The sequence below is a fragment of the Streptomyces sp. NPDC005963 genome (assembly GCF_040638655.1).
Classification (GTDB): domain Bacteria; phylum Actinomycetota; class Actinomycetes; order Streptomycetales; family Streptomycetaceae; genus Streptomyces.
In genome coordinates this window covers 287,508-345,178 of record NZ_JBEXVD010000005.1, presented here as the reverse complement: position 1 = coordinate 345,178, position 57,671 = coordinate 287,508, and the positions used below count along the sequence as shown (strand labels likewise).

Genomic DNA, 57,671 nt, shown 5'->3' with positions numbered 1-57,671 from the left:
GAGCCGGCCCGTGGAGTCGAGGGAGTAGGCGAAGAACGCCGGGAGGAGCAGGGCGCTGCACGGGCTGATCAGCGCCAGCAGACCGCCGAGGAACGCGGCCAGATAGCCGATGTCCGTCATCGGGAGGGGGTCTGGGCCGAGGAAGCGCCCGAGCCGGTCCACTCCGCGGTCTCCTCGGCCGTTTCGATGGCCCTGGTGAAGCTCTCCAGGGGCTGTGCGCCGGAGATGGGGCGGCCGTTGATCAGGAAGGACGGGGTGGAGGCGGCGCCCAGTTTCTGGGCCTCCTCCGTGTCGCGGCTGACGGCGGCCCGGGCGGCCTCGCTGTCCAGGTCCTTCGCGAAGCGGGTCGGATCGGGGACGCCGGCTTCCTCGGCCAGTCGCTTCAGCCGCTTCTTGTCGAAGCCCTCTTCCTTGACTCCGGGCGCGTACGCGGCGATGTGGAACTGCCAGAACCGGCCCTGTTGTCCGGCCGCCCAGGCCGCACGTGCCGCGTCCTCGGACTCCTCGCCGAAGATCGGGAAGTTCCGCCACTCGATGCGCAGCACGCCCGACTTCACATACTTCTCGATCAGCTCGGGCTCGGTCTCCCGGGCGAACTGACCGCAGTAGCCGCAGAGGAAGTCCGCGTACTCGATCATCACGACGGGGGCGTCCGCACGGCCCACGGCCAGTTGGTCCTTGGGGTCGCGGCGGGCGAGCTTCGCCGTTTCGGCGAAGCTGCCCTGATCCGCGGAGACCTCGGCGCCGGCGGCTGTTCCCGACGGGTCCGCGGGCTTTGTCGCGCTGTACGAGGCGAACCCGAGCAGGAGGGCCGCGGCGACGATGCCCGCTCCGATGGCGACGGGGCGGCGTGCGGACCGCGCTTGGCGTGAGGAAGGGGTAGGCATGGTGGTGCATCACTCCTGGGCGAAAGGTGAAGGAAGCCGGCGCTGGGGAGTGGTGTCGTCTATACGCGCAGGACCGACAGATCGACCGGGGTGGGCGGAGCCAGCGGTGGTGGGCCGCGATCCGGTGACCTCGTACCGCTCGCCGGGAAGCCGTCCGGGGCACCGTCGACGCAGACCGTCGCGTACGGGGTGGTCGGCTGCTCGGGAGGGGCTGCGCTGCGCGACGGGGTCAGGGGGTGGGCCCCTCGGTCGTCGTCGCGGGCTCCCTGGCCGCAGCCGCCCGACTTCCCCTGGGCCGTGACGACGTCTGCCGTGTCGCCGGCCGAGTAGGAGTCCGCGGGGGCGGGCCCGCAGAGTGCGAGCAGCAGCGCGCAGACCATGGCGAGCAGCGCGGACGCGGTCGCCGGCAGGCGGTACCGGTCGGCGCGGCTCTGCGGCATGGCGGCGCTGTCCCTTCAGAAACAGGAGGACCAAGAGGAACGAACGGGAAACGGCGGAATCAGTTGGAATGATCTGCTCCATACTGCACCAGTCCCGCCCGCCGCCCACACCGGCCCACGCGCCGCCGCGGTCGGCTGTGCGGCCCTTCCCGAGGCCGTCGCCCGCACCCCATACCCGCTCACCCACCGCGACGCCACCCGCACACAGGCGAAATGCGTTCGCCACTGCTTTCCCCGGGGTGCGATCCTGGGGGCCGTATGTCTACTTCCTTCGCCGACCTCCAGACACAGCTGGCCGGGGTATCGCTGCGCGACGCCCATCGGCTGGGCCGCCGTCTGGAAGGCGCCCGCCGCATCCGCAAGCCCGAGGCGCGGCAGGCCGTGCTGGACGAGATCGCCGCCGAGGCCGAGCAGGCCGCCGCGCGGCTGACCCGGCGTGCCGCCCGGGTCCCGCAGGTCAGCTACCCCGAACAGCTGCCGGTCAGCCAGAAGAAGGACACGATCCTGGAGGCGATACGGGACCACCAGGTCGTGATCGTCGCGGGTGAGACCGGGTCCGGCAAGACGACCCAGATCCCCAAGATCTGTCTGGAGCTCGGTCGGGGCGTGCGCGGCATGATCGGGCACACCCAGCCGCGCAGACTCGCCGCGCGCACGGTGGCCGAGCGGGTCGCCGACGAGTTGAACACCCCCCTCGGGGAGGCGGTCGGCTGGAAGGTCCGCTTCACCGACCAGGTCGGCGGCGACACCTTCGTGAAGCTGATGACGGACGGCATCCTGCTCGCCGAGATCCAGACGGACCGCGAGCTGCGCGCCTACGACACGATCATCATCGACGAGGCGCACGAGCGGTCGCTCAACATCGACTTCCTGTTGGGCTATCTCGCCCAGCTGCTGCCCAAGCGCCCCGACCTCAAGGTCGTCATCACCTCGGCGACGATCGACCCCGAACGCTTCTCGCGGCACTTCGGCGATGCACCGATCGTCGAGGTCAGCGGGCGTACGTATCCGGTGGAGGTGCGCTACCGCCCGCTGCTGGAGGACGACAGCGAGGAGAGCGACCGCGACCAGATCACGGCGATCTGCGAGGCGGTCGAGGAGCTCCAGGGCGAGGGCAAGGGCGACATCCTGGTCTTCCTGTCCGGCGAGCGCGAGATCCGGGACACGGCGGATGCCCTCGACAAACGGAAGTACCGGTTCACCGAGGTCCTCCCGCTGTACGCGCGCCTCTCGCACGCCGAGCAGCACCGGGTCTTCCAACCGCACACCGGCCGCAGGATCGTTCTGGCGACCAATGTCGCCGAAACCTCGCTGACCGTCCCCGGGATCAAGTACGTCATCGACCCCGGCACCGCCCGGATCTCCCGCTACAGCCATCGCACCAAGGTCCAGCGGCTGCCCATCGAACGGGTCAGCCAGGCCAGCGCCAACCAGCGCAAGGGCCGCTGCGGCCGTACCTCGGACGGCATCTGCATCCGGCTCTACTCAGAGGACGACTTCGAGGCCAGGCCCGAGTTCACGGACGCCGAGATCCTGCGGACGAATCTCGCGTCCGTGATCCTCCAGATGACGGCGGCCGGTCTGGGCGAGATCGAGAAGTTCCCCTTCATCGACCCGCCGGACCACCGCAACATCCGCGACGGCGTGCAGCTGCTCCAGGAACTCGGCGCCTTCGACACCGCCCAGAAGGACCCCCGCAAGCGGCTCACCCCCCTCGGACGCAAGCTCTCCCAACTGCCGGTCGACCCCCGGCTGGCCCGGATGGTCCTCGAAGCCGACACGAACGGCTGTGTGCGCGAGGTCATGGTGATCGCCGCGGCGCTCTCCATCCAGGACCCGCGGGAGCGACCCGCCGACAAGCAGACGCAGGCCGACCAACAGCACGCCCGCTTCAAGGACGAGACGTCCGACTTCCTCGCCTTCCTCAACCTCTGGCGCTACGTCCGCGAACAGCAGAAGGAGCGCGGCTCCTCCAGCTTCCGGCGGATGTGCAAGCAGGAGTATCTGAACTTCCTCCGCATCCGCGAGTGGCAGGACATCTACGCGCAACTGCGCCAGGTGGCCAAGTCCCTGGGCATCCACGTCAACGAGGAGGACGCGCCGGAGACGAGCGTCCACATCTCCTTGCTGTCGGGACTGCTCTCCCACGTCGGGCTCAAGGACACCGACAACAAGAACGAGTACCTCGGGGCGCGCGGCGCGAAGTTCGCCGTCTTCCCCGGATCGGCGCTGTTCAAGAAGCCCCCGCGGCTGGTGATGTCCGCCGAGTTGGTGGAGACCTCCCGGCTCTGGGCCCGCGTCAACGCCAAGATCGAACCGGAGTGGGTCGAGCCGCTCGCCCAGCACCTGATCAAGCGCACGTACAGCGAACCGCACTGGGAGAAGGACCAGGCCGCGGTGATGGCGTACGAGAAGGTCACGCTGTACGGCGTGCCGATCATCGCGCAGCGCAAGGTCAACTACGGCCGGATCGACCCCGAGACCTCGCGCGACCTGTTCATCCGCCGCGCTCTGGTCGAGGGTGACTGGCGCACCCACCACAAGTTCTTCGCGGACAACCGCAAGCTGCTCACCGAGGTCGAGGAGCTGGAGCACCGGGCCCGTCGGCGCGACATCCTCGTGGACGACGAGACCCTCTTCGACTTCTACGACCAGCGCGTACCGGCCGACGTGGTGTCGGGGGCGCACTTCGACTCGTGGTGGAAGAAGAAGCGCCACGACGAACCCGACTTCCTCGACTTCGAGCGCGAGATGCTCATCAACGAGAAGGCCGGGGCGGTCACCAAGGACGACTATCCGGACTCCTGGCGGCAGGGGCGGCTGAAGTTCCGGGTGACGTACCAGTTCGAACCGGGCGCGGACGCCGACGGGGTGACCGTGCACGTTCCCCTCCAGGTGCTGAACCAGGTCACCGACGAGGGCTTCGACTGGCAGATCCCCGGATTGCGGACCGAGGTGGTGACGGAGTTGATCCGCTCGCTGCCCAAGCCGATCCGCCGCCACTACGTGCCGGCGCCGGACTACGCGGCGAAGTTCCTCCAGCGGGCCGTCCCACTCCAGGAACCGCTGCCCCTCACACTGGCGCGCGAGCTCAAGGCCATGGTGGGCGTCCCGGTGACCGCGGACGACTTCGACTGGTCCAGGGTCCCCGACCACCTGAAGATCACGTTCCGGATCGTTGACGAGCGGCGCCGCAAACTCGCCGAGGACAAGGACCTCGCCGCGCTCCAGCTCAAGCTGAGACCCAGGGCACGGCAGGCGCTCTCCCAAGCCGCCGCCGCGAGCGCCGGACCGTCGGGCGAGTCCATCGAGCGGACCGGACTGACGGACTGGACCATCGGCACGCTCAGCAAGGTCTTCGAGACCCGCAGGGCCGGCCAGCCGGTCAAGGCGTATCCGGCGCTCGTGGACGCGGGCGACACCGTCTCCGTACGGCTCTTCGACACCGAGGCCGAACAGCGGCAGGCGATGTGGCGGGGCACCCGGAAGCTCATCCTGCTCAACATCCAGGTCAATCCGGCGAAGTTCGCATCGGACAAGCTGAGCAATCAGCAGAAGCTGGCCCTCTCGGGTAATCCGCACGGGTCGATACAGGCGCTCTTCGACGACTGTGCGACGGCGGCGGCCGACAAGCTGATCGCGGACCACGGCGGACCCGCGTGGGACGAGGAGTCCTACCGGAAGCTGTACGACAAGGTCCGTGCGGACCTGGTGGACACGACGGTACGGACCGTGGGGCAGGTCCAGCAGATCCTGGCGGCCTGGCAGGCGTGCGAACGGCGGTTGAAGTCGACCACCAGCCCGACGCTGCTGCGCAACGTCCAGGACGTGCGGGGGCAGTTGGGCGCGTTGATGCCGGCGGGCTTCGTCACCCGGACCGGGCTGCGGCGACTGCCCGACCTGATGCGCTATCTCCTGGCGGTCGACCGCAGGCTCCAGCAGATGCCGACCTCCGTCCAACGGGACACCACGCGGATGGAGAAGGTCCAGGAGATGCAGGACGAGTACGCCTGGCTGCTGGAGCAGATGCCCCAGGGGCGGCCGGTGCCCCAGGAGGTCCTGGACGTCCGGTGGATGCTGGAGGAGCTTCGGGTGAGCTACTTCGCCCATGCGTTGGGCACGGCGTATCCGGTCTCCGACAAGCGGATCGTGAAGGCGATCGACGCCCTGGCGCCGTGACGGGCCTGTCACCCACAGCGAGTTCGACCACCGGGGTCGGCCTGCTGTAGAGTCTCTTATCGCAGCCCAGCGCAACAATCGGACTGCGAAGCCTGGTCCTGTGGAGCAGTTTGGAGTGCTCGCCACCCTGTCAAGGTGGAGGCCGCGGGTTCAAATCCCGTCAGGACCGCACAGCTGGACGATCGAGGCCCGTACCTTTCGAGGTGCGGGCCTTCTTCTTGTCTCGGATCGCCTCCGGTTGTCCTCCGGTTGTCCCCGCGGTCGTCTCCGATTGCCCTCCGATCGCTTCCGGCTACCCTCCCCGCCTTCCAGTCGCCTCTGGTTGTCTCCAGTCGTCTCTGGTTGCCTCCGGGCCGTCGCAGCACGCCCGTTGGGGTCCGCCACGCCCTTCTCCGGGAATTCCTGCCGTACATCGGAGCCCGGTATCCGCGGCGCGGGCCACGGTGGCCCTCACCTCGCCCGCCAGGGCGAGGACGACGAACCGGGCAAAGGGTGCGGCAGTTCGCGGGCGCACCCGCCGGGACGGTCTCCGACGCTCGAACACAGGCCGGCAGTCACGCCGTACCGACACCCGACACGAGGCTCTCACAAAGCGGCATTCCAGACTTTTCAGACCCGATCGCTGGCCGTCGCCCCTCGCCCGGAGGGCTCGAAGGGAAGCGCCGAGGATGCCCAAGAATGGCTGAGACTCACACTCCACGAACGCGCCCAGAATCGCCGAACCCGGCCTCATCACGACCGTCGGGCCAGCACGATCTCGCATCGACTCGCCCAAGACTCGGCACTTTGCCCCCAATGCCCCCTCTGACCTCAGAGCAGTACACCCCGCCCCGCGCATCGTCTTGACGGGTCCCTCCCCCGCGGGTACCCACTCTTTAGGGGCAGGGCTCAAACGGACGCGGAGGTGGCGCGCATGGCGGCGTCCACAGCGAGGCGGCACGAGACCAGGGCACTACTGCGGGCGCATCTCGCCGCGGCATCCGGCTACCGACACCTCACCCGACACTGCCCGATCTGCCATCGCCTCCATCGGCTCGCCATGGAGCCCGAGGGCCCATCTGACGTCCCACCAGGGCCGGGAACGACACTTCACCCCCAGACGGCGCCGACGCCGGGGGCGGCCTCCACGGCGGACGACGGGCCACAGTCGGTGAGCACGACGAAATCCGGGGCCGTACCGCCGTTGGAAGGCCCGTCAGGGGCACCTGACGCCCTCCCCGCGGCACGAGCCGCCACCGAACCAGCCGTCGCCACCAGCCCTCTCATGGGATCCGACGAGGAGCGGGGGCAGCCGGGGCCGGCCACGAATTCCGCAGCTGCGACCGCCGAGGCGCTCTCAAGGCGCTAGGAGCCGACTCAAGCCGGGGTCGAAGGTCCTCTCGGTGAGTGACTTCAGCCCGAAGAATCCGCTTCGTGAAAGTGACACGCTGGATGTTGGCAAGGGTTGCACGGTGTGACGGGTGTCACCGTATAGGTTTTTGGAACCTCGACACTTAGCCCCTACACCTAATCGACCAATTTAATATGTGCAATTGCACTACCCCTGGAATACCTCCCCCAACTTCCGTGCGCCCCTCCCCGAGCTCCGGAACGACGACCGCTGGAGCGCCACCGCCATCATCCGCAACACCAGTCCCGACAGCACCGCGGAAAAGAAAAATCGCGCTGGACTCGGCGGAGTCCAGCGCGATCGACGACAGAGGTCTGTTGGGGCAGACGCCCGTCAAATGGAGCTATGGGTGGGCCTTACCGGGATGGGGGTCCCAGCGGTGCCCGAACAACGAGGTTGGTTAGGCCTCGCTGCGCTGCTGCGGAATGCCCGCGAGCAGAGCACGTACCTCTGCTTCGCGGTAACGGCGATGCCCGCCGAGCGTACGAATCGACGTGAGCTTGCCTGCCTTCGCCCAGCGGGTGACCGTCTTAGGGTCCACGCGGAACATCGTGGCAACCTCAGCCGGGGTCAACAGCGGCTCGGCATCAGGGGTGCGAGCGGTCATGAGCGGCCTCCTCGGAGAACCGAACCTTCTCGGTTCATTCCTCTAAATTCTGCACCTTGACCCACGTTGCCCGAAATGGCAGACGCAGGCCGAGTCGGTTATAGGACGAACGGCTTGTCCTCGGCACTACAACTACACCATCTGTCCAGCCACGTCGGCCAAACCGACGGAATTGCCCTCTGAGGTGTTCATCAGTGGCTGAACGACGATGGACCATGCCATAGCGGACAGTCACATGACGGTAACGATCAGTCACACCGCAATCAGGAGCCACCAGACCCCCCATAGAGCGCAATGCCGAGCATTCCACCCTTACTTGGGCGGAAGGAACCCTCCCCGGACTCCTTGTCCTATTTTGACACGAGGGTGGGCGATCGACGCAAGAGCCCAGTTAGTGCAGTCCGTCACGCTTGAGGCAAAGGCCCGGATCGGGACCAAGGGCCCTTCAACAACGGAACTCAATCATCCACACGATCGCTCAATTGGCGAACCGGAGGTCCCGTACGGCCCGCCAGCGGTCTGCCAGACGGGCATATGCCAGCTGCGCCGCCTCGCCGTCATCGGCCCGCAGAGCGGCGATCCCGGCCGCCACGTCGGCCGCCGAGTGATCGTCCGCGAGGGTGGGTCCCAGCGCGTGCACCAGGCCCCCGTAGTCCAGCTCGACCAGGGAACGCGGATGGAACTCCTCCAGCCACTTCCCCACGTCGACGAGCCCCTCCGCCAACCCGCCCGAGTCCTCGGACTCCCGCAGCGCCTTCAGGGCCCGGGCGATCCGCCGACGCGCCTGGGCCATCGGCGTGCGGTACCGGAGCACCGCCGCACCGGTCCCTGCCGGCTCGTACTCCCGCTCGTCGTCCCCGAACAGCACGAACCAGCGCACCGGAACCTGCCAGACGGCCGTCCTGATCCACGGCCGGGCATCCGGGTTCCGCTTCCGCCACCGCTCCCAGTCGGCGGCGGCTTGTCCCCGTACTACAGGCGGCAGCACCGCATCGAGCAAAGTGGCCGGAAATCGCTCGGTCAGTTCTTCGAGTGCGAGCCAGCCACGGAGCCTGGTCCGCCAAGGGCAGACGCACACCACCCCGTCGACGACTGCGACGAACGCGTCCCCGCTCTCATGCACCGGCACCGGTACCGGTGGAGTGGGCACCAAATCGGCGAGCGACCGCCTCAGTTCGTCCTGCACGGTCGGGGAGTCAGCGCGACGCGCATATCGCTCCCAGTGCTCCCGTTCCGGCACCGGAAAGGCCGCCAGCGGCTCATAGACCCGCAGATAGGAGGTGTAAGGAACGAGAACCGAGGACACGGCTGGCATGTCGTGAATCCTTCCACGCGGACACCCGGCACTACCCCTCTCGGGGTGATACTCAAGCACTGCTGGAGAACTACGCGCGCGTAGGACTTACCCTCATCCCCAGCTGGTAACTTGCCCGCTCTCCCCCTGCCACAAGCGACAGGGAGAGCCGGGAAAGCCCCCGCCCGCCGCCTCATATCTGGGAGTCACCACCGTGACCGATCTGCCCGGCGTCCCCGTCAGCGATTCCGCCCTGCCCGACGCGCCCCTCGTGCCCGATGCGAACCACGCATCCGGCGTGCTCCACACCCTGTTCCGATCGGACCAGGGGGGCCACGAGCAAGTCGTGCTGTGCCAGGACCGCGCTTCCGGCCTGAAGGCCGTCATCGCCATCCACTCCACCGCCCTCGGCCCGGCCCTCGGCGGCACCCGCTTCTATCCGTACGCCTCCGAGGAGGAGGCCGTCACGGACGCGCTGAACCTCGCCCGCGGGATGTCCTACAAGAACGCCATGGCCGGACTCGACCACGGCGGCGGCAAGGCCGTCATCATCGGGGACCCCGAGACGCTCAAGAGCGACGAGCTGCTGCTCGCCTACGGCCGGTTCGTCGACTCGCTCGGCGGACGGTACGTGACCGCCTGTGACGTGGGCACCTACGTGGCGGACATGGACGTCGTCGCCCGCGCCACCCGCTGGGCCACCGGCCGCTCGCCTGAGAACGGGGGCGCCGGGGACTCCTCCGTACTCACCGCGTTCGGGGTCTTCCAGGGCATGCGGGCATCCGCCCGCCACCTCTGGGGAACCGACTCGCTCCAAGGCCGCCGCGTCGGCATCGCGGGCGTCGGGAAGGTCGGCCACCACCTGGTGGAGCATCTGATCCAGGACGGCGCGCAAGTCGTGATCACCGATGTCCGCCCTGAGTCGGTGCGACGCATCCTGGACCGTCATCCGCAGGTCACCGCCGTTGCGGACACGGCCGCACTGATCCGTACCGAGGGGTTGGACGTGTACGCGCCCTGTGCCCTCGGAGGTGCGCTCAGCGACGCGACCGTCCCGGTGCTCACCGCCAAGGTGGTCTGCGGCGCCGCCAACAACCAACTCGACCACCCGGGCGTCGAGAAGGACCTCGCCGACCGCGGCATCCTGTACGCGCCCGATTACGTCGTGAACGCCGGTGGTGTCATCCAGGTCGCGGACGAGCTGCACGGTTTCGACTTCGACCGCTGCAAGGCGAAGGCTGCAAGGATCTACGACACCACCCTAGAAATCTTCGCACGCGCAAACGAAGACGGTATTCCGCCAGCAGCGGCGGCGGACCGGATCGCCGAGCAGCGCATGGCGGAGGCCCGTCAGGGCTGAGGACGAAGCCCGTCCGCGCGCCCCCGGGCTCGACCCCTGCGGCGTTCGGTACGGGCCCCGACCCGCCGTTTCGGGAGACAAGACTCACCCCGGACGGCGGGTCGGCCGCCAAGAAGAGGTTAATATCGCAGTTGACCAGCGAGGACGGGGCTCCTCGCGGGTTCTGTGAAGTGGCACGTCATGCGGGCGGCGTACCGTATGGCCGCGGAAGCAGGTACCGTTGAAGCCCTACGGGCCGGTCTCTCCAAGGAGAGTCCGTTCCGAATCATGAACGCGTGTCAAGACTCTGGGGCCGTCGAGCCCCGTCACCGAGGGGGTCGAGCCATGGGGCGCGGCCGGGCCAAGGCCAAGCAGACAAAGGTCGCCCGCCAGCTGAAGTACAACAGCGGCGGGACTGACCTGTCGCGTCTGGCCAGCGAGCTGGGCGCTTCGACTTCGAGCCAACCTCCGAACGGCGAGCCGTTCGAGGATGACGACGAGGAAGACGACCCGTACGCACAGTACGCGGATTTGTACAACGACGACGATGACGAGGACGATGAGTCCGGTCCGTCGTCGCAGCACCGCCGCGGCGCTTGACGTTGCAGTGATCACCGACCCGGTCCGGCTCACCCGGACCGGGTTCCGTGCTGTTCAGCGCGGACGTCGGGCCCACCGTGTGCATGGAATCGTCGCCCGGTCCGGCTCGTTCACACTGCGTAGTCGCCCGTGAGCGCGGCGCCCACGGTGTGATCGCCGCGCTCGACGATCTCGCCCGCAACCCAGGCGTCCACTCCTCGGTCCGCGAAGAGTTCCATCGCCACGTCCGCCGACTGCTCGGGGACCACAGCGATCATGCCGACGCCCATGTTGAGCGTCTTCTCCAACTCCAGGCGTTCGACCTTTCCTGCCTTGCCCACGAGGTCGAAGACCGGCCCCGGGGTCCAGGTCGAACGGTCGACGATCGCGTGCAGACCGTCCGGGACGACCCGCGCCAGGTTGTTGGCGAGGCCACCGCCCGTGACATGGCTGAAGGCGTGGACCTCGGCCGTCCTCGCGAGCGCCAGACAGTCCAGGGAGTAGATCTTGGTGGGTTCGAGCAGTTCCTCGCCCAGGGTCCGTCCCAGCTCCTCGACGTGCTGCTCCAGGCCCATGCCGGCGCGGTCGAAGAGCACGTGGCGAACCAGCGAGTATCCGTTGGAGTGGAGTCCTGACGAGGCCATGGCGATGACCACGTCTCCGCTGCGGATGCGATCGGGGCCCAGCAGCAGATCCGCCTCGACCACTCCCGTACCGGCGCCGGCGACGTCGAAGTCGTCTTCGCCGAGGAGGCCGGGGTGCTCGGCGGTCTCGCCGCCGATGAGGGCGCAACCGGCCAGGACACAACCCTCGGCGATGCCCTTGACGATGGCGGCGACCCGCTCGGGGTGCACCTTGCCGACACAGATGTAGTCGGTCATGAACAGCGGCTCGGCACCGCAGACGACCAGGTCGTCGACGACCATGCCGACGAGGTCGTGGCCGATCGTGTCGTACACGCCCAGCCGGCGTGCAAGATCCACCTTGGTGCCGACGCCGTCGGTGGCGGTGGCGAGGAGGGGACGCTCGTAGCGCTTCAGCGCGGAGGCGTCGAAGAGTCCGGCAAAGCCGCCGAGACCGCCGAGGACCTCCGGGCGGCGGGTCTTCTTGACCCACTCCTTCATCAGTTCGACGGCGAGGTCGCCCGCCTCGATGTCGACGCCCGCACTTGCGTAGCTGGCTCCTGTGTTCTCTGTCATGACAAAGAGAGCTTTCGTGTCGTTGCTGCCGAGAGCGGGTTCGGTGGCCCCGAGAGGGCTCTCACCGCCGTGCGCGGAGGAGTCTCTCGGGGAAGGGAAATGACCTGCGTGGTGATCACGGCGATTGCCTAGGGGCGACGGAGCGCGTCGGCAGCGTCCGCACCGCCCGCCAACTCGGTCTCAAGGAGCTGCTTGCCCAGCAGTTCCGGATCGGGCAGGTCCATCGGGTACTCGCCGTCGAAGCAGGCGCGGCAGAGGTTCGGCTTGGCGATGGTGGTCGCCTCGATCATGCCGTCGATGGAGATGTACGACAGGGAGTCCGCGCCCAGCGAGGCGCCGATCTCCTCGATCGTCATTCCGTTGGCGATCAGTTCCGCACGGGTGGCGAAGTCGATGCCGAAGAAGCAGGGCCACTTCACCGGCGGGGACGAGATCCGGATGTGGACCTCGGCGGCTCCGGCTTCGCGCAACATCTTGACCAGGGCCCGCTGGGTGTTACCGCGGACGATGGAGTCGTCGACGACGACCAGGCGCTTGCCCCTGATGACTTCCTTCAGGGGGTTGAGCTTCAGTCGGATGCCCAGCTGGCGGATGGTCTGGGACGGCTGGATGAAGGTCCGGCCGACATAGGCGTTCTTGACGAGGCCCGAGCCATAGGGGATGCCGCTCGCTTCCGCGTAACCGATCGCGGCGGGGGTGCCGGATTCCGGCGTCGCTATGACCAGATCTGCATCTGCGGGCGCCTCTTTGGCCAGTTTCCGTCCCATCTCCACGCGGGAGAGATAGACGTTGCGCCCCGCGATGTCGGTGTCGGGACGGGCCAGATAGACGTACTCGAAGACACAGCCCTTGGGCTTCGCTTCTGCGAATCTTGAGGTGCGGACGCCGTTCTCATCGATGGCGATCAGCTCGCCGGGCTCGATCTCGCGGACGTAGGTCGCACCGCAGATGTCGAGGGCTGCGGACTCGCTGGCCACGACCCAACCACGGTCGAGGCGTCCGAGGACCAGCGGGCGGATGCCCTGCGGGTCACGGGCCGCGTACAGGGTGCTCTCGTTCATGAAGACGAGCGAGAACGCGCCCTGAACCGACGGGAGCACCTTGCTGGCGGCTTCCTCGATCGTCAGCGGCTTGCCGTCGTCGTCGGTCTGGCCGGCGAGCAGCGCAGTGACGAGATCGGTGTCGTTGGTGGCTGCGACCTGGGTGGCGCGACCGTCCTTACGGGGCAGATCGGCGACCATTTCGGCGAGCTGGGCGGTGTTCACCAGATTGCCGTTGTGGCCGAGCGCGATCGAGCCGTGGGCGGTGGCGCGGAAGGTCGGCTGGGCGTTCTCCCAGACGGAGGCGCCGGTGGTGGAGTATCGGGCGTGGCCCACAGCGATGTGGCCGCGCAGCGATCCTAGGGAAGTCTCGTCGAAAACCTGGGAGACCAGGCCCATGTCCTTGAAGACGAGGATCTGGGAGCCGTTGCTGACCGCGATTCCCGCGGATTCCTGGCCCCGATGCTGGAGGGCGTAGAGCCCGAAGTAAGTGAGCTTGGCGACCTCTTCACCCGGGGCCCAGACACCGAAGACGCCACATGCGTCTTGGGGGCCTTTCTCGCCGGGGAGTAGATCGTGATTGAGTCGACCGTCACCACGTGGCACGGCACCGAGTGTAGGCGAGATCGACCACTGGTCCGAATTGGGGAGGGGGTCAAGGCTCTGGGTGACGGTGTGGTCACCGGGTGCCGGAGCTCTCGCAGATCACTCGGGCAGGCTTCGAAGGCGCGGGGGGCGAAGCGGTGCCGACAGGCTGCGGAGCGGTGGATTCCTGCTCCTGGAGGGCGGATCGCGCTCGACGGGACGGATGCGAGCGGACCGCATCGGCCCCGCCGGACGGGCGGGACACGAGTGCCGGGGGCCGCTTTCGACGGCCCGCAACCCGACCGGGCGGTGAGCAAGGTCACCGCCCGCGGGCCGGGTGGGGAGCGGAGGAGGGCCCGTGAGCCGGGTGACCCGGAGGACGACCCGGTCCTCGCTCCCCTCGGACGGTCGGACGGTCGGACGGTCGGGCAGGCGGGCAGGCGGGCGGTCGGGCGGTCGGGCGGTCGGACCTCAGTTCGTGCTCTTCACGGCGGAGAAGCCCGTGCCCTCTGGCCCGTTGAGGAAGAGTCCACGCTGATGGATCTCGTACGTCGCCTGCCCCGCCAGGGCCTTGAGGAGATGGGCCTCCACCTGGCCCGACGTACCCGCGCACATCTTCCGGGTGCTGGAGATGGACCCGAAGGCCAGCTGGGTCCCGCTGACCTTGACGGTGGCGTTGAAGTCGTTGCAGCCGAGGTTGCCGCTGACGGTGCCGTCCTTGGCGAAGGTGAGGTGGGCGTTCTTGTCGGTACCGGCGGGCAGGGATTCGACGATGTCCTGCCGCTGGAGGGAGTTCACCGTCCACTTGGTGCCGACGAGCGGGGCGGGCGGTTCGGAGACGAGTCCGATGGTGTCGCCCTTCTCATTGGTGAGGGTGAGCTTCTTGTCCACCAGTTCGGCCTTGAGGCGCCCGGCGAAAGCTTCCCTCAGGGAGTTTTCGAAGTCCTGGATCGGCTTCTCACATCCCATTTCGGTCATGTCGGCGGATCCGACCGTGAGGGTGTCGCCGTCCAGAGCGGCCTTGGCCCCGAACTGGTTGCACCCGAAGTTGCCCTGGGCGCGGTCCTTGGTGGTCACCTCGACATAGGCGTCGGCCGGGGACGTGGTCCTCTTGCCGTCGACCGTGAGCGTGTCGACGGTCCAGAACACTCCGGTGAGGGGCACATCGGCCACGGCCGGTTTCCCGCCGGCGGGGGCGCCGGCTCCGGAGTCCGCCTTGGACCCCGAATCCGAACCGCACGCGGCCAGCGCGAGAAGGGCCAGAACGGTGACGGGAACGCTCAGCTGATTACGCATGCCCTTGGGACGGGCCGCCCCCGGGTCCGGTTCCCCTTCGTCGCCCGCTCGCCGTGGCTGGCACCGAGTGCCGTGGATCAGCCCAGCAGCGGAAGGAAGGCGGCGAGATCGGCCCGCTCCCCGCTGGCGCTGACCTGGGCTGCGTCGCGGGCTTCGGCCCACGTCGTACGGCCGGTGGCGAGTCGGGCCCAGGTGAGCGGATCGGTCTCGACGACGTTGGGCGGGGTGCCGCGGGTGTGACGGGGACCTTCCACGCACTGCACCACGGCGTACGGCGGCACCCTCACCTCCACCGATCCGCCCGGGGCCTTCCGTGCGAGCACATCGGCGAGCAGCCGGGTGCAGGCGGCGAGTGCCTGGCGCTCGTGGGGGATGCGCAGCCCGAGTGCGTCGTTGAGGTCGTCGGTGCGGACGGTGAGTTCGACGGTACGGGTGACGAGGAAATCACCGAGTCTCATCGCGCCCGACGGCAGGGCCAGCAGCCGATCGGGCGAAACGCCGTCGAGTGCGCGGGCGAGGCGATCGGCGGTGCGGGCGTACAACGCTCCGAGGTCGGGCTCGGCGGCTGCGAACGATCGGGCCGTCCCGTCGAGCAGGAGGCGTAGGGGTGCGGTGTCAGCCGGCCAGTCCACCAGGGCCAACTCGACCCGGGGCGGCGCCGGCAGGTCGAGAGAGCGGAGGATCCCATCGGCCGTCAGGGCCGTGTCCGCCGCCAGTTCCCGTACGGTCCGCTCGCCGACTCGGGTGGGACGGGCCAACTGCTCCGCGGTGAGTGTCGATACCGCCTGCCCGATGTGGGCGAACTGGGCGAGGACGGCAGCGCGGATCTTGGTGTCGTCGTAGGCGCGGGCGCGCTTTCTGGCCGGTGGCATGGGAGCGAGACTAGTCAGTGACCGTGAACTTCAGTTCGCGGCCATCCCCGCTCGACCGGGCTTCTCCCTGGACGTCCTCGGCGCCGGTGCGCGCGGTGAAGGACTCGTTGTTGGCCGGGATGCCGATGCCCCGCCAGCGGAACGGAATGCCGCGGGCGATATCTGGATCGGGGTCGTCCATGAGCTGGAAGTGGACGTGCGGTTCGGTGGAGTTGCCGGAGTTTCCACAACGGGCGATCTCCTGCCCGGCACGGACCCGTTCGCCCTCCCGCACGCTGATGGAGCCGCGCTGGACATGGGCGTAGAGGGCGTACGTACCGTCCCCGAGGTCGAGCACCACGCTGTTGCCGATGATGCGCGAGGGGCCGAACACGTCCCGGAAGAATGCTTCGATCAACATCAGATAGACCAGCATGGGCAGCGAGGTCCGGCTGTGGTGGTCGCGCTGACGGTCGCGGGCGACCACCACCGTGGCGTCGGCAACGGCGAGCAGTGGGGCGCCGAAGGCGGGGAAGTCGGTGTTCTTGCGCAGGAACGGCCAGAACCAACTGAATCCCGGACGGACCCCCGACCCGGTGTTTCCGGAGTTGCCAGACTTACGGGTGCTCTCGGTGCTCTCGGTGCTCTCGGCGACGATGTCGATGGCGTACGTCTGGCCGTAGGCGTGCGTCCCATGGCTGGGCACCTTGTCCGCCGGGCTGTTGAGCGCCAGCCAGCGGCCGGTCACCGGCGCCGCCACCTCGACCGTGGGGGGACGCTCCGCCGCCGTGTGCCCCGTCCGGGCCGTACGGTTCAGCACCATCACCACGGCGGTCGCCAGTGCGGCGGGCGGAAAGACCCACGCCCAGTGGAAGGGGTCGAACACCACGCTGACCAGCAGGAGTGCGACGAACGCCAACCAGGCCGTCCGATAGGTGGCGAGCAGGAGTTTTCGTCGGGCTGCGTCCGGTCGAGCTGGCATGGGCTACTCCCCCAGGGGTCGTCGGCGATCGAGTCGGCTGCGGTCAAGGCTGAGCCGGGCTGCGGTCAGGGCTGGGCCGGGGACTGCGGTCAGGCTCGCTGCGGTCAGGGCTGGGCTGCGGTCAGCGCGACCAGCAGCGGAACCACCCGTACCGGAGGCACTTCATAGCGGCCCCTGCCCGCGGTGTGCAGCCACCCGGCGGCGGTCAACTGGCGCAGGTGGTGGTAGATCTGGCCGGTGGTGCCGAGCCCTGCCAGTTCGGTGAGCTCGGCCGCCTTACGACGGCCGCCGAGGATCTCGCGCAGCAGTCTCAGTCGCACCGGATGTCCCAGCGCGGCGAAGGAGTCGGCGGCCCGGTTCCAATCCTGTTCCCACAAGGACTCAGTGAGGGTGCCGTACTGCCACTCGACCCGCTCTTCGGTCGGCAGTCGCACGGAGCCCGTGAACATCACACCGCCCGCGCCGGCTCCCGCCTCCGCGAGCCGGTCCTTAAACCCCTCCAGCGCCCAGAGGTCCCCTTGGCCACCGGCCCGTATGGGCTCGTCCTGGCCGTCTCGCTCCTCCAGCGCGGCGAGCCTGCGCTCCAACTCGGCGACCCGCTCCTCTAGCCCCATGAGATGAATATACGTAATTACGTAATCTCGCGCAACGGGGAACGAAGGGAGCCCCTGCCCGGCGGATGCCGGACAGGGGCCCGATGACTGCGCGTACGTCAGACCAGCAGCGCGGGAATCGTCTCCTCGTGGGCCGTCCGCAACTCGCCCAGCGAGAGGGTGAACTGGCCCTGGACCTCGATCTCGTCCCCGTCGACCACACCGATGCGGGTGGCGGGCAGGCCCCGCGCACCGCACATGTCGGTGAAGCGGAGTTCCTCGCTGCGGGGCACCGAGACGACCGCGCGCCCCGCCGACTCGCTGAACAGGAAGGTGAACGCGTCGAGACCGTCCGGGACGACCAGCCGGGCGCCCTTGCCACCACGGAGACAGGACTCCACGACCGCCTGGACGAGACCGCCGTCGGAGAGGTCGTGCGCCGCGTCGATCATGCCGTCGCGGGAAGCAGAGATCAGGATCTCCCCGAGCAGCTTCTCGCGCTCCAGGTCCACGGCCGGGGGCAGCCCGCCCAGGTGGTCGTGCACCACCTGGGACCAGGCGGAGCCGCCGAGCTCCTCCTTGGTGTCGCCGAGGAGGTAGAGCAACTGCCCCTCTTCGGCGAAGGCGATCGGCGTACGACGGTTCACGTCGTCGATCACCCCGAGGACCGCGACGACGGGCGTCGGGTGGATGGCGGTCTCACCGGTCTGGTTGTAGAGCGACACATTGCCGCCGGTGACCGGGGTGCCCAGCACCAGACAACCGTCCGCGAGACCGCGCGTGGCCTCGGCGAACTGCCACATCACGCCCGGGTCCTCCGGCGAACCGAAGTTCAGGCAGTCGGAGATCGCCAGCGGAGTGGCGCCCGATGCGGCGACGTTGCGGTACGACTCCGCCAGCGCCAACTGGGCCCCGGTGTAGGGGTCGAGCTTGGTGTAGCGACCGTTGCCGTCGGTCGCCAGGGCCACGCCGAGGTTCGACTCCTCGTCGATGCGGACCATGCCCGCGTCCTCGGGCTGGGCGAGGACCGTATTGCCCTGGACGAACCGGTCGTACTGGTCGGTGATCCACGCCTTCGACGCCTGGTTCGGCGACGAGACCAGCTTCAGGACCTGCTCGCGCAACTCCGCCGCGTCCTGGGGGCGGGGCAGCTTGCCCGCGTCATCGGCCTGGAGGGCGTCCTGCCACTCGGGGCGGGCGTAGGGACGCTCGTACACCGGGCCCTCGTGGGCGACCGTGCGCGGCGGGACGTCCACGATCTGCTCGCCGTGCCAGAAGATCTCCAGCCGCTCGCCCTCGGTGACCTCACCGATGACGGTGGCGATGACGTCCCACTTCTCGCAGATCTCCAAGAAGCGCTCGACCTTGTCGGGCTCGACGATCGCGCACATGCGTTCCTGCGACTCGCTCATGAGGATTTCCTCGGGCGAGAGGGTCGCGTCCCGCAGGGGAACCGTGTCCAACTCGACGCGCATACCGCCCGAGCCGGCGCTCGCCAGCTCGCTGGTCGCACAGGAGAGCCCGGCACCGCCGAGGTCCTGGATGCCCGCGACGAGCTTCTCCTTGAAGATCTCCAAGGTGCACTCGATCAGCAGCTTCTCCTGGAACGGGTCACCGACCTGGACGGCGGGGCGCTTGGCCGGGCCGGTCGCGTCGAAGGTCTCCGACGCAAGGACCGAGACTCCGCCGATGCCGTCACCGCCGGTGCGCGCACCGTACAGAATGACCTTGTTGCCGGGGCCCGATGCCTGCGCGAGATGGATGTCCTCGTGCTTCATCACACCGATGCAACCGGCGTTGACCAGGGGGTTTCCCTGGTAGCAGGGGTCGAAGACGACCTCGCCGCCGATGTTGGGCAGACCCAGGCAGTTGCCGTAGCCACCGATGCCGGCGACGACACCGGGCAGCACCCGCTTGGTGTCGGGGTGGTCCGCCGCACCGAAGCGCAGCGGGTCCACCACCGCGATTGGGCGGGCACCCATGGCGAGGATGTCGCGCACGATGCCGCCGACACCGGTGGCGGCGCCCTGGTACGGCTCGATGTACGAGGGGTGGTTGTGCGACTCGACCTTGAAGGTCACCGCATACCCCTGGCCGACGTCGACGACGCCCGCGTTCTCCCCGATGCCGACGAGCAGCGCGTCGTTCTCGGGCGCCTTCTCACCGAACTGCTTCAGATGCACCTTGCTCGACTTGTACGAGCAGTGCTCCGACCACATCACCGAGTACATCGCCAGTTCGGCACCGGTGGGACGGCGACCGAGGATCTCCCGGATCCGCGCGTACTCGTCCGCCTTGAGGCCGAGCTCGGCCCAGGGCTGCTCGGTCTCGGGGGTGCCCGAAGCGTGCTTCACGGTATCGAGGGTCATGCTGAGCCCCTTCCCTTCGCGTCTCCGCACGCAGGGCACAGAGGTACGGCATTGATCATCGGCAGCCGTCGGACGGCCGCGCGCAGCTGGCTCATGCGGCGACCAGCCTCTTGAGGATCGAGGTGAAGAAGGCCAGCCCGTCGGTGCGGCCGGTGCCGATCAGGGGCTCGACGGCGTGCTCCGGGTGCGGCATCAGACCGACGACGTTGCCCTCGGCATTGGTGATGCCCGCGATGTCGCGGAGCGAGCCGTTGGGGTTGCCGCCCAGATAGCGGAAGGCGACCCGGCCTTCGGCCTCCAGCTCATCCAGCACCCGCTCGTCGGCGACATAACGGCCGTCGATGTTCTTCAGGGGTACGGAGATCTCCTGGCCCTGCTCGTAGTCGCCGGTCCAGGCGGTCGTGGCGTTCTCCACCCGCAACCGCTGGTCACGGCAGATGAAGTGCAGATGGTTGTTGCGCAGCATCGCACCGGGCAACAGGTGCGACTCGGTGAGGATCTGGAAGCCGTTGCAGATGCCGAGAACCGGCAGCCCTGCCCTGGCCTGGTCGATGATCGTCTCCATCACCGGCGAGAACCGGGAAATGGCCCCGGCGCGCAGATAGTCGCCGTAGGAGAAACCTCCGGCGAGGACGACCGCGTCGACCTGCTTGATGTCCTTGTCACGGTGCCAGAGGGAGACCGGCTCCGCGCCCGCGAGGCGAACCGCCCGCAGACTGTCCCGGTCGTCCAGCGTGCCGGGAAAAGTGACGACTCCAATACGAGCAGTCACGACTCCACCTTGACGATGAAGTCCTCGATGACGGTGTTGGCGAGGAACGTTTCGGCCATCTCATGGATGCGGGCGAGGGCGGCTTCGTCGACCGGCCCCTCCACCTCCAGCTCAAAGCGCTTTCCCTGACGGACGTCCGCGATTCCATCGAACCCGAGGCGAGGTAGTGCACGCTGCACCGCCTGTCCCTGCGGGTCGAGGATCTCGGGCTTGAGCATGACGTCGACTACGACGCGTGCCACGGGCACTCCCGGATTGATGTGTTGCGAGGGCGGTTCCCTCAGCGTACCCGGCCCAAGAATCTACTCGCGTAGATATCTGGAGAAATCCGACACCCACCAGGCGGAACGACCCGAGTAACCAGAAGCAGAAATCCAGGGAAAATAACCCGATCCCCATTGCTCCTGACGCGCGCACATAATTGGGTGGGCTTCACAATGCACTACCGGTCGCTGTACAAAGGAATACGCAGGAAAGCAGTATGGCCCCTCGACAGCCGGAAAGCCGGTATCCCCGCACGTCAGAATCGGTGCCGTGCGGAGCACCGCGGGAAAGGACCGATATCCGTGGCTCAGCGAGTAGTGGTCACACTCTCCGACGACATCGACGGCGGGGAAGCGGCGGAAACGGTCAGGTTCGCCCTGGACGGGAAGTCGTACGAGATCGACCTCAATAGCGCCAATGCAAAGAAACTGCGCAAGGCGCTGGCGCCGTACGTGGCAGCAGGACGAAAGCAGCTCGGCAGCGGGAAGCGCGACAAGCCCAGGACCGGCACGTACAAGCACACGACGCTTGAACCGGCACCCGCTGCGGTACGCGCCTGGGCACAGTCGAACAAGATGGACGTACCGGCCAGGGGGCGCATCCCCAAGGCGGTCTACGAGGCATTCCGAGAGGCGAGTTGAAGCCTGCCCGGGAGGGCGTCCCCGACCCGGGGGCCACAGCGGAACGGGACCGCCTACCACGGCGGGACTCCGACAGCAGTGGCCGAATCGGATCGGTAGCAGCATCGAGAGAAGTGCCGGTAGAAGCACCGGCAGAAGCTTTGACAGCAGTGAAGTTGGCCCGTGGGCGCCCGAAGTGGGCCCACGGGCCTCTTCGTTGGTCCGCTTCGGGCAGCGCAGGGTGTCGAGAGCTCGCTCCGGTGCAGCCGCGCCCAGGGGAAGACACTCCTCGGTCGGGAGCAGTGCGCTTCGGATCGGCCCCGGCCGCGCGCCTCGGTCGAGAACCCGGCCATACAGCCGTACAGCCGACCGGTGGACCGGTCGTCGCATCGGTAGGGGCAGCGGGTTCGTACGTCACAGCGGTAGCGACCCCTGCGGAGCCGCCCCCAGGGGATCGTGGACCTGTGGCGGCCGGGCGCATGTCTGGGCCCCTGTCCATGAGCGCAGGACTGAAGGTGCACCCTTTTGCTCTTGTTGCTTTCTGTGACGGATGTGACCCGCCACTCACCAGCCAGGCCCCCACCATCCGACACGCGGCGCTCGCTCCCCCCGGCCCCTCCCCCCTCGGAAGATCCACTCCTTGAGGCCGGAAAGATCCACTCGGTAGACCGCCTCAGGTCAGCGCCCCCTGAGCCCCCGACACCCCTGTGTCGATTCCGAGTTGCGCAGCACCCCCAAACGTCGGCTAGAGTTTGAGTCACGCCGAGGGGCAAGGCCAAAAAGGCCCCACCTCAGCAGCGTGCGGGTGTAGTTCAGTAGTAGAACATCCCCCTTCCAGGGGGAAGGCGCAGTGTGCAATTCCTGTCACCCGCTCTCATCGCTTTACCGGCCATCGATTTCGATCAGGTAGAGTGGTGCCCGCGCCGCCCGGTGAGAGCCGAGCGGAAGCAATGCGGACGTGGCTCAGTTGGTAGAGCATCACCTTGCCAAGGTGAGGGTCGCGAGTTCGAATCTCGTCGTCCGCTCAGTGCAGAAAGGCCCTGGTCTTCACGACCGGGGCCTTTGTCATGACATCCGAATCGGGACATCCCGAATCGCAACAACCGGATCCATGCCTCAAGATCAAGGCTTCCGAATCGTGACCACGGGACGGCAGCGAGATCACAGCGCCGGATCACCAGCACCAGAATCGGGATCACGAGCACCCGACGAGCATCCGGAGTGCGTCCGGTTCCTCGAAGGCCGCATCGGTGCACCGCCCCCATGACAAATGTCATCGCCATCGGTGACGCCGCGCACTGACCCCGTTCCCAAAGCGGCGGGACGCTGTTCCCATGACCACAGACCAGTACGTGATCACGGTGGATGAGCTGCGGCGAAGCTACTCGGGGGGCTTCGAGGCGGTGAGCGGGGTCTCCTTCTCCGTGGCCCGGGGCGAGGTCTTCGCCCTCCTCGGCACCAACGGCGCCGGAAAGACCTCCACCGTAGAACTGTTGGAGGGACTCGCCGCCCCCACCGCCGGGACCGTACGCGTACTCGGCCACGACCCCTACCGCGAGCGGGCGGCCGTGCGCCCCCGGATCGGGGTGATGCTCCAGGAGGGCGGCTTCCCCTCCGATCTGACCGTGGCCGAGACCACCCGCATGTGGGCCGGCTGCACCACGGGCGCCCGCCCGGTGGCCGAGGCACTGGGTCTGGTCGGCCTCGGTGAACGGGCCTCGGTGCGGGTCAAGCAACTCTCGGGCGGCGAACGCCGACGGCTCGATCTGGCGCTGGCGCTCCTCGGCCGACCCGAAGTGCTCTTCCTCGACGAACCGACCACCGGACTCGACGCGGAAGGGCGCCGCGACACCTGGGACCTGGTGCGGGCGCTCCGCGACTCCGGCACCACGGTCCTCCTGACCACCCACTATCTGGAGGAAGCCGAGTCGCTCGCCGATCAGCTGGCGATCATGCACCGGGGGCGCATCGTCACCACGGGCACACCGGCCACGGTGACCGCATCGCGACCCGCTCGCATCCGCTTCCAACTGCCCGAAGGGGTGCCGGCCGCGCGGCTGCCGCTCACCCTCCAAGCCGGGGCCGACGGTCAGCGGATCGAGATCCGCACCCATCAGCTCCAGGAGTCCCTGGAAGAACTGCTGCGGTGGGCGCGGGAGTCGCAGATACGGCTGGAGGGGCTCGACGCCCGCTCCGCCTCCCTCGAAGAGGCATTCCTCGACATCGCACAGACGGAAACGGTGGGTGTGTGACATGGCGACGACCCTGAAGGACCACGGGACCGCCCGTACATCCGCGGCGGGGAAGCCTTCGGGCCCCTCCGCGACGGGACGGCTCGCCGCCCTCGGCAGGGCGGAATGGACCCTGCTCATCAGAAACCGGAGCGCGCTCTTCGTCGCCCTGCTGATGCCGTTGATCATGGTGGTCGCGACCAAGTCATCCCTGGACGAGTTGGACCTCGGCAAAGCCGGAATGAGCGTCGTCGAGGCGTCGATGACCGCCGGCATCGGCTTGGTCCTGCTGCTGGTGATCCACCTCAACCTCGTCTCCGCCTATGTGGCCCGCCGCGAGGAACTGGTGCTCAAGCGGTTGCGTACGGGAGAGGTGCCCGACCACGAGATCCTCGTGGGGACCGCGCTCCCCGCGGTCGGCCTCGCGCTGACGCAGTGCGTCCTGCTGCTGGCGGGCGGGGTCCTGGTCATGGACCTGAGCGCCCCCCGGCGCCCCGACCTCCTGATCGCGGGCATCGTCATCGGGGCGGTGCTGCTCACGGCACTGGCCGCGGTGACGGCAACGGTGACCCGCACGGTGGAGAGCGCACAGATCACCACCATGCCGATGTTCCTGGTCTCGGTCGCGGGCTCCGGCCTGCTCGTGCCGCTGGAGGTCATGCCCGAGAAGATGGCTTCGGTGTGCGAGCTGCTTCCGGTCACCGGTGTGATGACCCTGGTCAGGGCCGGCTGGCTCGGCGGCGCGGATTCCGCGGATGTGATGCGGGCCGTGGTGATCACCTTGGTCTGGACGGCACTGTCGGTGTTTGCTGTCTCGAAGTGGTTCCGCTGGGAGCCGCGCCGCTGATCGCCCACCCTGCCGATCACGGCAGGGGACGCCGCCGAGCAGACGGCCGCGGATCATCAGTGGGGGTGTGCATCGACGGAGGTGGCTCGTGCGGGTGAAGGGTTGGAGCGGTCGCAGCGGGCTGGCCAAAGTGGATCTCTACACCCGAGGCACGCTCTACGCGATCGTGTGGATGGGCGCGATCGGGTTGACCCTGATGATGCTGACCCCTCCCATACGGGTCGAAGGCCCCCTGGCACTCGCCGTCGTCGGGCCGCTCCTCGCGGTGGCGACCGGCGTGCTCTGCGGGAAGCTCAGCTGCCGGGGAATGGACGTCTACCTCCAGCGGGCGGAGGTCCCTTGGCGGCTGATGGCCTGGGCTGCGTCCGTGACGGCCGGCACCGTTGGCGTGGTGCTGGCCCTGTCACCTCCGGAGGCTCTCCCCGATGAGGGCGGGATGCTGGCGGGGATGTTGATGGCCTCCCTGGCCCCCTTCCTGACGGCGCACTGCCTCTTCGTACCCAACCGGGTTACAGCGCTGGTCCAGTTGTCCGTACTGACCCTGCTGGCCGGACTGCTGGCCGTGACCGGGCACACGGCGGACACGGTGCTGGCCGTCTTCATCTCGGTGGGGTTCACCACCGGCTGGGCCGCGTTCACCGCACGGGCCTCCATGTGGATCCTCGGGGTGCTGTGGCAACTGCGTGAGGCCCGCGATGTGGAAGCACGGCTCGCGGTCGCGGAAGAGCGTCTGCGGTTCGGCCGTGACCTCCATGACGTACTGGGCCGCAATCTGGCCGTCATCGCCTTGAAGAGTGAGTTGGCGGTGCAGTTGGCCCGGCGCGGCAGGGCGGAGGCCGTCGACCAGATGTCCGAGGTCCAACGGATCGCGCAGGAGTCGCAGCGCGAGGTGCGCGATGTGGTCCGCGGGTACCGCGAGGCCGATCTACGGGTGGAGTTGGAGGGTGCCCGCGGAGTGTTGGGCGCGGCCGGTATCCACTGCACGGTGGTGGTCACGGAACTCGATCTGCCCGCGGACGTGCAATCGGCGCTGGCCTGGGTGGTGCGGGAGGCGACCACCAATGTGCTCCGCCACGGTGACGCCCGCCGCTGCCGGATCTCGGTGGGGCTCACGGACGGCGAAGCCGTGTTGGTGGTGGAGAACGACGGCGCTCACCACGGCGCGGACCGGCCCCCCACTGCCGGAGAGGCGGCCACCGGCGACGACGCCCCCTCCGCACCGTCGACCGTCCCGGCCCCCGCGCTCTCCTCGACCCCTCACCGGGCCCGGCGGCCGGGTTCCGGGCTCGCGGGCCTACGGGAACGGCTCTCGGCTGTAGACGGCACGCTGGAGGCGGGCACCGCACCCCGAGGCTGCTACCGGCTGACGGCCCGGGTGCCCGTGGAGGGCCGCGCGGACCAGCCGGCGCCCGCCGAGGCGGCAGCCCATGGGCGTACGGGACCGGAGGGCGGGCAGCCAACCGCTGGGAAGTCGGGCACCAGCCCCACCGGCCCCGCGGTCGTCGACGCCGGATGACCGCGGTGAGCCGCCCACCGGGCCGCACCCGACCGAGAAGAGGCACCGGATGACCGTACGGGTACTGCTCGCCGACGACGAGCATCTGATCAGGGGCGCGCTGGCGGCCCTGCTGGCGCTCGAAGACGATCTGGTGGTGGTCGCGGAGGCCGCCTCCGGGACCGAGGCGCTCGCGATGGCCCTCGCCCACCGTCCGGACGTCGCCGTGCTCGACCTCCAGATGCCGGGAGCGGACGGTGTGAGCGTGGCCACATCCCTGAAGGCGCAGCTCCCCGGGTGCAGAACCATGATCGTCACCAGCCACGGCCTGCCGGGACACCTCAAGCGGGCCCTGACGGCGGGCGTACGGGGGTTCGTCCCCAAGACGGTCAGCGCCCAGCGACTCGCCGAGATCATCCGTACCGTGCACGCCGGACACCGCTATGTGGACCCGGAGTTGGCGGCCGATGCCATCTCTGCCGGCGACTCGCCGTTGACCGCACGGGAGGCGGAAGTGTTGGATCTGGCGGCGGACGGCGCACCCATCGCGGAGATCGCGGAACGGGCGGCGCTGTCGCAGGGAACCGTACGGAACTACCTGTCGTCGGCCGCCTCGAAACTGGGGGCGGAGAACCGGCACGCAGCCGCCCGTCTCGCACGGGAGCGGGGTTGGGTATAGTGGGCTGCGCGCCACGGCGCATGCGGACGTAGCTCAGTTGGTAGAGCGCAACCTTGCCAAGGTTGAGGTCGCCAGTTCGAACCTGGTCGTCCGCTCAATTGAAGGCCCCGATCCTTTTGGATCGGGGCCTTCGTGTTGTTCGTGTCCCTTCGGGCGTTCGGGTCGGTTCTGGGCCGGTACGCGCCGACCCGCCGGGCGCGAGGCCACGGCGGGTCGGCGTACCGGTCCAGGGCTGGATGCAGGGCTCAATCCAGGAACGGCCGCTCAGGACGGGGTCGAGTCCCAGGGCATGCCGGTCAGCAGCTCATACGCGTCCAGGTACTTCGCCCGGGTCGCTTCGACGACCTCCTGCGGCAGGGCCGGCGGCGGCTGCTCGCTGCGGCGGTCCCAGCCGGACGCCGGTGAGGTCAGCCAGTCCCGTACATACTGCTTGTCGTACGAGGGCTGGGCGCGGCCCGGCTGCCAGTCGGCGGCGGGCCAGAAGCGCGAGGAGTCGGGCGTCAGCACCTCGTCGGCGATGACCAGGCCCCCGTCCGCGTCGATGCCGAACTCGAACTTCGTGTCGGCGAGGATGATGCCCCGGTCGCGGGCGATGTCGCGGGCCCGGCCATAGACGGCGAGGGTCGTCTGCCGCAGGAGGGCGGCGGTCTCGACACCGACCTGCCGGGCGACCTCCTCGTAGCTGACGTTCTCGTCGTGGTCGCCGACCGCCGCCTTGGTGGCGGGGGTGAAGATGGGGCCCGGCAGTTCGGAACCGTCGCTCAGCCCCTCGGGCAGGCCGATTCCGCAGACCGTGCGGGACGCCTCGTACTCGGCCAGACCGGAACCGGTGAGGTATCCACGGGCGACGCACTCGACGGGCACCATCTGGAGGGACTTGCAGACGATCGTGCGGCCGGCCCAGTCGGCGGGGGCGCCCGCGGGGAGTTCGGTGCTCAGGATGTGGTTCGGAACGAGGTCGGTAAGACGCTCGAACCACCACAGGGAGAGCTGGGTGAGGACCCGGCCCTTGTCCGGGATCTCCGTGGGCAGCACCCAGTCATAGGCGGAGATCCGGTCGCTGGCGACCATGACGAGGTCGCCCGCCTCGTTCCGGTACAGCTCCCGCACCTTGCCGGTGTGCAGATGCACCAGCCCCGGCACCTGAAGCGGTTCGGGCTTTTCCACAAAACCGGACATGGGTCCTCCCCGTAGCTCTGACTGACAGGTCCGATTCTCCCGTATGGAACGGCAGGCTCCGCTGTGGGGGCGCAGCTCGCGGCGGGGTGGGGGGCGCGTACGGGACGACGGTACGGATGGGGAGCGGGCGATCGGGGCAGGGCCGGGAGGGGCACGGCCCGGCTCAGTCCCGCTTGCAGATGCGGTCCAGGAGGTTGGCGGTCGCGCGCTGGATCCGGCTGTCCACATGGCCCGGACGGTCGAGCGCGGGCGCCCAGGCGAAGGTGCCCGAAGCGAAGACGAGCCCGCCCGACGGTGCCCGGTAGAGGGACGTCTCCTGATGTCGCAGGGCCCCCTTGGCGTCCCGGTAGGGGGAGTGTGCGAGAAGGATGCGGCGCCGGTGCTCCGGTAGCGCGGTGCGCGGGAAGTAGCGGTCGGCCTCACCGGCGACCAGACCGGCCAACTCGTCGCCCTCGCCGGCACCGGTCGCCTCCCAGAGCCAGTGGCCGGCGTTCCGTACGACCAGGGGGTGCGGCTCCGGGACGCGGCCCGCGTACTGGATGCCGAGCAGTTGCTGTTCGGCCCGGTCGATCTCGCGCCACAGTGCGGCCTTCCCGGGACCGCGGCGCTTGCGGCAGGTGAGGAGCCGGTCGGGCACGCCGGACGGGGACGGGCCGAGCTCGACCTGCCAGTAGAGCGAGTTCGCGGAGAGGAAGACCAGCGAGGTGCCCTGGTCGCGGGCCGCCTCGACGGTGCGGCGCATGGGCACGGACCAGTACTCGTCGTGGCCGGGGAAGACGAGTCCGCGGTAGCGGGTGGGGTCGACGCGGCCACCGTGTAGATCACGGGCGTCGGCATAGGCGACGTCATAGCCGTACCGCTCGGCCCACCGGATGAAGTCATAGGCGTGGCCGACGTGAAGGGGCAGCCCGGCACCGGCGTAGGGGCGGTCGAAGGACACCGTGACGGCGGCGTCCCGCTCCCCGAGGAGCCGGCCCTTGTCGTCCCATGCGTGGTAGAAGCTCGCCCCCGTACGACCGTCCTCCGGATAGAGGTTGTACGCCTGCCAGGTGATGTCCGGCAGGACGAGCAGCAGATCCGCCGGCTTGTTGTCGCGCACGGTGAACGGGATATGGGAGCGGTAGCCGTCGACCGTGGTGAGGACCGCGACATAGGCGCCGACCGACCAGTACGAAGGGACCTGGAGCCGCCAGGAGAGCCACCAGTGGTGGCAGGAGACCGTGCGGTCGGCGGTCAGCGGAGGCAGTTGGACGATGCCGGAGAGCCGTGGACTGGTGGCGATCTTGGATGCCCCGGCTCCGGCGTAGTGTCCGATCCGATAGACGTCGACCGAGAACTGCTGTGGCGGGTCCACGGTGATGTGGAAGTCGATCGCTTCGCCGGGAGCGACGGCACCGGTCGACGTGAACCCCTTGATCTGGCGATTCACATCATCGGCGGTACGAGGACCCCGGGCACGACCCCGATCGGGGTCCGCGTACCAGGGGACGACCTGTCCATCGGCGTCCACGTACTGCTCGGAGCCGCGCAGCCACGGGAGGGGTCCCTGCCCGAAGGGGTCCGTCACGGCATGGGCGAGGGCACCCGACTCCCACCGCCGGATCTGCTCCGCCCCCATGCGCCCTCCCTCAATGCCCCCGGACAACTGCGCTACGCCGAACGGTCGGCGCCGATCCCCAGCACATCACATAACGCATGCGGACCGTCACCCTTCGTCGTGAATTGTTGAGGGAGTGAGCTTTCTGCCACGGCGGACGGATGTGGTGCGCGCGGGTACGGAGCAGCGAAGTCGACGATCGGATGGCGCCGGTGCTACGCCGGGGGACGGTCGGGCTCCCGGCGGCGTACGGCCCTGGGGAGAGGTCACCTCGCCGCGCGGGGGGCGTCGGTGGAGCACCCGGCGGGCCGCGAAGACGCCGGGGAGGCGCGCAGCAGGCCGATCCGTGCCCTCCCGGGAGCCCTGAGCCGGGGCGGTAAGAAAACGGGCGAGGGGACTCCGTGCCCTCCAGGGCCCGGGCGCTTCATGTCCTCCGGGCCTCTTCGGAGGAGGCGGGCGGGACGTTCCAGACTCGACCTGGACGAGCCGGACGGGCTGCCTCGAACTAGACGAGCCGGACGGGCTTCTCCGCACGCACACCCGTTTTGGTCAGCCAAGCCCGGAGGGGTCCGGGATCGCCGTCCTCCGTCAGGCTGAGCACCGGGGACATCAGATCGGCCGAACGCGCCCCCCGTATCAACAGGGCCGGGCCGTCCAACCAATCCAGTCCCGGTGCGGCACCCGCGGTGTCCACCGCGGCGCAGCAGACCATCGCGGTGACGTGGTCGGCGAGCAGTTCCCGTCCGGTGCGCGGCGGCTGCAAGGGGAACAGCGGCAGGGGGTCGGCACCCCAGCCGTTCAGCGCGTCGCCCTGGCTCCTCGCAACGGGGGCGGCGGCCGCCGCTTCCTCCCGGGCGACCTCGGCACTGATGCCGGCCGCGAGGTTGTCCCCGACCTCCGGCGCCGGGCGGCCCAGGTGGGTGATCACCCGGGCGAGCGTCGGACCGTGGGGGCCTTCCGAAGGCGTCACTCCGAGACCGTCGAGCACGCGATGGAGCCGGGCCGCTTCCGTACGCCATTTGCGGTCCACGACCTCCTCCGGGTACTCCTGCCAGCCGACCGGAGACCAGTTGGCGCCCGTCTCGGCCGGGCCACCGTGGAAGAGGCGGGCGGCCAGGAGCGAGGCTGCCTCGTCGACGGCGCCGGGTTCTTCCAGGAGGTCACAGGCAGGGCGCTCACCGAGCCGGGAGGTGAAGCCTTCGGCGAGCCGGTCGCGGCGGGACAGCTCGGTGAGGGCGGAGACCACCCCGGCGTCCAACCGGGAGGGCCAACGGCCCATCCGCCAGGCCGGCAGGGCCACCCTGGTCAGCAGCCTGTCCCAGCCCGCGTAGGCCAGGCCGACCTGCTCCTGGGCGACGATCCGCAGACCGTAGTCGACTGTTTGCGCCCGCTCGGAGGCAGCGACTGCCACGCCCCGCTCCATCTCTCCCGCATAGGTGTGGCAGCTGCGCAGCAACAGCCGGGCTATGGGGCCGATGAAACCGAAGGCCAGCCGTCCCAGCAGACGCAACGGGGTCGATCGAACGGCCCGCTGTGCGGAGTCCGACGCCAACGCCACGGCCGCATCCAGCCCCCGTACGAAACGTCGGGCGGCGGCTATGTCCGGGTGGGCGGACGGTGCCGTGCCCGCGACGACGGGAGCCAGCACGGCCCTCAACTCGGCCACCCGCATCCACCACAGGAACGGGGAGCCGATGACCAGCACCGGTGCCTCCGTCGAACGCCGCACCCGCGAACCGGTCCGCACCACCTGCCGGAGGGCGTGCGACGGATGGGTGCGGTCCTCCAGCCAACTGTCGCAGTCGGGGGTGAGCGCCAGCGCGGAAGGCGGAGGCACGTCGAGCCGCTCGGCCAGATCCCGCACCAGGCGGTAGAGGTCGGGAGCGGAACGCTCGGGGAGCTCGACCGTGGGGCTGAGGGCCGGCTTCGCCCGCACGATCACCGTGGCGACCGCCGCGGCGAGGACCAGCACGACCAGCGCACACACCGAGGTGACCCAGCGCGCACCGTCCCAGCCGGGCCCGCTCATATGACCGGTCACGCCCCCGGTGAACAACACCACGGCCGCCGCCGCAGGCAGCAGGGCGACCGCCACCGCCCGGCTGCGGATGCGCAACACGGCGAGCGCGCGCAACCGCGCGGCCTGCGAGCCGAGCGACTCGCCCATACCGGTACCGGACACGCCGGTCCTCACCCCCTCTGCATGGCGACGGTGAAGGTCACTCCCCCACTGTGACACCCGTCACTGACATCGCAATGCCGATGAGCCAAGTGCCGGAACGCTTGCGCCGCACCATAGTTGGGGCGTCGGCAGCCGTCATCCAGATGGCTCAGTCGTCACTCAATGGAATGGCCTTGGGCAAAGGTGAGGACGGGCCAGGAGAGTGCTGGGTTCACTGCCGGATCGCACGGGTTCTCGCGCACTCCACGCAGGCCCGGGGTCGCTCCGAGAGGGCGAACCCGCGGCTCGCAGCTCGCGGAAGGTGACGGCAGCACCGCGAAGAGTGCTGCCGCCCTCCCATCAGCCCTCGGCGACCGCGCGGGCGATGTCGGTCCGGTGCTGGGAGCCGTCGAGCTTGATGCGGGCGACCGCCCGGTAAGCCGCATCGCGCGCCTCGCGGAGGTCCTTGCCGGTCGCGGTGACCGACAGCACCCGCCCGCCTGCGCTCAGAACCACATCGCCGTCCTGCTTGGTCCCGGCGTGCAGGACGTACGCCTGGGGTGCGTCCTGCGCCGCGACCTCGTCCAACCCCTCGATGGGGTCGCCGGTGCGCGGGGTGTCCGGGTAGTTGTGGGAGGCGATGACCACAGTCACGGCCGCCTCGTCATGCCAACGCAACGGAGGTTCGTCGACGAGCGTGCCCTTCGCCGCGTGCAGGAGCACGCCCGCGAGCGGAGTGCGCAGCCGTGCCAACACCACCTGGGTCTCGGGGTCACCGAAGCGGGCGTTGAACTCGATGACGCGTACGCCGCGGGAGGTGATCGCAAGACCCGCGTACAGCAGTCCCGAGAACGGTGTGCCGCGCCGGCGCATCTCGTCGACGGTGGGCTGGAGCACGGTCGCCATGACCTCGTCCACCAGCTTGGGATCGGCCCAGGGCAGCGGGGAGTACGCGCCCATGCCGCCGGTGTTGGGGCCTTCGTCGCCGTCCAGAGCGCGCTTGAAGTCCTGGGCGGGGGTCAGTGGAAGAACGGTTTCGCCGTCGGTGATGGCGAACAGGGAGACCTCAGGGCCGTCGAGGAACTCCTCGATGACGACCCGACCGCCGCAGGCGATCGCGTGGTCACGGGCCACGGCCAGATCGGAGGTGACGACGACGCCCTTGCCGGCGGCGAGACCGTCGTCCTTCACCACGTACGGAGGCCCGAAGGCGTCCAACGCGGCGTCGATCTCCTGTGGGTTCGCACAGACGTAGCTACGGGCCGTGGGCACTCCCGCGGCGGCCATGACGTCCTTCGCGAACGCCTTGGAGCCCTCCAGCTCCGCAGCCTCGCGGGACGGGCCGAAGCAGGGGATGCCTGCGGTGCGCACGGCATCGGCGACACCGGCGACGAGCGGCGCCTCCGGGCCGACGACGACGAGTCCGACGTCCAGTCGGGCAGCGAGTCGGGCGACTGCGTCGCCATCGAGGGCGTCGACCGGGTGCAGCTCCGCGATCTCGCCGATGCCGGCGTTTCCGGGCGCGCAGTGCACAGCGGTGACGTCGGGGTCGAGGGAGAGAGAGCGGCACAGGGCGTGTTCGCGGGCGCCGCCGCCGATGACGAGGACCTTCACGCCCGTCAGCCTAACCGCCGCGGACCGTGCTCTCGTACGGCCCTCCGATGGGAGGCCGCCTACTCGTTCGTGTATTCCTCCACGACGGTGGCCCCCAGCTCACGCACGATGAGGTCATGGCCCGAGAGCGCGGACTCCACCAGATCCGGGTCGTCGTCCTCGGGCACATCGTCCTCGGGGGAGACCGGCGGAGGGGCGTGCACGGGGGCGGGAGCGGTGCGCGGCGGCTCCTGGGCCACAGGTCTGGACGGTGCGGGCTGGCTCGGATGCGGCTCCTGTGCGGCAGGGGCCTGACCCGCCGGCCCGGACGCGCCGGACTGACCGCCGGAACCTCCCTGGGGCGCGGCCGGAGCAGCGGGCGCAGGGGCCGGACGCGGGGCGGGCGCCCCCGATCCATATCCCCCGGGCGCGGGGCGACCTCCGCCGAAGCCGGATCCACCACCGGGACCGGGACCGCCACCGGAGGGCCCGGGGCCTCCCGTACCGCCCGAGGGGTCGATGATCGCTTCGACCTTCCACTGCACGTGGAACTGCTCTGAGAGCGCCTGTCGGAGCACGTCTTCGCTGCCGCTGCTCGCGAAGTTGTCGCGGGCGCCGGCGTTGAGGAAGCCGAGTTGGAGCGTGGTGCCATCGAAGCCCGCCACCTGTGCATTCTGGCTGAGGAGGATCCAGGTGAAACGGCGGCGGTTCTTGACCGCTTCCAAGATCTCGGGCCACATGTTGCGCACCTGGCCGGCGCCCTGTGCCATGCCGGGGGACGCCGGCGCCGCCTGCGCGGGCGCAGGGGCGGAAGCCTGCGGGGTGGGCGCGGGCGCAGCCGGTCGCGGCCCCTGTCCGGGAGCGGAAGCGGTGGGCCAGGCACCGGGTCGGGAGACGGCTGCGGCCTGCGGTGCGGGCTGCGCCTCGACGGACGGAGTCGGAGGGGCCATGGGAGCTGCGGCCGGCGGAGCGGCGAAGTGCGCGGGAGGTTCCGTTTGCGCCGGGGGCGCAGCTTGTGCGGGTGCGGTGGGGCGGGACACCGGGCCATCGGGCCCGGGCATGTGGGTGTGCATCTGAGGACCGGGGACATAGCCCACGGGCGGTCCACCACCGGCCCCGGCAACTCCGACCGCGGCAGCGCCGCGCTCCAGTCGGTCGAGCCGGGCTTGGGTGGAGCGCTCGTCGTCGTACGCGGCGGGAAGCAGCACCCGCGCGCAGATCAGCTCCAACTGAAGTCGCGGAGAGGTCGAACCGCGCATTTCGGTGAGGCCGGTGTTGACCAGATCGGCGGCGCGACTCAACTCGGCCGCGCCGAACACGGATGCCTGGGCCACCATGCGCTCCACCACATCGGCAGGGGCGTCGATCAGCCCCTTCTCCCCAGCATCGGGCACCGCGGCGAGGATCACCAGATCGCGCAGACGCTCCAGCAGGTCGGCGACGAAGCGGCGGGGGTCGTTCCCGCCCTCGATGATCCGGTCGACGATCTCGAACGCGGCGGCTCCGTCACCGGAGGCGAAGGCGTCCACGACGGCATCGAGCAGGGAGCCGTCCGTATAACCGAGCAGCCCGGTCGCCATGGCATAGGTCACACCCTCTTCGGTGGCCCCGGCGAGCAACTGGTCCATGACGGACATGGAATCCCGCACGGACCCGGCACCGGCCCGCACGACGAGGGGCAGCACACCGTCGGCGACGGGGATGTCCTCCTTGCCGCAGACCTCACCGAGGTAGTCCCGCAGGGTCCCGGGCGGCACCAACCGGAACGGATAGTGATGCGTACGCGAGCGGATGGTGCCGATGACCTTCTCGGGCTCGGTCGTCGCGAAGATGAACTTGAGGTGCTCGGGAGGCTCTTCGACGACCTTCAGCAGGGCGTTAAAGCCCTGCGGGGTGACCATGTGGGCCTCGTCGATGATGTAGATCTTGTACCGGCTGCTGGCCGGTCCGAAGAACGCCTTCTCCCTCAGATCACGGGCGTCGTCCACACCACCGTGGGAAGCGGCGTCGATCTCGATGACGTCGATCGACCCCGGGCCGTTCCGGGCGAGGTCGCGACAGGACTGACACTCGCCGCAAGGAGTGGGGGTGGGCCCCTGCTCGCAGTTCAGACAGCGGGCCAGGATGCGCGCGCTCGTCGTCTTGCCACAACCTCGCGGCCCGCTGAACAGGTAGGCGTGATTGACCCGGTTGTTCCGCAGGGCCTGCTGCAACGGGTCAGTGACATGCTCCTGCCCGATGACCTCGGCGAAGGACTCGGGGCGATAGCGGCGATACAGCGCAAGGGACGACACACCCACGAGGTTATCGGGGCCCGCTGACAACCGAAGCCCACCCGCCCCCACCTGCACAAACGCAAGCGCCCCCCACGCACCCGCCAGAGCCAACCTACCCTTGCTGCCTTCCGGCCCTGGGGGAGTTCAGTCAGATAGCGCCACGTGAGGGGCTCCGCACACAGTACCCGATCGCAGGGGCGGGAACGAGTTCGCGAGCATCCCCCGGCGTCTTGTATTGTTTGCCGCGGAGGATTCGCCTAGTGGCCTAGGGCGCACGCTTGGAAAGCGTGTTGGGGGCAACCCCTCACGAGTTCGAATCTCGTATCCTCCGCCAGTGCCTCACCGGGCACTAACGTCGAAGGGCCCCACCGTTCGCGGTGGGGCCCTTCGACGGTTGTCAGCCCTCGTTGTCCTGGTTTTTGTCCACAGCGGGTGCCTCCGGGGGTCCCCAGATGGCTTCGGCGATCTTCCGGGCCACGTCCTTGAGCATGGCGTCCGGTACATGGAGGTAGCGGGCCCGCATGCTTGCCGAGGTTCCCGGCTCCCACCCCATGATCTGATCGATGATTCGGGCCAGAACACCCAGCAGCATGAGCACCGTGGCGGCCGTATGCCGGGCATCGTGCAGCCGACCGTCCCGAACCCCCGCATCTTCCAGTAGACGCTTCCATTCGTGGTAGTCCGTATCCGGGCTCAGGGGACCCCCAGGGGCTTGGTGAACACACGTAGTCCGACTCAGTCCACAGGTCGCCGGCCGTCTTGCGCTCGCGCTCTTGCGTCTCGGCGTGTGCGCGGAGCATGGCGACCAGCGGGCCGGGCAGGGGCACGAGTGCGGCGGCCCGCTCGTAACGTGACTTGGTATTCCTGGTCTCGCGCTGGACTTGCACCTTGTCCGGGCAATACCCCGTTCCCGCCCGGCCGCACGGTGAGGCATCCAAGCACCCTGCTTGTACCTGGGGCACAGACGGTTCCGGCGCAGTTACTCAGACACTCATTGCCGAGGTCGACGTCAGACCAGCGCAGTCCAACAGTCTCGCAGCGTCGCTGATCGCCTTGGAGCACTGCAGGTTTGAATACTGTCGCTTGGTTCACAACCAGGTCCTGACCGGCGTCTTTGGCGTCGGGACGGAGAACGCGGAGCCAGGTGAGAAGCCTGACCGCTCAACCGCGCGGGCGGATGTGAGTATCAGCCTGCTCCTCACTGGCAACTGCAACGGCTGTGAAGAATCAGTTACGCCCCGCCCATACTCCCGCTTCGCCGCCCAACCTCTCCTTCGGTACGTCGACCAAGTCGTACACCGCGAACGGATCGTGCACGTCATCCCGGGAACCAGAACAGGTAGTGCTTACTGGAGCGGGTGAAGCACATCTATCAGGCACTCGTGAACGCCGCGGTCGGCGAAGGCTCGGGGCACGTCGCTGCAGGACGGAGGAAATGCGGGACCACCGTGCGCAGCCGCTCGGCCGCCAAGCTGACCGTGAGACGCTGAGCACGGGCTAGGGATGGGGCATGACGATGTGAGGCAACTGCTGACGCCCGGGTCGTCGCATACCTGAAATGCCGCTTCAAGAGCCCGACACCTCGGCCTGAGTGGAGAACTCAGCACCATCACGCATACGGCGGGGTCCGCGCCTCTAGTCGCCGTCAGATGCTAGCCGCGCAGGTCCTCAGCTGCGAACACGAACACGCACACGGATCGTAGGAGCAGGGGAGGCAGGTCACGCGACTGCTGGGCAACACCCCCATCCTAGGACTCAAACCATCGCGCAAAAGTAGTCAAAGACGATCAACATCGTTCTCAATCTCCAATTAATTAGTCACTTACCTCTGCAATGCAACAATGCATGCAACCTGAAGACTCTCCGACCTAGCATCTCTAGCGAGTGATCGAGACGCGCAGGCGCGCCACCCTCGACCCCCGAGACATCGAAACAAAGCGAGGAGAGGACAGAACGTGACTGAGGAAGACAGCGAGAATCCGCGCGCATACACCGAGATCATCGAAGTTACACCCGGCAAGTGTTCGAGCTGGATGGAAAAGAGGACATGCAACCGCGTCCCCTTGAAACGCTCCAATGTAGACAAGTTTAAGAGCATTCTGCGAAATAAGCAGTTTCGCACTACCCACCAAGGCTTCGCTCTGGACTCACATGGCTGCCTCATTGACGGACAGCACCGAGCCGCCGCCATTATCGAGACCGGCGTTACAGTGACTGCCCAGGTCACGTACAACCTCAGCCCGGACACCTTTGCCGCGATTGACGGCGGTCGCGTCCGTGCAGCCGGCGACTTCGTCGCACAGATCACGGAGATGAGGCAGAACAACGCCAACGTCTATGCAGCCGCGCTTAAAATCATTGCAAACCGCGCTGCGGGCCTGCACTGGATGAGGTGGACCAGCGGACGGCTGACCGCCGAACACGTACAGGATTTGGTTCCAAGGTGGCCAGTCGACGAGGGCCGCATCGTCCGTCTAGTCAGCAAGGGAAAGCAGTGTCACTCCAGCGCAACGGGATTGATTGTCGCGCGCACGATCATTACAGAGGTATGGCCTGAGAGTATCGCCGACCTGTTCTTCGACGGCATCGGTGAGACCAGCCGCGAATTTGTCGGGCGAGACCCTCGCTCCCTGTACACGAACACCATGATCAATGTGAACCGCGGGGTGGTGAGCAGGGACAGCGTTCAGCAGTCGGCTCAGGCCATCAAAGCGTTCAACGCCCTCGTATCGGGTGAATCTATTGGTACCCTGAAAAAGATGAAGGTGGCTGGCGTAAAGATCATCAAGGATCGACGAACCGGCAAGGAGATTCAGCAGGAGTACCCTCCAGATCGTTACCCGGAAGTCATTCAGCCGGCCATCAACATCAGTGACAAGTGGCTTGGAAGTGACGACACAAGGTCGATCGAGTAAGAGAACAGGTCAAGTCTCCCGCCGGAGCAAGCTCACCCAGTCGCGAGGGACAAGGCGCTGAGCCTGGCCGACTTCGGCAGCAAGCGCGAGAGCAGGTCCCTCGACGCCGAGGCGGAGTCGCGTGGCATCGGCGGCATTGCCACGTTCTGGTGTACGAAGTCGTCGGCCTCTTGGGAGCCGAGATATGAGGTGAGCGTCAAGGTTTGGCGTCGTTCACCGGCGGCCGCTTGCGAGTACCCGGAGTTTGGTCGGGTTCTGACGCGGAGCTCGGAACTGGTCACGGACGGCCTGCGTTCGGCTGGCGCGACCTGCGATTCCGGCGAGCGGCGGGGCGACAGGCTTGAGGCAGCCTCGTCGCACTGCAGGGGGCTCGTGGCAGCAACACCACTCGACCGGTTGCAATTTCGGTTGCGTTCATCCTGCGAACCGCATCGCCACCGGTCAGGACGTGCGTGACCATCTTTGAACAGCCAGACGAATATTTGGAAAGCGTACTGGGGGCAACCCCTCACGAGTTCGAATCTCGTATCCTCCGCCATTGCTCTCACTGGGCAATACGTCGAAGGGCCCCGCAGCTTACTGCGGGGCCCTTCGACGTTGGCGGTCACACGCCGATGGCCGCAGCGATCAGGCCGAGACTCAGGATCACGCTGCCTGCGAACGCCGAGCCTGCCACGAGGGCAGCGTCGGCTGCTCGTGTTCCGGTGCGCGTCTTCAGGATGAAGGCCGCTAACGCGACAACGGCAGAGAACAGCAGGACGACCAGGAGCCACGCGAACCTCGCGGCGGGGGGCAGGCCACTCATCGGGAGGTCCTTTCGGGGAAGGTGTCAGCTGAGGCAGGCGCAGTCGGGCCTTGGAGGGCGACAAGTCCGACCAGTTGCTCGGCAAGCTCCTTGTGCACCTGGGTAGCTACCCGCGCGACCTCCAAGTGCCTGGCGATCTGCTCGTCAAGCGCCTCGAGTGCCCCAGCGATGCGCTTCTGCTCGGACCATGCGGGCAGATGAACCGGCAGCGCCTGAAGGTCGGCTTTGCTGATTGAAGGGACTGTGGTCTTCTCGGAGCGGCTCTTGATCCACTCGGTGGTCCGTGAGAGCGAGAGGTAGGCCAACAGGTAAGCGGGGCAGACCTCGGGCACGAACCGGTGAAGGCGGATCAGATTACTGCCGAACAACCAGCCCACCTGGTCTGCCCCCACGTGCGCCACAGGCCCCACCGTGCCCGTTCGAGCGCACAGAATGTCTCCCTCCTGCAGGGCGAAGCGCCGCAACCTCTGCGCTTTGTCGTACGGAACAGCCGTACCGCGCACATCGGCGACCCGGCGATCGCGCAGATGCTTCGGCTGGACAACCGGCACCACACCCCCGGGCACGTAGGCATCCTTCGGCAACAGTGACGGAGAGGGGCCTGCTTGGAGCTCGCACAACTCGCCGAGGCTCCGCCATTCCCAGTCATCTGGTGCGGTGTTGATCAGCAGACCGAGCCCGCCGTCAACTTGCCGGAACCCGGCAACTCGGGAGTCGGCCAGGACATCGGCCCGCCCGGCCTCCTCCCGGGACCTCAGCAGAGCGCCGTGGGGATCTGTCAGCTCTTCTGTGTCTACGTTCGAACGCCTAGCGGGCCGTGCGTAGTCGGCAGGGCGCAACGAGGAGCCGGCTGCGTTGACGGCGTCTCTCCGGACTGCCGCGCAAGGAAGCCGGGAATCCGGGAGGACCGCGTCGTTTCCGCCCGTCCCACGCCACGAGTGGTAGGCAGCCGCGATAAGCGCACAGTCGTCAGCCTCCAGAACGGACAGCTTCCTGGATACCTTGGTTGCCAGGCCGGAGGCGTCAATGAACAGAACCTCTCCCGAACTCCGTTCCTGCGCTTCTGGCTTCAGGATCCAGACATTGACAGAGATCGTGGTTGCGCTGAACATCTTGGCCGGCAGCGCGATGACGCATTCCACGGCTCCGCGATCCACCAAGGCGTGCCGAATGCGCTGCTCCTTGAGATTCGAGGAGGTGGCAGCGCTGTTGGGCATGAGGACAGCAGCCCGGCCACCCTCGTTGAGGGACATGACCGCGTACTGAGGCCACGCCAGGTTGGCGTTGGACGCCGGTGGTTCTCCGTAGGTCCACCAGTCGGCATCAACCGGCACCGCAGGAACATTGAACGGCGGATTAGTGAGAACGAGATCCGCCCGGCGACGCCGGGGCATCTCCGTCCAGGGGCGGGTCGCGCCTGTAAGGTTCAGCAACTCCGGACGAGCACCGTGCACCATGAGATTCATGGCCGCGAGGTCGCGCGTCTCCGGATGGGCACTCCCGATCGTGACAACCGGAATCCCTCCACCGGCCTCATTCCCCGGCTCCGGTCTGGCGGCCAATACGGCTGACAGGAGCTCGCCGCCCCGGCCGTTCGGGTCGTACAGGCTTTGAGCCGCAGAGCTCTCCCCGAGCAGCGCTGCCAGAAGACGTGCGACACCTGGCGGGGTGAAGGCATCACGGCTTCCCAGCCCGGCCGCAAGAGCGTGGTGGCCCAACAGTTCTGTAAAAACTCCGCGCCCTGAACTTTCGATCTTGTCCAGAAGGCGGACGATGGCTTGAGGGCTACGGGGGTTGAGGTCCTCAAGCCTTACTGCCATGGCACTGGTCACACCTTGCGCCGCGAGAGTCTGTTCGACCTGCTGCGCAACTGCGGGCAGGAACCTGTGGATGCGCGTTCCCGCCTGACCTTGTGCGGCGGCCCGCCGCACCACTGCCCACCTCCTCCGCTGGGCCCACCTCAGGTAGACAAGGGAAAACAGCAGATACAGGAAGCTGACTCGCGACCCCGAGCCCCAGTGCCCCTCGTCCTGCTCACGGAAGAGGATGTCGGCTAAACGGAGGTGCTCGCCGTCGGTCTCATCACCTGCAGTATCTCGGGCAGCCGAAAAGCCCTCCGCTTCGAGGTCCTCTACCGCCTCGGCCTCTGACGCCGCGATAAGAGCAGTCCGAGCCCGATCGGCGTACGTGGCATCTTCCCTCTCATCCTCCCGCCGCGCCCTCGGCGGAACCGAGCGGCCCTTCAGCCAGGTGAGCACGTCGGACAAGTAGTAGTAGTCGGTGCCACCGGCTCGCGTAGGGCTCGGGAAGTCCGTGTACCTGCGCTCCCAATTGGTGATCGCCGAGCGCTGCACGCCGGCCATTTCTGCGATAGCTGCCCTCGACACCAACTGCTGCTGCTGGTATCTCGTGATTCTCATGCTGCCCCGTTCGACCGCGCGAACCGCCAATGCAGCGGATCCGATGGCTGTGATGTTAGGGAGGGCAGCCATGTGGCAGCAACTGCGCATTGCAGTGCTCACTGAGACACAACACTCCCTTGAACGCAGTTCAGCACGGAAAGCGCCGGCAAATCACCCTAATACATCTCTCTAAAAGACCATAAAATAGCCACGAATCATACCTCCCTCACCTCACATCTATGACTCATCTTGTGAAGCCCTTCAACATAGATCGGTCATCATCCCGCCCGGGGCACCCGCGGCCTGGCATCACACAGCGATACCTCATATGCGATACACTCGATGCCATAGTTGATATCTCAGGAGGTCATCGATGAGTCGCACAGTGATCGATCTCGACGACGAGCTGCTGGCCGACGTGGCTCAGGCACTGGGGACCGGCACCAAGAAGGAGACGGTAAACACCGCCCTGCGCGAAGTGCTCGACAACCGCCGACGGGCTCTCGCTCTCACTCGGCTGCGGGCCGCAGCGGGCGAAGGCGCCTTCGATCTGAACGCCTTCGAGGAGAAAAGGGACTACCGGCGGTGAGCGCGGCACAGTTCCTGATCGACACAAGTGCGCTCGCCCGATTCTTCCGCGACGACGCCGAACAGTACGGATGGGATCAGGCCGCCACAGCAGGGCTCATCGCGACCTGCCCTGTTACCGAGCTGGAGTTCTTCTACAGCGCCCGCTCCGCCGCGGACCGTGCGCGCGGCATCGAGGACATGCGGCTGCTGTTCGGCTGGGTGCCCGTCGATGACCGCGCGTACGACCGCGCCTGGCGGGTTCAGGAGCTGCTGACCCAACGCGGTCAGCACCGCAGTGCGGGAGCTGTTGACCTCGTCGTCGCTGCCACAGCGGAACTCCAGGGGCTGACCCTCCTGCACCGCGACCACGACTTCGAATGTATCGCCGCAATCACCGGTCAAGCCATGCAGTGGTACGGCCCGGTGTCCGGTAAATGAACGAGCGCCTGGTCTCAGTTCTGGTCTCATTCGCAGGTGTTCACCACAGTTCACCAATCCTGTAGCCGCCGGCTCCGCCACAGGTCCAGACGCCCACGACTGTTGCCGAACGGCGAGCGAACATTTGGAAAGCGTGTTGGGGGCAACCCCTCACGAATTCGAATCTCATATCCTCCGCCAGTGCCTCACCGGGCACCAACGTTGAAGGCCCGGCTAGCGACATGAAGACCCCAGACATGGACGACTTCGAACGGCTGGTCCCCGATAGGATCGTCATCGAGAAGGTGTGACATCGGCCTTCGCTTCCGCCCGCCCACCCGTTCGTTCACTGGGAGTATGGGCCGGTGAGTGCTGACGTGTTGGGACGCTGGGTGCCGGAGCGCCCCGAGTACGTGGCCGCGGTCCTCGCCGAGGCGGACTTCCCGTGGTGGATCGCCGGTGGCTACGCGATCGAATGCGCGGTCGGCCGTGAGCTGCGCGCACACGGCGATCTGGACGTCCTCGTCCTCCGGCGTGACCAGGCCTTCGTACGTGAGCTGCTGGCCGACTGGGACCTGCACGTGGCGGATCCTCCCGGGCAGGGGAAGTTGCGACCGTGGCGTCCTGGAGAGGTCCTTCGGTCGCCGCTCCACGACATCTGGTGCCGCCGCACGCCCGAGGCGCCCTGGTCGTTGCAGCTCATGCTGGACGAGGTCGAGGGCACCCAGTGGGTCTCGCGGCGCACCCTGGCAATCCGGCTCCCGATCGACCGGCTCGGGCGAACGAGCGCCGCGGGCCTCCCGTATCTCGCGCCCGAGGTGCAGCTCTTCTACAAGGCAAAGGCGACCCGGGACAAGGACGAGACCGACTTCGAAGCGGTACTGCCGCTGCTCGACGCTACGGCTCGCGCCTGGCTGGCGGACGCGATCAAGGTGGTCGCGCCCCACCACCCCTGGCTGCGCCGGCTCTTTCCGGTCAGCCGAGCGTGAGCAGCGGAACGTCGTAGCGGTCTGGGTTTCCGAGGCCGGTTCATGGCGGGCGACGTGACCTCCACGATCAGCAGTTCGCTGAGCCGAGAGTGACGGTGTAGCTCTCGACGCACCCACACGGCCGAGGCACCGGCGGGCGGGCGGCTCGCTGGCAGCGGGTGTGCAGCGCAGCCGATCGGCCCGAGCTGCGGGCGGTCGAGGTGCGGGCTGTTCTGTGCGTCGGATAATGGGTGGGGCGGCCGGGGCTGGCAGGCTTCCCACCGGTTCGCGCTCGGACCGGAGGAGCGCTCCATGGCCAAGGGCAGTGGGAAATCCGTATCGGACGTGTTGCGTCCGTCCATGCGGTTGTCGCCGCGGGAGCGGGCGGATCTGGGCAGGGCGGCCCGGCAGGAGGTGCCGAGGTCGAGTCATGCCGGGTTCACCCCCGCCGAGGGGCGGGCGGATCCGGTGGACGTGGTCGAGGAGCAGTCGGCCTCCCGGGTGCCGGAGTTGATCCCCATCCGCTACGGCCGGATGGCCGAGTCGCCGTTCCGGTTCTATCGGGGCGCAGCCGCGATCATGGCCCTCGATCTGGCTTCCACTCCCCGTTCCGGGCTCTCGGCGCAGCTCTGCGGGGATGCGCACCTGCTGAACTTCCGGCTGTTGGGGTCGCCGGAGCGGCGTTTGGTCTTCGACATCAACGACTTCGACGAGACCTTGCCGGGCCCCTGGGAGTGGGACGTCAAACGCCTCGCCACCAGTCTGGTGATCGCCGGTCGGGAGAACGGGTACTCCACGAAGGAGCGGGCGGACGTGGTGCGGGCGGCGGTGCGGGCGTACCGGGAGCGAATGCGGTTCCTCGCCGGGATGGGGAACCTCGACGTCTGGTACGCACACGGCGACATGGAGCAGCTCCAAGCGCTGGCGGACCAGCGGCTCGATGCACGAGGCAGGCAGCGACTGCGCAAGACCATGGCGAAGGCGCGGACCCGCGACAGCATCCAGGCGTTCGAGAAGCTCACCCGGCTTCAGGGGATCGAGCGCCGGTTCACTCCGGATCCGCCGCTGGTCGTGCCCATCGACGATGTGTTGCAGGGGGCCAGGCGCGACGATCTGGTCGGCGAACTCCATGCGTTGGTGGACCGCTACGCGCAGAGCCTGTCGACCGAGCGTCGGCATTTGTTGCGTCAGTACCACCTGGTCGACATCGCCCGGAAGGTGGTGGGTGTGGGCAGTGTGGGGACGCGCTGTTGGATTCTGCTGCTGCTCGGCAAGGACGCGGGGGATCCGTTGATCCTCCAGGCGAAGGAGGCGGACCGTTCGGTGCTGGCCGCGCACGTGGGCGAGAGCGCGTACGACAACCAGGGGCAGCGGGTCGTGGCGGGGCAGCGGCTCATGCAGGCGGTGGGGGACGTCTTTCTCGGGTGGGACCGGGTGAAGGGGGCGGATAGTCAGCAACGGGACTTCTACGTAAGGCAGTTGCACGACTGGAAGGGCATCGTGACGCCGCAGATCATGGTGCCCCGCGGGATGCGTCTCTTCGGCGAGCTCTGCGGACAGACGTTGGCGCGTGCGCATGCCCGGTCCGGTGACCGGATCGCCATCGCCGGCTATCTCGGTGGCGGGGACGTCTTCGACCGTGCGGTGACCGGTTTCGCGGAGGCGTACGCGGACCAGAACGAGCGGGATCACGAGGCCCTGGTGGAAGCGATTCGCGTGGGCAGGGTGAAGGCCGCGAAGGCGTGATCGCCGCCCGTGTTCAAAAGTGTGGTGAAGGCGTGATCGCCGTCCGCGGTGGGGCCGGCGGGCACCGCTCGTCAGGGGGTGATGAGGATCTTGCCGCAGGCCCGGCCGTCCCGGAGGTGGGCGATCGCCTCGGGCACCTGGTCCAGCGGGAAGGTGCGATCGACGACGGGAACGAGGTCCCCGGCGGCGACGAGGTCGGCCAGGGTCTGGAGGTCCTCCGTCCGCTCCACCGAGAACAGGCCGCGCAGTGAGTGGCGTACGAAGGGGGAGAGGAGCAGGGCGCGCAGCACCCGGTCCGTGCCGCCGAGCAGTCGACCGTCGGTTTCGCTGCCCACGATGACGAGCGTGCCGCGGGGGGTGAGGGCGCGGCGGAGCACGGACAGGGGTCGACCGCCGGCTGTGTCGACGATCAGGTCGTAGCGCTCGGGTCGTTCGGCGAAGCCCTCCCGGGTGTAGTCGATGACCTCGGCGGCGCCGAGGGACCGGACCAGTTCGGTCTTGGCGGTGCTGCACACTCCGGTGACGGTGGCGCCCATCGACTTCGCCAGTTGCACGGCGAAGGTCCCCACGCCTCCTCCCGCTCCGATGATCAGGACCCGCTGCCCGGGGCGTACGCGTCCGCTGTCGCGCAGGGCTTGGAGTGCGGTGACGCCGGAGATGGGGAGGGCGGCGGCCCGGTCGAGTGGGAGGTTCGGCGGTTTGACGACGAAGCGGTCCTCAGGTGCGCTGGCGTACTCGGCGAACGAGCCCTCGCAGAAGCCGAACACCTCGTCCCCCGGTCGACAGCGGGTGACTCCGGAGCCGACGGCCTCCACGCGTCCGGCGACTTCCCTGCCGCGGATACGGACGGATGGCCGACGCAGTCCGAAGCCCATCAGTCGCAGCAGCAGGGGCCGGCCGGTCATCAGGTGCCAGACGCCCGCGTCGAGGGCGGCTGCCTCTACGCGGACGAGCACTTCGCCGGCTTGGACGGTGGGTCGTTCGACGTCCTGGAGCTTCAGTACGTCGGCCGGTCCGTACGCGTCTTGCAGCACTGCTTTCACGAGGGCTCCTCTTCGTCGTCCGGGTACTGGAAGACCTGATCGAGCGGAACGGCGAACACCCGGGCGATCTGGAACGCCATCTCCAGCGAGGGCGAGTAGCGGCCCTTCTCGATGGCGATGACCGTCTGACGGGTGACCCCGATGCGGTCGGCCAGTTCGGCCTGGGTCATCTCGTCCCGTGCGAAGCGCAGGGTGCGGATGGCGTTGGTGATGCGGGTCGGCTTCACCACGGGTGGAAGCCCCGTCGGTAGGCGCCGATCCGGGCGGCGGAGCCCAGCGCGGCGGAGAGGACGAACGCCAGGTAGATGGTGTTGGCGATCCAGAAGTGGTCCAGTTCGGCGAGGGCCATCACAAGGACGGCGATCGCGCCGAGGACGACGAAGGACTGACCCACGTGGTCGCCGAAGCGGCTGATCTCCCGGTCGCGTTGGTCCACCCTGGCGGTCCCGCACCGCGAGGTGATCCCCAATGCGATGTCGAGGGCGATGGCCAGGGCGATCGCCGCGCCGACGACCCACAGCAGGGGCGCCGCGTACGCCACCTCGGTCAGCGGTCGATCGCTCGCTCGTTGGAGGACGACGACCAGGTAGACGGCATAGCCGACGATCGCGATCCCTCCCATGATCCAAGCGCGTTTCTCCTCGTGCGCCACGCGTCCCCCTTCATACGGAGTAGTTGTACGGAGCAGTTGTGTGGAGCAGTTGTGTGGAGTCGTCGGTACGGAACAGCCGTGCACGGCCGTTCGCGCGCGACGGTCGTACGGAGCCCTCGTCTCAGGCAGTGGTGCGAGACGGTCGGGCCAGGCAGTCGGACCAGACCGGCATGTAAAGCAAACCTGACATGAAGAAGGTATGACTCTCTTTACATCACGTCAAGGATTCTTTACTTCTCTTCGCTTCGCGCGCACCCGGGACCCGTCCCGTACCGCAAGAACCGCCCCAACGGCACCGTCACCGCCCCCGCCGCGGATCACTCGCCCGGCACCCCTCCGCTCGCGCCCGCCCCCACCCGCCCGCAGGCTCACCAGGGACGACAGCGGCGGCGAAGGGGGCCCGGGTGCATCTGTCATGGCCCCGCAGCCCGCGGAAGACGGGCGGTCAGCGCAGTCGGCCCGGCGGACCGACCGCGTCCGACATCGGCTCGGGTGCCGTCACCGGCCTGTTCTCCATCCCGGAGGGCATGGCGTACGCCTCGATCGCCGGCTTCAACCCCGTGGCCGGTCTGTACGCGGGTGTCGTGCCCGCGATCGTAGGCTCGCTGACCTCCCGTACCGTCCTGATGATCACCACCCTGACCAGCGCCATCGCCCTGACCTCGCAGAGCGTCCTGGACGATGCCGGACTCGACCCCCGGGACGCCGGCCATATCGCCACGCTGACGTTGCTGGTCGGGGTGGTGATGCTGATGGGGGCGCTGCGGCTGGGCGCCGTGATGACGTTCGTCTCCAACGCCGTGATGATCGGCTTCTCCACCGGAATCGCCCTCCAGATCATCACCGGTGTCCTCAAGGACGCCACCGGCTACCGGCCCCGGCACCCGAACAAACTGGCCCAGCTCGTCGACTGGCTGGTGCACGTGCCCGACTGGCAGGGCACGACCACCGCGGTCACGGCCGTCACCGTCGCCGTGTGGGTCGGCGCCCGGGCGGTGCAGCGGCTGAGGTCCGTTGCGCTGCTGATCGCCATGGTGGCGGTGAGTGCGGGAGTTGCCCTCCTCTCCGTGGACGTGGCACTCGTCGGCGGCATCGCCAGCATTCCGGCGTCGCTGCCGTCCTTCACCGCACCCGACCTCTCCGCCGTACCGGCCCTGGCGGGCGGGGCGGTGTCCGTCGCACTCGTCGCCCTGGCCCAGGCGGCGGGGATCGCCCCCGCCGAACCCAATCCGGACGGCTCCCGCTCCGACGCCAACGACGACTTCCGCGCCCAGGGGTACGCGAACCTCCTCGGCGGACTCTTCCAATCGCTGCCCTCGGGCGGATCGCTGTCCCGTACGGGGGTGGCGGTGAGTTCCGGTGCCCGCACCCGCTGGGCCGGTGTGGTCTCGGGGGTCTTCCTCGCCCTGGTGGTCCTGGTGTGCGGATCGCTCGCCGAACACATCCCCATGCCGGTGATCGGCGGGCTGATCCTGGTGATCGGGGGCGAGCTGATCTGGGGACGGCGCCATGACGTGCGGCTGGTGCTGCGCACCTCCCGGCTCTCGTCAGCCGCGATGGTGCTGACCTTCCTCGCCACCACCCAACTCCCGCTCCAACAGGCGATCGTGCTCGGTGCCGTGCTGTCGCTGCTGTTGTACTGCGTCCAGGTCGCGCGCCAGGCGAAGCTGGTCGCCCTGAACCGTACGGAGTCGGGCGGCTGGCGCGTCGACGCCCCGCCGCGGCACCTCGCCCCGGACACGGTGACGGTCGTGGACTACGCGGGCTCGTCGTTCTTCGCCGAGCTCCCCCGGATCGAGAGCCGGCTTCCGTCCCCCGACGGAGCACGGCGGGCCGTGTTGGTCCTGGTGGTGCGCGCCCTGCCCGATGTGCCGTCCTCCACGCTGGTGGGGTTCCTGGCCCGCTACGCGCACCGGATCAGCGCCGCCGGGGGCCGTCTGGTCCTCGCCGGAGTGCAGCCGCCGCTGGCGCGGATCCTCGAAGACTCCGGGCTGGGCGAACAACTGGGCGAGGGCGGGGTCGTACCGGCCGAGCCCGAACTGTTCGCACCGGTGGAGAAGGCGGTCGCGGACGGCCGGCGCTGGATCGCCGCCCGGCAGGAGCAGGAGGAGTAGTCATCCCCGCGAACGGCCCGGAGTGCGGGCGTCCGCGCTCGGTGTTGAGATGGGCAGACGGCGCATCGACCTCCTCGACACCGAGCGGCCGGGCCGGGCCCAGAGCCGAAGGGCCGTGGACGCGCGGGAACCGGCACCGGCCGGAGCATCGACCACCGTGGGAACGGAGCAGCCATGTCGGACCCGACGGCCCTCGCCTTCGACGACACCACCGACTTCGCCAACGCCGACCGGGGCTTCGTCGCCGCCCTGAGCCCCGCCGTCGTCAAGGACGCCCAGGGGCAGGTCGTCTACGACAACGACGCCTACGCCTTCCTCGCCGGTGAGTGTCCGGACACCGCCCACCCGAGTCTGTGGCGACAGGCCCAGCTCTGCTCCCGTCAGGGCCTCTACGAGGTCACCGCGGGCGTCTACCAGGTGCGCGGGCTCGACCTCTCCAACATGACCCTGGTCGAAGGGGACCGGGGAGTCATCGTGATCGACCCGCTGATCTCCGCGGAGACCGCTGCCGCCGCCCTTGCGCTCTACCGGGCGCACCGCGGCGAGCGACCCGTCACCGGCCTCGTCTACACCCACTCGCACGGCGACCACTTCGGTGGTGCCCGCGGAGTCCTCCCCCACGGCACCGAGGCGGGTGTCCCCATCCTGGCCCCGGTCGGCTTCCTGGAACACGCCGTCAGCGAGAACGTCTACGCCGGCAACGCCATGACCCGCAGGGCCGTCTTCATGTACGGGGACCGGCTCCCGAAGGCACCCGACGGGCAGATCGGCGCCGGGCTCGGCATGACGACCTCCACCGGGACCATCACCCTGATCCCGCCAACCGTGGACATCACGGAGACCGGGCAGGAAGAGACCGTGGACGGGGTCCGGATCATCTTCCAACTGACGCCCGGCACCGAAGCACCCGCCGAGATGAACTTCCTCTTCCCGGATCTACGGGCACTGTGCCTGGCCGAGAACGCCACCCACACCATGCACAACATCCTGACGCTGCGCGGTGCGGTCGTCCGCGACGCACGCGTCTGGGCCCGCTACCTCGACGAGGCCGTGGAGTTCTTCGAAGGCCGTTACGACGTGGCCTTCGCCTCCCACCACTGGCCCACCTGGGGGCACGACGAGGTCGTCACCTTCCTCCACGGACAGCGGGACCTCTATGCGTATCTCCACGACCAGACGCTTCGGCTCCTCAACGACGGGCTCACCGGCGCGGAGATCGCCGAAGTCCTCCGGCTGCCGCCCGCGCTGGAACGGGCCTGGCACGCCCGCGGCTACTACGGATCGCTCTCCCACAACGTGAAGGCCGTCTACCAGCGCTACCTGGGATGGTTCGACGGCAACGTCGCCCATCTGTGGGAGCATCCGCCGGTCGAACTCGCCCAACGGTACGTGGACGTGGCCGGCGGCCCCGAGCAGGCACTGGCCAAGGCGCGCGCCTACGTCGACGCCGGCGATCTGCGGTTCGCGGCCACCCTCCTCAACCACGTCGTCTTCGCCACACCCGGGCACGAACGCGACACGGGCACGGCAACCGCGGCGCGCGAGACCCTGGCCGACGTGTACGACCGGCTCGGCCGGGGTGCGGAGAACGGCACCTGGCGCAACTTCTACCTCGCCTCCGCCGAGGAGTTGCGCCATGGAGAGGCACCCGCGCACATCGACACCGGCGGAGCCGAAATGATCAGCGCCCTACCCACCCCCATGCTGCTCGACTCGCTCGCCATCCGCATCGACGGGCCCGCCGCCTGGGACGACGACCTCACCATCGACCTCGTCCTGACCGACGAGCAGAGCCGGTACCGGCTCACCCTGAGCCATGGCGCCCTGACGCATCGCCAAATCCGGGGGAAGCCCAGCAGGAGCGCCGGACTCACCCTGCGGTTGAGCAGAACCCAACTGTTCGGCGTCCTGGCCGGCAAGGGGCTGGACGGGGTGTGGACAGAAGGGGACAAGGCACTGTTGGAACGTCTGCTCTCCCGGGCCACCGCCACCGATCCATCGTTCCCCGTCGTCACTCCCTGAGCGTCCGCCTCAGACCCACCGCTCCCCGGACGGTCTCGAACCCTAGAGCCCCTTGAACTCCACGCGCCCCGCGTCCATCGTGATCGCCCCGTCGAGTTGGAGCACCGGCCGACGCTCGGACCCCTCGGAGCCGTACGTCTCGACGTGCCGTACGGCCACGCCTTCGGGCGCGGTGAAGTCCACCAGCGCTATCGCCACCCAGTACGAGGTCTCCGTCTCCTCGTACAGCGGAACGGTGACCGCCGAGCCCCGGCCGTCGTCGATCACGACATGGGCGCCGAAGCTGCGGAAGGAGCCCGAGCCGTTGCTCAGTGCGGAGTAGGCGCACAGGAGCACGTAGCCCTGCTCGTCCGGGCGCACGATCCGGATCACCTCACGGCCCGGGATCTTGGAATCGCCGTCCAGCAGGATGTACGGCTCGGCCTGCACCGAACCCAGGTTGTTGTAGTAGACGACGTGCCGTTGGTCTTCTTCCGTCCGGACGAACCTCTTCTTGCGGCGCAGCCACCTTCCGCGCCCCGGCTCCTCGTCGGCGACCGGGTCGGCGTTCGGGCTGACGCTCGGAGGCCGGTAGGGGCTGCCCTTGGGGGTATGGCCCGCGGACGCCTTCGTACCGGCCTGCTGTGCGCCCAGCAGCGCCTCATCCGCCGGGACGAAGAGGGCGTAGAAGTCGAGGTCCGCGCCGCGCTCCCGTCGATCGTCGCTCCCGCCGTCCCACACGAGCGTGGCGACGATCTCCACCCCGCGGTCGTTCTTGTCGAGGCTGACGACGGCCTGGGCGCCCTTGTCGAGGCTGAGCCGGCCGAGCGAGGGTGCGACGTTCGAGGCTGCGGGCACTGTAGGTGCCGGGGAGGCGAGAGGGGGGACGGTGAGGGCCGGGCTCAGCGTGGGCGGCTGCCCGGTGGCCGAGGCAGACGCCACGGGATCAGGCTCCACCAGGGCCGACTCCGCAGGTGCGGGCTCATCGGCTACCTGGATGCCGAAGTCGGTGGCCACACCCGCCAGGCCCGAGCGGTAGCCCTGCCCGACAGCACGCACCTTCCAGCCGTCGCCCCTGCGGTAGAACTCCAGCAGTACGGCGGCCCGCTCCCCCTCCGTCATCGCGGGCACCGGGAACACCACGGGCTCAGCCTCGGACTGCACCGCCCGTACGGAGAACTCCGTGACCCCGGCGAACGTGCGGTTCTCGTCGCCCGGATCGCAACTGCCCACCAGGACCACGCGCGTCACGGATGCGGACAGCGCCGCGGGCTCCACCGTGATCTGCTCGGGTGCGTCCGCGTCGGCTGCACGGTGTCGAACGGCCCCACCGCCCGCTTCCGGTTGGTTGAAGAACACCATGTCCGCGTCGGACTCGACCTTGCCGTCCGCGTGGAGCAGGAGGGCGCTGAGGTCCACCGGGTCCCCGGTCCAGTGGAGTTCCACCGTGACCGGCATCCCCGTGATCGAGGCGTTCGCACCCTTGCCGAGCTCTCCCATCACCAACCCCCCAGAGATGTCATCCGGCCACCTTGGCACGTTTTCGCCTCACGGTGAACGTCTCCGTCGTGATCCCGCCGTGAGGGCCACCGCAGTTGGGTTACGGGACACCGTGCTGGTCACGGGTGCGCAAGCCGATGGGTGGCACCTCCCTGCCCCTGGCCGAGCGGGCTGATCCCGAGTGCCGGCCGCCAGGGCCCGGCGACCACCGATGCCCGTGAGCTCCCGCTGGCGCCGGTCCTCCCCCAGTAGACAGGGCAGGCGATCGCGCTCTCAGCCGGCGGTGCGACGCCGAAGGTCCCGACGGATCACCGTCGGGACCTTCGACACACACCACCCGATCGCCACGCCGTCGGGTGCGCATCCGGGTCATCGCGTGCGCGTACGGACCGGGGAGGGTCAGCCCTGGATGACGCGTACGCTGCCCGCCTGCGGGCCCTTGGGGCCCTGCACCAGCTCGAACTCCACGCGCTGGGCTTCCTCCAGCTGGCGGTATCCGGTGCCCTGGATCTCGGAGAAGTGGACGAAGACATCGGGCCCTTCGTCCTGCGAGATGAACCCGAAACCCTTCTCGCCGTTGAACCACTTCACATTGCCCTGTACCGCCATCGTGCTCTGCCTCCAAGCCGCGAACGTCAACGCCGCCAGGTCTACCCGCCGGCACCGGCCTTCGAAACCCCTGCAAAAGTGGGTAAGTCGGTACAACTTTCATCGAAGGGGTGTCGGTGACGGCCGGCGGAGCGCTCAGGGACGCCCAGCGGCCGGGCCGCGCGCCCGGGCCCTCGACGAGGTACGGGCCCGAGTCGGCCACTGTCGGGTGCGGTCGGCTACGGCTCACCGGGTGAAGCCGGATGAAACTGGATGAAACTGGATGAAAAATCCGAACCGCGTGAACTCCGCACGCACTCCGCACGCACTCCGCGCGACGAGACCTCAGCCGTGCCTCAGCCGCTCCAGGGTGGCACCCAGATCGGCCGACTTGGGCCGGTTGTGCGGCAGCTTGGCAAGCATCAGGGCCATGCCGCAGGTGTTGGTCAGCGCCGAGAAGACCAGACCGCCGGCGATCCCCGCGGAGAGCACCAGCCAGAGCGGGTGCAGCAGGCTCAGCAGAATGCCGAGCAGCACGATCGTGCCCGCGGTGAACCGCACCTGCCGCTCCATCGACCAGGTGCTGCGCGTGGCGCAGGCAGGACCCGAAGCGGGCCGGTCGAGGTCGTGACCGCCGGCCGCCCAGGCGTTGGTGCCGCCGATGAGAGTGGCGGTGGTCACTCCCTTGTCGGCCAGGAGGGCGCAGGCGCTCTCAGAGCGGGCACCGGAGGCGCAGACGACGAGGATCTCCCCGCGGCGGCCGGCTTCGGTGAGTTCGGGCAGGGCCTTGCGGAGCTGGTCGAGCGGGATGTTGAGCGCGCCGGGCAGATGGCCCGATGCGTACTCTCCGGGGGTGCGGACGTCGATCACGGTGAGTTCACCGAGTCGGGTGCGGGCCTGGTCGATGTCGAGTGCGGGGGTGGTGTTCATCGCTGTGTCCTTTCTTGAGCCGCTGGGCGTCTCGTGAGCTGCTGTGCGCCGGGGGACGCGGGGGAAACTCATGGGTGCGCAGCTAGGGGTAAAATACCCCTAGGGGTATCGATCAAGGAGTTGTCGTGGAACTGGATCTCGCTGGAGCCGAACTGAAGGCCGTTCTCAACCGGCTGCGCCGGGTGCAGGGCCAGATCTCCGGTGTGATCCGGATGCTGGAGGAGGGCCGTGACTGCGCAGAGGTCGTGATGCAGCTCGCCGCCGCCTCGCGCGCCCTGGACCGGGCGGGCTTCTCGATCATTGCCACCGGTCTCCAGCAGTGTCTTGCCGACGTCGAATCGGGCCAGAAGACCGAGGAGGACCGGGCCGAGATGATGGGCAGGCTGGAGAAGCTGTTCCTCTCGCTCGCCTAGGCCCCCTCTTTCGGATCTTGCTGGGCTCGTATGCCTCGGTGTCTGATCCAGCCTGATCCAAAAGAAAGACCCTAGATCGGGTCCCGTGCTCGGGCGGTGCCGGTTCACAGCAGGCCGTCCAGGAGCATCAGTGCGGCGACGGCGAGCAGGACGTACGCGAAGATCCGCTGGAGCAGCCGGCCCGACACCTTCGCCGCCAGCCGCTTCCCGTCCCACGCCCCGAGCACCGCGGCGCCCGTGAACGGCGCCATGACCGCCCAGTCGAGCCCTTCGGCGGTTCCCGCCCTGGTCGCCAACGCGGCCAGTGAGTTCACCGTGATCACCAACAGACTGGTGGCGACGGCCGCGCGCATCCGCAGACCGACCGGTTTCACCAGGGCCGGCACCGCGAGGAAGCCGCCGCCGACGCCCAGGACACCGGTCAGTGCCCCGAGTCCGCCGCCCGCACCGACGGTCACGGGCCAGCGCGCCCGGACGCCTTCGAGCTCGACGGGGGCCGACGGTCGAAGCATCGCCAGCGCGGCGAGTGCGGCGACCACCGCGAACGCCATGGTCAGCACCGCCGCCGGCAGCTCCCCGGCGATCATTCCGCCGATCGCGGCGGGCACGATTCCCGCGGCGGCGAAGACCGCGCCCGTGCCCCAGCGCACCTGTCCCTCACGGGCGTGTGCGAACAGGGCGGCGGCCGAGGTGACGGTGACGACGATCAGACTCGCGGTCGTGGCCGCGAGCGGGCTGAAGCCCAGCAGGTAGATCAACGCCGGGACGGCGAGCACGCTGCCACCGCCGCCCAGCGCGCCCAGCACCAGCCCGACGACGCCTCCTGCGGCGAGCGCGAGAAGAAGTGCGCTCACGCGATCGAGCCGCCCTCGCCGTGCACGTCGAACAGGGCGGCGGTGCCCGGCGGGCGGCCGTCGTCATCCGCGTACGCGAACACTCCGCCCGTACATCGACGGGTTCCGGCCGTCGTGAAGTGCGAGAAGGGCATCCCTCAGCCCTCCCGCAGGGGCAGACCGGCCGCTCGGGCGGCGTCGAATCCGTCGTCGACGGCGACCACCTCCCGTCCGGCCGCGTCCAGCATCGAGGCGGCGATGGCGGCGCGCATTCCGCCCGCGCAGTGCACCCAGACCGTGCCCGGCGGCACCTCGGCGAGCCGCGCGCGCAGCTGGTGCACCGGTATGTGGACCGACCCCTCGATGTACGCGCCTGAGCGCTCGGAGTCCCGGCGCACATCGAGCACCACCGGCGAACCGTCGACAGCGGCCAGATCGGCGAAGGTGCCCCGAGGGAAGGACCGCGGTCGGTCTCCCTCGCGCACCCACTCCTCGGGCGTACCGGTGGCAGAGGCGGCGGGCCGGTCGATGCCGACGCGCACCAGCTCGCGCTGGGCGTCCGCGAGTTGCTCGGCCGACTCGGCGAGGAGCGTGACCGGCTTGCCCCAGGGGATCAGCCAGGCGAGATAGGTGGCGAGCTGTCCGTCCGCCTCGAAGTTCAGCGATCCGGCGACATGGCCGGCGGCGAAGGCGATGCGACTGCGCAGATCGACGACCCACTCCCCTTCGGCGAGGCGTCGGGCGATCTCATCGGCGTCCGCGACGGCGGGCGGGGAGAGGTCGACAGGGGCCGGGCCACGGGCGTTCATCGGACCCATGTGGGTGTAGTAGGCGGGGACGTCGTCGAGACCGGCGAGCAGCTCGGCGACGAACGTGTCGGCGTCCCGGGTCAGCGCCTCGTTCGCGCGGCGTTCCGTGCCGATGGTGGTCGCATCGCCCGTGGCCTGCGAGGACGAGCAGAAGCTGCCGAAGCCGTGGGTGGGCAGCACGGCGGTCTCGTCGGGCAGTTCCCGGGCGAGTCGATGCGCGGAGGCGTGCTGGGCCCGGGCCAGCTGCTCGGTCAGCCGCGGTTCCACCAGGTCGGGGCGTCCGACGGTGCCGATCAGCAGGGATCCGCCGGTGAAGGCCGCGACGGGCCGCCCGGCCTCCTCAAGCACGTACGCCGTGTGGTGCGGGGTGTGTCCCGGGGTCGCCACGGCTCTCAGGGCCAGCTCGGGGCCGATCTCGGTGCGATCGCCGTCGGCCACGGGCACCCGTCGGTACGAGACGTTCGCACCGGCCGGTACGAGGTACTCGGCACCCGTGGTGCGGGCGAGCTCCAGCCCGCCGGTCACGTAGTCGTTGTGGACGTGGGTCTCCACGACATGGCTGATGCGCACACCGCGCCGGGCGGCTGCGGCCAGGACGCGGTCGATGTCCCGGGCCGGATCGACCACCACGGCGCTGTTCGCATCACCCGCCAGATAGCTGCGGTTGCCGAGGCCGGGCACCTCGATGGTGTCGATGAAGAACACGGCTGATCCTTTCCTATGGCACTTACCCCCGGGGGTATGTACTTCACGGTAACAGAAGTACCCCCGGGGGTATTTTTCGGCGAAGGCTTCACACCGGAAATGGCCCCACCGGGCCGGGGACGCCGCCGGTCGTCGGCTGATCGGGGAAGCGCGACGAAGCGCGGCGTAGGGCATCACAACGCCGGGGCGCCATATCGGCCCCGGGGCCCACTGTCCGTCAACGGCGGCGGAGGCAGTGGGGGTGCAGCCGTTGTCACCGGGGTCCGGTAATCTCCGCGTCTTGGATTCGGCGGCGGACACCCGGAGGTGTTCATGGCGTGGCGGTGCACCGGGCTCAGCTGGCCCCAGGGTGCGCGGATGGCGGTCCTGCGCTGGGAAGGCGGGCGGGTGAGCCCGCTCGTCCCCGGCAAGGCGATCGGTTTCCGCGCCGAGGGCGTCCGCTCGTGCGTCGGAGCACGGGGCACGCCCTGCCCACTGCACACCGTGGTCGCCGGGCACCTCACCCAGGCGCGCTGTGCCGAGTGCGCCCGGCTGGAACGAGCCCATTCGGTGGCCGCCGACACCCTCGCCGACGACCCGAGGACCTACCGCGTCTATCTCGCCTGGTTCGGCCCCGGGCTGGTGAAGGTGGGCATCACCGGCGAGGAGCGCGGAAGCGCCCGACTGCTGGAACAGGGCGCGATCGTCTTCAGCTGGCTCGGGCGCGGCCCCTTGATGGCCGCCCGCCGGACCGAGGAACTGTTGCGCGGTGCGTTCGGGGTGCCCGATCGCATCCCGTACGCCGCCAAACGCGCCGTGCGCGCCTCGCTCCCCGAGTCCCCCCGGGAGCGAGCGACCGAGATCGAAGAACTGCATCGACGCGCCGTCGAACTCGGCCTGTGGAACGAGACGCTGGAGCCACTGGCGTGCGAGATCG

48 protein-coding genes, 5 tRNA genes, 1 other RNA gene and 1 pseudogene (2 of these 55 cut by a window edge) are annotated in these 57,671 nt (G+C 68.6%); 23 read left to right on the top strand and 32 right to left on the bottom strand.

Annotated features, from left to right (window positions below; translation table 11 throughout):
* The 3 genes in view from ABZ348_RS11135 to ABZ348_RS11125 are tightly spaced (at most 59 nt apart) and all read right to left on the bottom strand, a layout consistent with a single transcriptional unit that may run on beyond the window.
* A protein-coding gene (locus tag ABZ348_RS11135) for a cytochrome c biogenesis CcdA family protein (RefSeq protein WP_358931640.1) crosses the window boundary here: on the bottom strand, positions 1–120 show its start. The gene continues 765 nt to the left of window position 1, outside the view; the window shows 120 of its 885 coding nt (coding positions 1–120); it begins with the start codon at positions 118–120; its stop codon lies off the left edge, out of view.
* Positions 117–887 (bottom strand): DsbA family protein, encoded by a 771-nt coding sequence (locus ABZ348_RS11130; RefSeq protein WP_358931567.1) that lies wholly within the window; start codon positions 885–887, stop codon positions 117–119. The genes ABZ348_RS11135 and ABZ348_RS11130 overlap by 4 nt, the downstream gene beginning before the upstream one ends.
* 59 nt (positions 888–946) lie before the next feature.
* Positions 947–1,327 carry a hypothetical protein gene (locus tag ABZ348_RS11125; protein WP_358931565.1) on the bottom strand — a complete coding sequence of 127 codons (381 nt, stop codon included), beginning with the start codon at positions 1,325–1,327 and terminating at the stop codon, positions 947–949.
* A 258-nt stretch (positions 1,328–1,585) separates the two neighbouring features.
* Between ABZ348_RS11125 and hrpA the strand changes: the two genes are divergently transcribed.
* The 3 genes from hrpA to ABZ348_RS11110 all read left to right on the top strand — a co-directional run bounded on the left by hrpA (position 1,586) and on the right by ABZ348_RS11110 (position 6,854).
* Positions 1,586–5,506: an ATP-dependent RNA helicase HrpA gene (hrpA, locus tag ABZ348_RS11120; protein ID WP_358931563.1), complete on the top strand. Its 3,921-nt coding sequence runs from the start codon at positions 1,586–1,588 to the stop codon at positions 5,504–5,506.
* 94 nt (positions 5,507–5,600) lie between these two features.
* Positions 5,601–5,675: transfer RNA gene (locus ABZ348_RS11115), tRNA-Asp, on the top strand.
* A 744-nt stretch (positions 5,676–6,419) separates the two neighbouring features.
* The gene (locus ABZ348_RS11110) at positions 6,420–6,854 is read left to right on the top strand and encodes a DUF6274 family protein (RefSeq protein WP_358931561.1); all 435 of its coding nucleotides are present in this window, start codon (positions 6,420–6,422) and stop codon (positions 6,852–6,854) included.
* Between the two features lie 442 nt (positions 6,855–7,296).
* Here ABZ348_RS11110 and bldC read toward each other — a convergent pair whose 3' ends face one another.
* Positions 7,297–7,503, bottom strand: coding sequence for a developmental transcriptional regulator BldC (gene bldC / locus ABZ348_RS11105; protein WP_003949541.1), 207 nt, complete (start codon positions 7,501–7,503; stop codon positions 7,297–7,299).
* A 478-nt stretch (positions 7,504–7,981) separates the two neighbouring features.
* Positions 7,982–8,818 carry a hypothetical protein gene (locus tag ABZ348_RS11100; RefSeq protein ID WP_358931559.1) on the bottom strand — a complete coding sequence of 279 codons (837 nt, stop codon included), beginning with the start codon at positions 8,816–8,818 and terminating at the stop codon, positions 7,982–7,984.
* A 232-nt stretch (positions 8,819–9,050) separates the two neighbouring features.
* On the opposite strand from ABZ348_RS11100, the gene ABZ348_RS11095 reads away from it, so the two are divergent.
* Together ABZ348_RS11095 and ABZ348_RS11090 are read left to right on the top strand one after the other, a co-directional pair.
* The gene (locus tag ABZ348_RS11095) at positions 9,051–10,157 is read left to right on the top strand and encodes a Glu/Leu/Phe/Val dehydrogenase dimerization domain-containing protein (protein ID WP_358931638.1); all 1,107 of its coding nucleotides are present in this window, start codon (positions 9,051–9,053) and stop codon (positions 10,155–10,157) included.
* A gap of 324 nt (positions 10,158–10,481) precedes the next feature.
* Complete coding sequence (locus ABZ348_RS11090) at positions 10,482–10,736, top strand: DUF3073 domain-containing protein (protein WP_329020932.1); 255 nt, start codon at positions 10,482–10,484, stop codon at positions 10,734–10,736.
* Positions 10,737–10,846: 110 nt separating this feature from the next.
* On the opposite strand, the gene purM is transcribed toward ABZ348_RS11090, so the two are convergent.
* The 9 genes from purM to purS all read right to left on the bottom strand — a co-directional run bounded on the left by purM (position 10,847) and on the right by purS (position 20,644).
* Entirely contained in the window at positions 10,847–11,914 is a 1,068-nt protein-coding gene (purM, locus tag ABZ348_RS11085) for a phosphoribosylformylglycinamidine cyclo-ligase (protein ID WP_358931557.1), read from the bottom strand.
* Positions 11,915–12,042: 128 nt separating this feature from the next.
* Entirely contained in the window at positions 12,043–13,560 is a 1,518-nt protein-coding gene (gene purF, locus ABZ348_RS11080; protein WP_358931555.1) for an amidophosphoribosyltransferase, read from the bottom strand.
* 450 nt (positions 13,561–14,010) lie between these two features.
* Positions 14,011–14,835, bottom strand: coding sequence for an META domain-containing protein (locus ABZ348_RS11075; protein ID WP_358931553.1), 825 nt, complete (start codon positions 14,833–14,835; stop codon positions 14,011–14,013).
* A 77-nt stretch (positions 14,836–14,912) separates the two neighbouring features.
* Positions 14,913–15,707, bottom strand: coding sequence for a sterol carrier family protein (locus ABZ348_RS11070; RefSeq protein WP_358931551.1), 795 nt, complete (start codon positions 15,705–15,707; stop codon positions 14,913–14,915).
* Positions 15,708–15,717: 10 nt separating this feature from the next.
* Positions 15,718–16,668 (bottom strand): M23 family metallopeptidase, encoded by a 951-nt coding sequence (locus ABZ348_RS11065; RefSeq protein ID WP_358931549.1) that lies wholly within the window; start codon positions 16,666–16,668, stop codon positions 15,718–15,720.
* 104 nt (positions 16,669–16,772) lie between these two features.
* Positions 16,773–17,282, bottom strand: a complete 510-nt coding sequence (locus ABZ348_RS11060; RefSeq protein WP_358931547.1) for a winged helix-turn-helix domain-containing protein — start codon at positions 17,280–17,282, stop codon at positions 16,773–16,775.
* Positions 17,283–17,380: 98 nt separating this feature from the next.
* Entirely contained in the window at positions 17,381–19,630 is a 2,250-nt protein-coding gene (gene purL, locus ABZ348_RS11055) for a phosphoribosylformylglycinamidine synthase subunit PurL (RefSeq protein ID WP_358931545.1), read from the bottom strand.
* 91 nt (positions 19,631–19,721) lie between these two features.
* The gene (purQ, locus tag ABZ348_RS11050) at positions 19,722–20,402 is read right to left on the bottom strand and encodes a phosphoribosylformylglycinamidine synthase subunit PurQ (RefSeq protein ID WP_358931543.1); all 681 of its coding nucleotides are present in this window, start codon (positions 20,400–20,402) and stop codon (positions 19,722–19,724) included.
* On the bottom strand, positions 20,399–20,644 hold the full coding sequence (gene purS, locus ABZ348_RS11045) for a phosphoribosylformylglycinamidine synthase subunit PurS (protein WP_009996980.1): 246 nt from the start codon (positions 20,642–20,644) through the stop codon (positions 20,399–20,401). Before purS ends, purQ begins: the two co-directional genes overlap by 4 nt.
* A gap of 324 nt (positions 20,645–20,968) precedes the next feature.
* On the opposite strand from purS, the gene ABZ348_RS11040 reads away from it, so the two are divergent.
* The 8 genes from ABZ348_RS11040 to ABZ348_RS11005 all read left to right on the top strand — a co-directional run bounded on the left by ABZ348_RS11040 (position 20,969) and on the right by ABZ348_RS11005 (position 26,633).
* Entirely contained in the window at positions 20,969–21,307 is a 339-nt protein-coding gene (locus ABZ348_RS11040) for an Lsr2 family protein (protein WP_358931540.1), read from the top strand.
* A 780-nt stretch (positions 21,308–22,087) separates the two neighbouring features.
* Positions 22,088–22,159 (top strand) — tRNA-Gly (locus ABZ348_RS11035).
* A gap of 79 nt (positions 22,160–22,238) precedes the next feature.
* A tRNA-Gly gene (locus ABZ348_RS11030) sits at positions 22,239–22,311 on the top strand.
* Positions 22,312–22,620: 309 nt separating this feature from the next.
* Positions 22,621–23,538, top strand: a complete 918-nt coding sequence (locus ABZ348_RS11025; protein WP_358931538.1) for an ABC transporter ATP-binding protein — start codon at positions 22,621–22,623, stop codon at positions 23,536–23,538.
* A gap of 1 nt (position 23,539) precedes the next feature.
* Entirely contained in the window at positions 23,540–24,364 is an 825-nt protein-coding gene (locus tag ABZ348_RS11020) for an ABC transporter permease (RefSeq protein WP_358931536.1), read from the top strand.
* An 88-nt stretch (positions 24,365–24,452) separates the two neighbouring features.
* On the top strand, positions 24,453–25,880 hold the full coding sequence (locus ABZ348_RS11015; RefSeq protein ID WP_358931534.1) for a histidine kinase: 1,428 nt from the start codon (positions 24,453–24,455) through the stop codon (positions 25,878–25,880).
* Positions 25,881–25,929: 49 nt separating this feature from the next.
* Positions 25,930–26,538 carry a response regulator transcription factor gene (locus tag ABZ348_RS11010; RefSeq protein ID WP_358931532.1) on the top strand — a complete coding sequence of 203 codons (609 nt, stop codon included), beginning with the start codon at positions 25,930–25,932 and terminating at the stop codon, positions 26,536–26,538.
* A gap of 22 nt (positions 26,539–26,560) precedes the next feature.
* A tRNA-Gly gene (locus ABZ348_RS11005) sits at positions 26,561–26,633 on the top strand.
* 169 nt (positions 26,634–26,802) lie between these two features.
* Here ABZ348_RS11005 and ABZ348_RS11000 read toward each other — a convergent pair.
* The 6 genes from ABZ348_RS11000 to ffs form a co-directional block, all read right to left on the bottom strand.
* Positions 26,803–27,717: a phosphoribosylaminoimidazolesuccinocarboxamide synthase gene (locus ABZ348_RS11000; RefSeq protein ID WP_358931530.1), complete on the bottom strand. Its 915-nt coding sequence runs from the start codon at positions 27,715–27,717 to the stop codon at positions 26,803–26,805.
* 163 nt (positions 27,718–27,880) lie between these two features.
* The gene (locus tag ABZ348_RS10995; protein WP_358931528.1) at positions 27,881–29,335 is read right to left on the bottom strand and encodes a N,N-dimethylformamidase beta subunit family domain-containing protein; all 1,455 of its coding nucleotides are present in this window, start codon (positions 29,333–29,335) and stop codon (positions 27,881–27,883) included.
* A 484-nt stretch (positions 29,336–29,819) separates the two neighbouring features.
* On the bottom strand, positions 29,820–31,496 hold the full coding sequence (locus ABZ348_RS10990) for a hypothetical protein (protein WP_358931526.1): 1,677 nt from the start codon (positions 31,494–31,496) through the stop codon (positions 29,820–29,822).
* Positions 31,497–31,835: 339 nt separating this feature from the next.
* A complete protein-coding gene (purD, locus tag ABZ348_RS10985) occupies positions 31,836–33,089 on the bottom strand; it encodes a phosphoribosylamine--glycine ligase (RefSeq protein WP_358931524.1) in 1,254 nt (417 codons plus the stop codon).
* Positions 33,090–33,148: 59 nt separating this feature from the next.
* Positions 33,149–35,362: a DNA polymerase III subunit gamma and tau gene (locus ABZ348_RS10980; protein ID WP_358931522.1), complete on the bottom strand. Its 2,214-nt coding sequence runs from the start codon at positions 35,360–35,362 to the stop codon at positions 33,149–33,151.
* Between the two features lie 58 nt (positions 35,363–35,420).
* Positions 35,421–35,519, bottom strand: an RNA gene (gene ffs / locus ABZ348_RS10975) — signal recognition particle sRNA small type.
* 71 nt (positions 35,520–35,590) lie between these two features.
* Between ffs and ABZ348_RS10970 the strand changes: the two genes are divergently transcribed.
* Positions 35,591–35,678, top strand: a tRNA-Ser gene (locus tag ABZ348_RS10970).
* A gap of 63 nt (positions 35,679–35,741) precedes the next feature.
* Here ABZ348_RS10970 and ABZ348_RS10965 read toward each other — a convergent pair.
* Positions 35,742–36,388: pseudogene (locus tag ABZ348_RS10965) on the bottom strand (tyrosine-type recombinase/integrase); the annotation flags it as partial.
* A gap of 911 nt (positions 36,389–37,299) precedes the next feature.
* On the opposite strand from ABZ348_RS10965, the gene ABZ348_RS10960 reads away from it, so the two are divergent.
* The gene (locus ABZ348_RS10960) at positions 37,300–38,259 is read left to right on the top strand and encodes a hypothetical protein (protein WP_358931520.1); all 960 of its coding nucleotides are present in this window, start codon (positions 37,300–37,302) and stop codon (positions 38,257–38,259) included.
* Positions 38,260–38,863: 604 nt separating this feature from the next.
* On the opposite strand, the gene ABZ348_RS10955 is transcribed toward ABZ348_RS10960, so the two are convergent.
* Together ABZ348_RS10955 and ABZ348_RS10950 are read right to left on the bottom strand one after the other, a co-directional pair.
* Positions 38,864–39,064, bottom strand: a complete 201-nt coding sequence (locus ABZ348_RS10955; RefSeq protein WP_358931518.1) for a hypothetical protein — start codon at positions 39,062–39,064, stop codon at positions 38,864–38,866.
* Entirely contained in the window at positions 39,061–41,484 is a 2,424-nt protein-coding gene (locus ABZ348_RS10950; RefSeq protein ID WP_358931516.1) for an N-6 DNA methylase, read from the bottom strand. The genes ABZ348_RS10955 and ABZ348_RS10950 overlap by 4 nt, the downstream gene beginning before the upstream one ends.
* Positions 41,485–41,839: 355 nt before the next feature.
* Between ABZ348_RS10950 and ABZ348_RS10945 the strand changes: the two genes are divergently transcribed.
* The 4 genes from ABZ348_RS10945 to ABZ348_RS10930 all read left to right on the top strand — a co-directional run bounded on the left by ABZ348_RS10945 (position 41,840) and on the right by ABZ348_RS10930 (position 45,167).
* Positions 41,840–42,055 carry a type II toxin-antitoxin system VapB family antitoxin gene (locus ABZ348_RS10945; protein ID WP_329231001.1) on the top strand — a complete coding sequence of 72 codons (216 nt, stop codon included), beginning with the start codon at positions 41,840–41,842 and terminating at the stop codon, positions 42,053–42,055.
* The gene (locus ABZ348_RS10940) at positions 42,052–42,474 is read left to right on the top strand and encodes a PIN domain nuclease (RefSeq protein ID WP_329231000.1); all 423 of its coding nucleotides are present in this window, start codon (positions 42,052–42,054) and stop codon (positions 42,472–42,474) included. Before ABZ348_RS10945 ends, ABZ348_RS10940 begins: the two co-directional genes overlap by 4 nt.
* Before the next feature lie 344 nt (positions 42,475–42,818).
* Positions 42,819–43,442, top strand: a complete 624-nt coding sequence (locus ABZ348_RS10935) for an amino acid transporter (RefSeq protein ID WP_358931514.1) — start codon at positions 42,819–42,821, stop codon at positions 43,440–43,442.
* A 291-nt stretch (positions 43,443–43,733) separates the two neighbouring features.
* Positions 43,734–45,167 carry a DUF2252 domain-containing protein gene (locus ABZ348_RS10930; RefSeq protein WP_358931512.1) on the top strand — a complete coding sequence of 478 codons (1,434 nt, stop codon included), beginning with the start codon at positions 43,734–43,736 and terminating at the stop codon, positions 45,165–45,167.
* Between the two features lie 71 nt (positions 45,168–45,238).
* Here the strand turns inward: ABZ348_RS10930 and ABZ348_RS10925 are convergent, their stop codons facing one another.
* Genes ABZ348_RS10925 through ABZ348_RS10915 form a run of 3 tightly spaced genes read right to left on the bottom strand, consistent with a single transcriptional unit; the run spans position 45,239 to position 46,862 of the window.
* Positions 45,239–46,210 carry an NAD(P)-dependent alcohol dehydrogenase gene (locus tag ABZ348_RS10925; protein WP_358931510.1) on the bottom strand — a complete coding sequence of 324 codons (972 nt, stop codon included), beginning with the start codon at positions 46,208–46,210 and terminating at the stop codon, positions 45,239–45,241.
* A complete protein-coding gene (locus ABZ348_RS10920; protein WP_358931508.1) occupies positions 46,207–46,440 on the bottom strand; it encodes a helix-turn-helix transcriptional regulator in 234 nt (77 codons plus the stop codon). Before ABZ348_RS10920 ends, ABZ348_RS10925 begins: the two co-directional genes overlap by 4 nt.
* Positions 46,434–46,862 (bottom strand): hypothetical protein, encoded by a 429-nt coding sequence (locus ABZ348_RS10915; RefSeq protein ID WP_358931506.1) that lies wholly within the window; start codon positions 46,860–46,862, stop codon positions 46,434–46,436. Before ABZ348_RS10915 ends, ABZ348_RS10920 begins: the two co-directional genes overlap by 7 nt.
* A 404-nt stretch (positions 46,863–47,266) precedes the next feature.
* Between ABZ348_RS10915 and ABZ348_RS10910 the strand changes: the two genes are divergently transcribed.
* Both ABZ348_RS10910 and ABZ348_RS10905 read left to right on the top strand, forming a co-directional pair.
* Positions 47,267–48,976 (top strand): SulP family inorganic anion transporter, encoded by a 1,710-nt coding sequence (locus ABZ348_RS10910; protein ID WP_358931504.1) that lies wholly within the window; start codon positions 47,267–47,269, stop codon positions 48,974–48,976.
* 174 nt (positions 48,977–49,150) lie between these two features.
* The gene (locus ABZ348_RS10905) at positions 49,151–50,998 is read left to right on the top strand and encodes an alkyl sulfatase dimerization domain-containing protein (RefSeq protein WP_358931502.1); all 1,848 of its coding nucleotides are present in this window, start codon (positions 49,151–49,153) and stop codon (positions 50,996–50,998) included.
* A 42-nt stretch (positions 50,999–51,040) separates the two neighbouring features.
* On the opposite strand, the gene ABZ348_RS10900 is transcribed toward ABZ348_RS10905, so the two are convergent.
* From ABZ348_RS10900 to ABZ348_RS10890, 3 genes are all read right to left on the bottom strand, one after another.
* The gene (locus ABZ348_RS10900) at positions 51,041–52,477 is read right to left on the bottom strand and encodes a TerD family protein (protein WP_358931500.1); all 1,437 of its coding nucleotides are present in this window, start codon (positions 52,475–52,477) and stop codon (positions 51,041–51,043) included.
* A 399-nt stretch (positions 52,478–52,876) separates the two neighbouring features.
* A complete protein-coding gene (locus ABZ348_RS10895) occupies positions 52,877–53,086 on the bottom strand; it encodes a cold-shock protein (RefSeq protein WP_358931498.1) in 210 nt (69 codons plus the stop codon).
* Between the two features lie 324 nt (positions 53,087–53,410).
* Complete coding sequence (locus ABZ348_RS10890; RefSeq protein WP_358931496.1) at positions 53,411–53,995, bottom strand: rhodanese-like domain-containing protein; 585 nt, start codon at positions 53,993–53,995, stop codon at positions 53,411–53,413.
* Positions 53,996–54,120: 125 nt separating this feature from the next.
* Between ABZ348_RS10890 and ABZ348_RS10885 the strand changes: the two genes are divergently transcribed.
* A complete protein-coding gene (locus tag ABZ348_RS10885) occupies positions 54,121–54,408 on the top strand; it encodes a metal-sensitive transcriptional regulator (RefSeq protein WP_358931494.1) in 288 nt (95 codons plus the stop codon).
* Positions 54,409–54,512: 104 nt separating this feature from the next.
* Here ABZ348_RS10885 and ABZ348_RS10880 read toward each other — a convergent pair whose 3' ends face one another.
* From ABZ348_RS10880 to ABZ348_RS10870, 3 genes are read right to left on the bottom strand one after another with little or no spacing between them, the layout of a single operon-like run.
* A complete protein-coding gene (locus tag ABZ348_RS10880; RefSeq protein ID WP_358931493.1) occupies positions 54,513–55,262 on the bottom strand; it encodes a sulfite exporter TauE/SafE family protein in 750 nt (249 codons plus the stop codon).
* The gene (locus tag ABZ348_RS10875; protein WP_358931491.1) at positions 55,259–55,396 is read right to left on the bottom strand and encodes a hypothetical protein; all 138 of its coding nucleotides are present in this window, start codon (positions 55,394–55,396) and stop codon (positions 55,259–55,261) included. The genes ABZ348_RS10880 and ABZ348_RS10875 overlap by 4 nt, the downstream gene beginning before the upstream one ends.
* 3 nt (positions 55,397–55,399) lie before the next feature.
* Entirely contained in the window at positions 55,400–56,755 is a 1,356-nt protein-coding gene (locus ABZ348_RS10870; protein WP_358931489.1) for an MBL fold metallo-hydrolase, read from the bottom strand.
* Positions 56,756–57,067: 312 nt separating this feature from the next.
* Between ABZ348_RS10870 and ABZ348_RS10865 the strand changes: the two genes are divergently transcribed.
* Positions 57,068–57,671: the 5' portion of a DUF2797 domain-containing protein gene (locus ABZ348_RS10865; RefSeq protein WP_358931487.1), read on the top strand. It continues 278 nt past the right edge of the window; only the first 604 of its 882 coding nucleotides appear in the window; it begins with the start codon at positions 57,068–57,070; its stop codon lies beyond the right edge, outside the window.

Excerpts from the sequence above, each read along its gene's own strand:
- bldC (WP_003949541.1), bottom strand. The coding sequence starts at position 7,503 with ATGACCGCTCGCACCCCTGATGCCGAGCCGCTGTTGACCCCGGCTGAG.
- ABZ348_RS11110 (WP_358931561.1), top strand. The coding sequence starts at position 6,420 with ATGGCGGCGTCCACAGCGAGGCGGCACGAGACCAGGGCACTACTGCGG.
- ABZ348_RS10950 (WP_358931516.1), bottom strand. The coding sequence starts at position 41,484 with ATGAGAATCACGAGATACCAGCAGCAGCAGTTGGTGTCGAGGGCAGCT.
- ABZ348_RS10875 (WP_358931491.1), bottom strand. The coding sequence starts at position 55,396 with ATGCCCTTCTCGCACTTCACGACGGCCGGAACCCGTCGATGTACGGGC.
- ABZ348_RS11075 (WP_358931553.1), bottom strand. The coding sequence starts at position 14,835 with ATGCGTAATCAGCTGAGCGTTCCCGTCACCGTTCTGGCCCTTCTCGCG.
- ABZ348_RS10895 (WP_358931498.1), bottom strand. The coding sequence starts at position 53,086 with ATGGCGGTACAGGGCAATGTGAAGTGGTTCAACGGCGAGAAGGGTTTC.
- ABZ348_RS11065 (WP_358931549.1), bottom strand. The coding sequence starts at position 16,668 with ATGCCAGCTCGACCGGACGCAGCCCGACGAAAACTCCTGCTCGCCACC.
- ABZ348_RS10955 (WP_358931518.1), bottom strand. The coding sequence starts at position 39,064 with ATGAGTGGCCTGCCCCCCGCCGCGAGGTTCGCGTGGCTCCTGGTCGTC.
- ABZ348_RS10905 (WP_358931502.1), top strand. The coding sequence starts at position 49,151 with ATGTCGGACCCGACGGCCCTCGCCTTCGACGACACCACCGACTTCGCC.
- ABZ348_RS11020 (WP_358931536.1), top strand. The coding sequence starts at position 23,540 with ATGGCGACGACCCTGAAGGACCACGGGACCGCCCGTACATCCGCGGCG.
- purL (WP_358931545.1), bottom strand. The coding sequence starts at position 19,630 with ATGACCCTCGATACCGTGAAGCACGCTTCGGGCACCCCCGAGACCGAG.
- ABZ348_RS11000 (WP_358931530.1), bottom strand. The coding sequence starts at position 27,717 with ATGTCCGGTTTTGTGGAAAAGCCCGAACCGCTTCAGGTGCCGGGGCTG.
- ABZ348_RS10995 (WP_358931528.1), bottom strand. The coding sequence starts at position 29,335 with ATGGGGGCGGAGCAGATCCGGCGGTGGGAGTCGGGTGCCCTCGCCCAT.
- hrpA (WP_358931563.1), top strand. The coding sequence starts at position 1,586 with ATGTCTACTTCCTTCGCCGACCTCCAGACACAGCTGGCCGGGGTATCG.
- ABZ348_RS10930 (WP_358931512.1), top strand. The coding sequence starts at position 43,734 with ATGGCCAAGGGCAGTGGGAAATCCGTATCGGACGTGTTGCGTCCGTCC.
- ABZ348_RS11070 (WP_358931551.1), bottom strand. The coding sequence starts at position 15,707 with ATGCCACCGGCCAGAAAGCGCGCCCGCGCCTACGACGACACCAAGATC.
- ABZ348_RS11090 (WP_329020932.1), top strand. The coding sequence starts at position 10,482 with ATGGGGCGCGGCCGGGCCAAGGCCAAGCAGACAAAGGTCGCCCGCCAG.
- ABZ348_RS10900 (WP_358931500.1), bottom strand. The coding sequence starts at position 52,477 with ATGGGAGAGCTCGGCAAGGGTGCGAACGCCTCGATCACGGGGATGCCG.
- ABZ348_RS11130 (WP_358931567.1), bottom strand. The coding sequence starts at position 887 with ATGCCTACCCCTTCCTCACGCCAAGCGCGGTCCGCACGCCGCCCCGTC.
- ABZ348_RS10945 (WP_329231001.1), top strand. The coding sequence starts at position 41,840 with ATGAGTCGCACAGTGATCGATCTCGACGACGAGCTGCTGGCCGACGTG.
- ABZ348_RS11125 (WP_358931565.1), bottom strand. The coding sequence starts at position 1,327 with ATGCCGCAGAGCCGCGCCGACCGGTACCGCCTGCCGGCGACCGCGTCC.
- ABZ348_RS11025 (WP_358931538.1), top strand. The coding sequence starts at position 22,621 with ATGACCACAGACCAGTACGTGATCACGGTGGATGAGCTGCGGCGAAGC.
- ABZ348_RS11060 (WP_358931547.1), bottom strand. The coding sequence starts at position 17,282 with ATGGGGCTAGAGGAGCGGGTCGCCGAGTTGGAGCGCAGGCTCGCCGCG.
- ABZ348_RS11010 (WP_358931532.1), top strand. The coding sequence starts at position 25,930 with ATGACCGTACGGGTACTGCTCGCCGACGACGAGCATCTGATCAGGGGC.
- purM (WP_358931557.1), bottom strand. The coding sequence starts at position 11,914 with ATGACAGAGAACACAGGAGCCAGCTACGCAAGTGCGGGCGTCGACATC.
- ABZ348_RS10890 (WP_358931496.1), bottom strand. The coding sequence starts at position 53,995 with ATGAACACCACCCCCGCACTCGACATCGACCAGGCCCGCACCCGACTC.
- ABZ348_RS11100 (WP_358931559.1), bottom strand. The coding sequence starts at position 8,818 with ATGCCAGCCGTGTCCTCGGTTCTCGTTCCTTACACCTCCTATCTGCGG.